Consider the following 57,671-nt stretch of genomic DNA (forward strand, 5'->3'; position numbering starts at 1 on the left):
ATCGAAGCTGATCCGCAGGCACTCCCTCAAGTTGAACTCCGCGATGAAGAACATTCAGTGGCACGCGAGTGGCTCTATGCCACACTGCCAAATGCTGCCGACAAATTTGCGGTGCTTCACATCTCGACAGCCGGTTCGAGTAAGGACTGGTCGCTGGAGCATTTTGTTGAGCTTGCGAACACGATGCGCTCCGAATTTGGATTGGAGATCGTGCTTACTGGCACAGAGGGCGACCGGGAGTTGCTGGAGCGCGCAAAGAATGAAATTGGCGCTGGCGTCCATTTATTCGTCGGCAAATCTCTTCCGGAGCTTGCAGCATTGCTGACCAAGGCATCGATTGTGATTTCGAACAGCACCGGCCCAGGTCATTTGGCTGCCGCTGTTGGCACGCCCAGCGTCGGGCTTTTTCCGTTGCCTCCTGCGTTAGCACGCGAGCGATGGGGATTTCGCGGGACGCGTGCATTCAATCTTGCGCCGGAGCCGATCTCTGGATGCCCGAACTGCAAAGTATGTACCTGCATGGAACGAATTCTTGTGCGTGACGTAATGGAGATCATACGCAGCATCCTTAGCTGAAGCGCTATTCATGTATACAGTCCAATTGAGGTTATTGGCTTGAGCTTAAAGCACTTGTTCTCACACCGGGTGGCACTGATTGTCCTCGCTCTCGCGGCGAGTGTCGCAACGGTTGCCGCTATCGAGGCGCCCGACCAATCCGCCGTTGCGGATCAGCAATTCCGCTCCTGGCCCAATAATGCATTTACCGTTGGGGAGCGGCTTAGCTTCGATATTTCGTATGGGTTTATTACCGCCGGTCATGCCGTGATGTCTATTCCGGCGTACCGGTATGTCAATGGTCGCAAGACCTATGAGACTCGGATTGAAGCAAGTTCCACCTCGGGATTCGATTGGGTCTTCAAGGTTCGGGACCGTTACGAGACGTTCATGGATGTCGATGGGATCTTTCCCTGGCGTTTCGAGCAGCATGTTCGCGAAGGAAATTACTCCAAGGACTATGACGCGTTTTTCGATCCGGTATCCGAAACGGCGGAGACCAGCGATGGAAATCATTACAAGATTCCGAAGTACGTGCATGATATTGTCAGTGCATTCTATTATGTGCGGACGCTCGATCTGACACACTCACGAAGGGGTGATGTGATCCATCTTCAAAATTTCTATGATGGACAGACGCATCCTCTGGATGTTCGTATTCTCGGCCACCAAAAAGTTGAAACCGATGCGGGCACATTCGAATGCGCGGTTGTCGAGCCGATGGTCGTCCAGGGCGGGCTGTTCAAAAGCGAAGGATCGATCAAGATTTGGCTGACCGACGATGACAATCATCTGCCGGTCAAAATGACCTCCAAAGTCATCATCGGTGAGATTACTGCCACGCTCACAAAGTATGAAGGTGCTCGCGGTCCCGTGACGGCGAAGACGGAATAACTGGTGGCCGCTCATTTTTCCTGAGTATTTTTGTGCATGGTGATACGTCCGATACCCGCAGCCGCACTAATCTTCCTGACATTGTTCGTGACTGGCTGCAGCTTGTTTGGACCGACGACCAAACCGCTTAGCCCCACTTCGCCGTACCTGCCGCTGCCAAACGCGCTCGACGAAAATTACTTCCGGTCTCCCTCTGGCGATATTGCGGCCCGCTACCCGAAGGGCTGGCTCAGGGTGGACATTCGGAGTATTCCGATGGAGAATGTCCTCGAAGTCTATACCGATCCGGAGCGCGAACGAGCGCTCGTACTCGCGGAGATTCCCGCAACGGCCGAGTTTCGGCGTGAAGTCCAACGCGATGGAATGAGCGCGCTCACGGAGCAATCGTTTCATCTGAAGTCATCGCGCTTGCCTGGCAAACTCAGCATTTCGCGGCCAACCACGCTTTACACCGTGAAGAACAAGCTGTTCGCAAGCTATGATTATGTGGAGAATTCACCTGATAGCATGCACCAACGGCAACACAGCGTAACGCTTTTCACGACAGGCGCTCGGTTTTATGAACTCAGTATGATCGAGTTGAATGTTCCTCGGGATCCTTCCGTACATGTTCAGAACTTCCGTCTATTAGCCTCTGTTATCGCGTCGCTCGAAGGGGCGGCCGAAGTGCGGGACACCCTGTAAAATATGAAATATGAAGTATGAAATATGAAAGTGGCACGCACTGGTAGTAAATTGTGCGTCGAGCGCTAACCTGATTTCATACCTCACATTTCATACTTCATACTTCATCTTTCATATTTTCCCACTCGCTGGGGCGTCGCCAAGTGGTAAGGCACCGCCCTTTGGAGGCGGCATTCGGAGGTTCGAATCCTCCCGCCCCAGCGAAGGGAAAATATGAGATATGAAGTATGAAATGTGGTGCAGGGCTTTAGTACGAGACATTCTTGGCATCAACAGACTTGTATTGCATTGAACGACTTGTCATCACCACCACCCTCCTTCAAGTGAAGAAGCAGCCCGGAAATAACGCTTCATCTTTCATACTTCACATTTGAAATTCTCCCCCGTGTCTCACCCAAAGATCGTTTCCGGCCGTAGCAATCCGAAATTCGCGGAAGCGGTTGCTGCGGCGCTCAACGTGCCGATGGCTTCCGTTCGCATCAAGAATTTCTCGGATGGAGAGATGTGGGTCAAGTACGACGAGAACATCCGCGGCGAGGACCTCTTTATCATCCAGTCCACTAACCCACCGGCGGAGAATCTCCTCGAGTTACTCATGCTGATTGACGCCGCTCGGCGCGCCAGCGCCAAACGCATCACGGCTGTCATCCCCTACTTCGGCTATGCGCGGCAAGATCGCAAGGACCAGCCCCGCGTTGCCATCACGAGCAAACTCATTGCAAACCTGATTGCCAAGGCCGGCGCCGACCGCGTGATTTCGATGGATTTGCATGCGCCGCAGTTACAAGGCTTCTTCGATATTCCGGTCGATCACTTATACGCCTCGAACACCTTCGTCAAGCACTTCAAGGAGCAGAAGATCAAGAAGATGATCATTGCTTCGCCGGATGTCGGTGGCACCAAGATGGCCCGCGCGTATGCCAAGCGATTCAATACCGATCTTATCGTAATCGATAAGCGCCGTCCCGCGCCGAACGTGGCCGAGGTGATGAACATCATCGGCGATCCCAAAGGCAAGAACGTGATTATGGTAGACGATCTCATCGACACCGCCGGCACGTTCACCAACGCCGCCGTGGCACTGAAGAAGGCCGGAGCCAACCGAATCTTTGGCGCGTGCACGCATGCCGTCCTTAGCGGCGAGGCCATCAAGCGGATCGAAGATTCGCCGCTCGAGTCGCTCATCGTTGCGGACACAATCCCGCTGCTCCATCACTCGCCCAAGATTCGAGTCCAGTCCGTGGCCAAGGTCTTCGCCGAAGCCATCAAACGGACGCATGAGGATAAGTCGATTTCCTCGCTGTTCGATACGTAATTGGGGCCGGGAACTGGCGCACGTCATTGACAGTGAAAAAGCCGCGTAGGGAAATTGCTATGATAACCGTAGGGACGTGCTGTGCACGTCCTGCCGCAGGGCAGCAGAGACATTCCGGTTATCCTGGAAGAGTGGAGGATGTGTCAGGGGAACAAGGGAGGTTGTTGTAATTTCACACCATGTTTAACAAGACTAGACGGATCAAGGATCATAGAACTTCCACTATTGAGAAGTGGGGGCCTTATGAGTGGTTCGCAATTGTCGCGATCTTTTCAGGGCTCGCAGTGCTATTGCTTTTTCTCGGCATTGTCGCATTTACAGGCCGCGGGCCTATTTGGAATTATGATGGGCCTGAGACCGGGGCCATAGGCGAGTTCATTGGCGGTATTGTTGGCTCGCTCTGGTCGTTTGCCGGTGTACTACTCATCTACAGCACCCTGAAAATTCAGAGACGAGGAATGAAACAGGTGCGATTACAAATGAAACGAGATCGGAGACGCAATGAGAAGGAGGACTTTGAGAGAACGTTCTTCAATCTATGTACCCACCTTCGTGCGTTGAAGGCGAATTTACGTGTGCGCGGCTTGCGCTTCGATGCGAGTGTAATGAGCGGGATGAGCCAAACCTCCTATGAGGGAGCAGAGGTATTGAAGTACCTCGAAGAGATGTTAAGACAATTCGTGGTTGAGAATCCAAATCATCCGCTGGATGACCAGTTGACTGAATTCTTTGATAAGACTGATTTTGCAGCACATTACTATCGGTCGGTTTATCACATTTTGAAATTCATCAAACTCAGCGCGCCAGCCGACAATATTCATCCTCCGAAGTTTTATGCCGACATTCTTCAGGCTGAGTTATCATCTTCCGAACTATTCCTGATATGCTATAACTCATGGCTTCCGAGATTTTCAAAGCTTAAGGTTCTAAGAATAGAATTTGATTTCATCCAGAATCTGCGATACGATTGCCTTATTAGCGACGATCATAGAGCTTTAAGAAGAAAGGAAGAAGCCCATGAGAGCTAACTTCGACCTAGACAAAGACGAGGCAATCGCTCATAAGGAAGAGGATCTTTTAGGCCGATGGCCCTTCGCATCAAACATTTGCGAGATTATCGACTCCATTCCAGAAGGGCAAAGTATTAGAATCGGCCTGATCGGCGAGTGGGGTAGCGGCAAAACCGTAATACTGAATTTCATCAAGACGATTGAGTCGCAACAAAATGAAGTTGTGTACGTCAAGCTCTGGGGAACAGCCTCTGTTCCAGTCGTTTTACAAGAGATTGTTCGGCAGCTAAGCAATAGCCTGCGTCCACAAGATTCAGAGTTCACATGGAACTTCCTTGGCGGATTATCCCCAAACGCCGCGAGTATTCTGAACAGCGAAGGAGCATACTTCGGAATGGATCTCCCCTCTTCCCTGCGCTCCATAAAGAGCTTGTCCAACATTCCTGGGAAACGCGTCGTAGTCTTGTTTGATGACTTGGAAAGAGCTGAGCCGAACTTAACACCGGACCTCTTCTACCTCTTGAGAAATGGACTAAACATTCCAAACATGTCCTTCGTGGTAGCGTACGATCCTGAAGCAATCAAGGAGCGATTTCAATTCGGTTCTTCCTCAACCTACGCAAGGAAGGATTACCTGAATAAGATCTTCGACTTCAGTTTTCGTGTGCCTGGCCTGGAGAGTGACGGCATTTGGTCTCTTATCGACAACGAATTCAAGGCACTTGATATTCCTCTGGACTTCCTGGAGGCGGCGGCGGCTTTTAAGTTTCTTCCCTGGAATCCAAGGAGAATTCGATCATTTGTCAGGCATTTATCCGCGTCGAGCCACATCTTAGGCCGCTTTGACCGTGAGGAGGTTGACGCTGAGTTGGTTTCCATGACTACCCTTCTTGAAGTATTTTCGCCTGGCCTTTGTGACATTATTTTAGGGTCGGCATACTGGGCGCAAGATCACTTTTCACTCGGAGGCTCAAACAGAGAGGCTGGAGTGAAGACGATCATGGAATCGCTAACGAGCCAAAATATCGTTCCTCTTGCCGACTCTGAAAGCGTAAGTCGCATTATTTCACGGCTTGATGAGAGATTTATAAAACGTTCGGACTTCCAGATGTACTCTCACCTATTGGATCACCCTCCAATCGTTACGGAAAAGGAGTGTAAGGTGATCATGCTTCGCTCGAAAGAGGAGGGCACCACCTTAGAAAGTGTGATTCGAACCTACAGTGCAGAAAGTGGGCACAGCATTCAATCTGTCTTCCTTGCGCTGTTTTTGGAATCCGTTGACATATACGCTCGTCAATTACAGCCTTACTTGGAAATACATTTTGAAAACACTGGCATAGCGGCGGATGGACTTCGAACGCTTAGTTTCTTGGACGAGCTCGTCTCCCTAAGTTCAGTTGAAGACTTCAAGTATGGATTAGGTTCGAGCTGCTTCGAAGGGATACTAAAGGTGCATCAGGCGTGGGGCAATTGGACACGCGAGTACTTACCCATACGCGAACGCGAACGCTCTCTGTTGAAATCCTTCATTGAAACGGGACCTCATTCTGATGATAGCCTATTGCGAATGGTTGCTCCCTGGAGCCAGATGTTTAGTGATGACAAAGTCTTTTACAGAGAAACTTGTGATCTCCTTTTTGCGTGCTTGAGGGAGAATGTTATTAAAGAAACGGAGGCTTCATTTCCCTGGCTTTCCCTTGCGTCAAAGTTTCGCGATTTTCCATATTTTTATTACCCCCTTTTTTTGGACAACGATTCGGTCTTTTGGAGGCCAGAAAATCTCGAAAGATTGAAGCAGATACTTTCACTCATTCCGGCACAATCTGGCATTACGGAAAATGCTTATCTCATTTTGATCACGCTCTCTACCGTCTTGCTCGGGAAGAATCCATTCTATGCTTCTTTTAACAACAATGTTTTGAAGGATGCTGGTACCCTGCAGTTGCTTTTCGATTTTGCTACCGCATCTAGGTTGTCATCTCGCAAACGGGGTGAACTTTCTCTTGCAAAAGCTAACATTGAAAGTGAGCTGAAGGTGACTTTAACCACTCCAGATTGGCTCTCTCAATAATACAGTTCCGCTCCGCTCCACCCCAGTCTGCGGGTACTTCCTTCGACACGTTCAGGCCGCCTCCGGCACTTTGTCGCTGCCGCGCGCAGCGTAGGCGCGTGAGGCAGCGTAGGCGCGTGAGGCAGCGTAGGCGCGTGAGGCAGCGTAGGCGCTGAGGCAGCGTAGGCGCGTGAGGCCGCGTAGGCGCGTGAGGCAGCGTAGGCGCGTGCAATCCGTCATTCCCGCGAAGCGTAGGCGCGAGCCGGGAATCCAGGTTCGATTCAGCACGATCGAGTGGGGCCTGCATCCCCGCTTTCGCGGGGATGACATAGAAGGCTTTTCGCAGGACTGACAGAGTGGCCGTGGGCTTTCTAAAAAGAAACAGGTGCCCGTACGATTAATTCTTCGCTTGCCTCTTGACTTCCGTGTTTCGGCGCCCTATATTCGAGTGGGTGATGATAGGCACCTCTTGCTCATTGACAATCAAACCTCTTGCCATTTGACAACATGGCGATTTTGATGCAATGGAGAGGACATTCATTAAATGACAACTCAAAAGAGAGAGTTAAAGTATTACTTTAACCACGGGCACCTGTTTCCGGCGGCAAAGAACGAAACACGAGCCAATCTTGCGGGTGATGATTTGCCACGCTGGGAGCCATTCCCGACTCAAATTGTTAAGAGGCCGCAATTCAAAAGTCCGTACGAGCGATCGGCGGGCACAATTTCCAACAGCGCTGTTGGGCACTGCTCGATGTGAGCGATCATGTTGACGTAAGTGTGCAGCGGCTGATAGAATATCATGGCACAACTCCAAATCAACGCTGAAAAGCGTAGCAAACTCGGCGGCTCGACCGCATTACAGCTTCGCAACAAAGGCCGAATTCCCGGCATTGTTTATGGTCATGGCGAAGCCAGTATTCCCTTTCATGTCAAGGAACTCGATCTGCGACCGCTTATCTATACGCATGAGACGCATACAGTCAACCTGAATATCGATGGCGAGCCGACGCTCTGCATCTTGCGCGAAGTCCAGTTTCATCCTGTGACCGACCGGGTATCGCATATCGATCTGATCGCAATCCATGCGGGAGAAAAGATCAAGGTTGACGTGCCGGTCCGTTTGGTCGGGACTGCGATTGGAACAAAGGATGGCGGTATCCTCAATTTTGTTCTCCACAAACTGAACATCGAAGTTCTGCCGGATGCCATCCCGGAGCATATCGATGTTGATGTGAGCGACCTGAAGATCGGCCACGCCAAACACGTATCGGATCTTCCTGAACATCCGGCCTACACGATTTCGGGCGAAGCCAACGCCGTCATCGTCGCGGTTGTACCGCCGAAGGCAGCGGAGGAAGCAGCAGCCACGACCGAGGCTGTTGTGACCGAACCGGAGCAGATCAAGGCGAAGGGCAAGAAGGAAGAGGAAGAGGGCGCTTCCGCGAAGGCGTAATCCCCTTAGAGGATAGTTGAGAGTGGATAGTGGAGAGTGAATAACGGGGACAGTCTATCTCCCTCTCTCAACTAACCACTATCAACTATCCACTATCCACTTTCAACTACCAAGATGTGGCTCTTTGCGGGACTTGGTAATATTGGCCGTGAGTATGCCGGAACGCGGCATAATGTGGGCTTCGAGGTGGTCGATCGCGTCGAGCGGGATCTGACTCGTTCAACGGGTTGGCGTGCCGGTAAAGGCGATTATTATGTTGCAAAAGGCGCGCATGCCGGCGAAGATGTTCTTCTGATCAAGCCGACGACCTACATGAATCTCTCGGGCCGCGCGGTCCGGGATGCACTTCAATTCTATAAGTGCGATATCTCGAATCTGGTCGTGATCGTCGATGATATCGCGCTGCCATTGGGGACACTTCGGCTACGGCTGCTCGGCTCTGATGGCGGACATAACGGCCTCTCCTCCATAATTTACGAGCTTGGCACGAATGACTTCGCTCGACTTCGATGCGGCATTGGTGGAGAATTTCGGAAAGGCGATCAGGTCCGCCATGTGCTATCGCAATTCAAGCCAGACGAATTGCAGCGAGCATCCGAAATGATCGATCGCGCCGCAGGCGCTTGTGAACGAATCGTTGCTTCGGGACTATCGATGGCGATGAACGTCATCAATGTAAACGACGCGACGCAAGCGTAGAAAATGGAACAGGCTGAAGAAGCCCTCTGTTAGACCGTCCCCATTAAGAATGGGATCAGCCCGAGTGGTGAAATTGGTAGACACGCGGTGTTCAGGGCGCCGTATTCGTGAGGATGTGGGAGTTCGAGTCTCCCCTCGGGCACAAAAGACAGAACCTGGATTCCGCCGATAATGTGGATTCTTGGGATCGGTTCACAGGCAGTTTCTCACGATCACCGTTTGGAGTTCTCTCAATGCGAAATCCTGAAGATCACGGGAGAAATTCCTCAGCGAGTTCGGAACACACGAGTCCTCGCCCGAAACTGCAGATTGCATGGATTTCGCTGTTCGTTACCCTCTTTCTCCTTAGCACGAAATTAGTTGTCGGTCTGATGACTGGTTCGCTGGCGATTCTCTCGCTCGCGGCCGAATCCGGCATCGATCTAATCTCCGTCACCATAACACTGCTGGCGATTCGGGTCAGCTCGACACCACCGGATGAGGACCATCCCTATGGTCACGGAAAATTCGAGAGCCTTGCGGCGCTGGTCGAAGGTCTGCTGCTACTCGGTGCGACACTCTGGATTGCCTGGAATGCCGCAACCCATTTGCGAGGGACTCCGAGGAAGATCGAGGTCAATATCTGGAGTTTTGCGGTTCTGATTGTCTCGATCGCACTTGATTTCTGGCGATCGCGCCGGATGCATGCTGCCGCCCGCGAGCACCATTCGCATGCATTCGAAGCCAGCGCACTCCATTTTTTCAGCGATTCTCTGGGTGCCATCGTCGCAATTGTTGGACTCTTACTCGTGCGCTATGCTGGCCTGCCGGCTGCTGATGATATTGCGGCACTTCTCCTAGCGGGATTCGTCGTCTGGCTCAGTGTGAAGCTATTGATACGGGCGCTCAATGGCTTGACTGACCGCTTTACCAGCCGAGAAGACTCGGAGCAGCTCCTCGCGCTTGTCCGCAACGTACCCGGAGTTGAAGCGGTCTCACGTCTTCGAATGCGACAAGCAGGTTCGACGCTGTTTGTCGAAGTCAGCATACAAATTAGCCGGATCCTGCCATATGCGGCCATCGAGCGCGTACTCCAGGAAGTTGAAGAAGCGATTACTGCCGACTTTACAAATGCCGAGGTTACGGTCCACTGGCGTCCAGTTCGGACGACGGCGGAGGCGCCTTTCGAATCGCTGAAACTCGTTGTGGCACAGTACGGCCTGCAACCACACAATATCGAATTAGCTGAAACCTCCGAGGGCAAGATCGCTCTCGATTACCATCTTGAGTTTCCGCCCGGTACTGCGTTAGCCGAAGCCGAGTCTCTTTCCCGGGAAATTGAAGAACATATCCGCAAAGAGCTGCCTCAGATCGAGTCGATATTCGTCCACTTGGAAGAGCAGCGAAGTGATCTTCGGCTTCCGAAGGTCGATGATATTGGTGCGCGGCAGACCCAATTACTTCACGACATCGAGGCCTACTCTCTCGCGGCAAACCCGGCGGTGCGTCATGTGCACGAGGTTCATTTGTATCGGGATTCGGATGGCGAGATGCACAAGTTGGTCCTCACAGCTCAGGTGGCGGCTAATCTCTCACTTGCCGAAGCGCATGACATCGCAACCGAAGTCGAGCAAGCACTGAAAGTGAGATTCCCGGAGTTGACGCGCGTGGTTATCCATGCCGAGCCGGAATCACTTTAGAAGTCCGAGCTTTTCGTCGATCCGGTTAAGATTGAACCGGAACGTGGACTCATTCGCATCCTCAGAATAGATAAAGCAGGATGTGACGAGATCATTCAGGACAGTTGAGAGATCATAGCGGGCTCCTGAAAGTATCGTGCAGACCTCTTCAGGATAGTAGTATACATACTCATAGCCTTCTTCTTCCGCCCGTTCATAACAATTATGATTCAGGAAGCTCCAGGCAACTCCGAAGGTCGAGTATTGTAGTGCGCGATCGAGCAGACGCAGGAGCGACGAGAGACGGTGCTTCTGTGGGAAGATGAACTTCAGGCACGGTGCCACGCCAAACATTGTGATAACATCATATGTCTGTTCGAATTCGTACGTAAAGAAGTCACCTTCGATTGCGTGCACTTCTGGGTATTGCTCTCGGATGACGGCAATCTGGCCCGAGGAAATATCGATCGCGGTGATGCTCGCTGGCTTGATATTGCGCTTTGCAAGAAAATCGAATAGCAAACCATTGCCCGCGCCAACATCGAGAAGTGTCTTGCCATTGAGATCGACATGCTCGACGAGAAATTCAAATTGCGCGAGCATTTCCTCCGGTTCGCCCCAATCGTTGGCGGCAAAGCCAGCGTGTGAATCCTGCGCATTCTTTGAATAGTAATCTGCGAGCGATTGTGGCGAGAGCTTTTGACCGGGAATGAGATATTTACCGAGCGATTGCATTACAGATATCCTTGTTTAGTTTCTTCCGTTAACACTTCATTCATGCTGCCACTACGGAAGCCTTGAAGATCGAGCGTGACATACGTAAAATCCAATGCCTTCAGAGCAGTCACGATCTGTTCGCGATGCGCGGGCTCAATGGCCCTCATAAGTTCTTTCGTGCCCAGTTCAATACGTGCGGTGCGCGCGTCGTGAAAGCGGACTCGTACGGCAAGAAAACCCATATCGCGAAGGATGTTTTCGGCCTTGTCGATCCGCTTCAACTTATCTCGGTCAATCGCCATGCCATAGGGGAATCGCGATGACAGGCAAGCAAAGGAAGGCTTGTCAGCGGTTGTCAGTCCTAATTCACGCGATCGTTCGCGAATTGCGAACTTAGTCAGCCCAGCTTCGGCTAGCGGCGAGCAAACACTTTGTTCGTGAAGTGCACGTAGTCCAGGACGGAATTCATGCGTGTCATCGGCGTTCGTGCCATCGATGACAGCGCCAAATCCGATGCGGGCACGAATACCCTCGAGTTTCTCGTAGAGTTCGGTTTTGCAATAGTAACAGCGGTCTGGAGGATTTTCCGCAAATTTAAGGACGTCCGTCTCTTCTGTTCGGACGGTTTCATATTCGGCATCTATCTCCTCTGCCAACCGGACTGCTTCCACCAATTCTCGTTCGGGATAAGTCTCGCTGATACCAATTACCGCTCGGACGCGCTCGCGTCCCAATACGTCACGCGCGACCTTCAACAAGAATGTTGAATCGACTCCACCGGAGAATCCGATAACAACCGAACCGAGGGAGAGCAGAATTTCCTCAAGGCGGCTGAGAGCCGATCGCTGATCGACCTGGACATGCTCTTGGTCTCCATCCTCCATTATTACAAGTTCAAGTGTTTCCATTACCCTCGTTCCTCATCTCCAATCACTTAAGCACTTTCGCTTGCTGGCCGCAAGCGAGAGGCGGTCAACAATGCGTTCGCGCAGCACGTTCGGAATTCCATCATCGGGAAATCCCGAAATGGCATCACACGTTGCGCGCATGTCACACATGTCGTTCACGTAATCAACAACGACAAATTGCGATCGCTCATACGGCGTGGGTTGCCTCAGCGCGATCTCACTCGAAAAGAAGTTGAGGCCAGAAACCTGCCCGATGGTTCTCATGATCCGGCGAAGCGGACGCAAAGTGTAGTAATGCTCCTCATGGGGTGTCACCAGTGCATAGCGGTGAGTCTGGTCGTCCCACCACGTGAGTAGGATTTTATCAAATACGTAAAAGCAACGGAACCAGCAGCGGCGATCTCCGATGATTCTCGGAATGATCCTTTCCTGGAGCAAGTATTTGTCCGCCTGGAGCTCTTTGCGTGCCTCAATGACATCAAGTAGCGACTCCGCGCCGGTTACAACGCCGATGCCGCCTCCAGTCGTGTTCGCTGGCTTAATGATAAAGGGACGACCAAGATGCGCAAGATCGTGCGGAGTAAGTCCAACCTCTTGCCGCTCTTTGTAAGGCGATATGATAATGGTAAACGGAACGTGCAACCCTGCCTCGATGAATTCGAGGTGCATCGTGGCTTTATCGATCGCTTCAACGGTATGATCGTAGGAATTAACGACAGCCCCTCCCCTACGCTCGATGGATCGGCCCAGCCGTTCGAACCGTTCATCGACATCGAACGCACGGTCCAAATAGAGGCCAAACTCTAATTTTCGCTGGCGATGGCGCGCGAGGACTTCCTCGATGTTCCCTTCGTGTACTTGAAACGTCGAGAGCCGCCGTTTCGCCTGAGCGTGACGCTCCAGCGCAAGCACGAAGTCGCGGTCATATTCCCAGGTCCAGCCAATGAGCAGATCATAGCATTCATTCACATCAGCATAACGTGATGTCCGATGACTCCGTTACTGTATGTGCAAGACTCGAATCCACTTCGTGCGATTGCCCATTTCCACGCGTAAGCCAAAGACGCCGGATGGTAATGATGTGAGTGGGATGTCTAACGCCTCGCCAGCTTTGATAGAACCTTGCTTCGAAAAGCAAGGGGTGCCTAAGGCATCGAACAGCGTAATGCGCGCATCGTCTATTGCGCTGTTTGATAGCAGAGAAGCACAATCCATTGCCGGATTTGGACGGACCCAGAGCATCAACTGCGAGTTCCGCATCACATCGACGATAAAGGGAGTATAACATGTGTATTCTGGACAAAGCGAATACGCAAATGACCACGTATCGAGCTTACATGGTAAAGCCGTCGTACCCAGAATCACAACAGAATCGCAAACTATCGAGGTACAAGAATCCGAAGTAGGATAGAACTCGAATTGGGAATAGGCGAGCATATTCGTGGCATCTCCCTGGCTGCCTTTCGGTAATTCGATTTCAACCTCACCGGATGATGTCAATTTGGATCGCCGCGAACCATCTGGGCCAAACGTGCCAATGAAGATGACTTTCGACGTGTCGAATCTCATTCGGATCGAGACATCATAAGGCAAGACTTTGAGATTGCATTCGATCGGGAGAGTAATGTCTCCAATTGTATCAATCGGGTTATGTATTCGCTCCGGTCCAAGGAATACTGGCTCCGTTGCGTGTGCAATCATGGGAATCGTGAGTTCGGTCCCATCTGAGAGATGAATCAGGAGCGTTGCTTGAAAATCCCCCGGTGCAGGACATACGAATGTCACCGATATGGTATCATGGCCTTGGAGGGGCGAAGGATAAGTGTTTGCGATAGAAAAATCCACCGAGTCGGATCCAACGATAGTCACTGAATCAACCAACCACGGAAGGCATGAGCTGTCTTCGAGAATGACTGAGCGTGTAAGCAACGGTGCGCAGAGCAGGATCGTATCAGTGTCGAATAATCGCCCTGGAGCAAAGCGAACAGTTCTTCGCGGAGCAACGCAAGCTCCCTGTAACGGCACAACGATGTGCGTTGAATCATCCAGTAAGACCACGAGAGAAGCTGCATACGCGCGCACGGAGTCGGGCTGAAACCAAATGACAGCGGAATCCGCAAGTCCAAGCGAATCCGGCAGTCTTTCGCTAAGTCGGTAATAGCTCGAATCCGCACCAATGAACCGTTGCGAGATCACTCTGTGACGCCAACATGTGCTATCAAATATTCGGAAGATCGCAGATCGAGCCGGGTCGCAGGGTGTTACGCTATCGCGTTCGAACAGCGGACCGTTCTGATATGCGAGACTCGCACCCAGGGCCAAGCCGTGTCCGGCGAGCGCGATATGTCGCTCGGAATCACCATCGAAGGTAAGCGTAAGGATTCCGTGAAAATCCCGCAGCCCGTTGGGACGAAACGCAATCCGAATAGAATCCGCCCCACTAAGCACAGTTGGAATAGACGAGAAAATGTGGTAGGACGTGCTGTCGCTGCCTGAAATATGCGCAGAAAGAAGATGCAATCCACTGCAAGGACCACTGCTAACAATTACCACGTCCGATATGGAATCGCAGTTGTTCAGCGAATCATTTGCAAACAATATCGTGGGCGAAACAACCACATGCGCGGACGCAGGGCGGCTTGTGTCGGTCTGATAGCGCCAAATGTATCCGAGCGAGTCCGACGCAATCACCCAGCGTTCGCCAATCGCGCAAATCGTCCGTGAATCGACATGCTGATGCGGCCCACCGATCGAGATCCAGCTTCCACCATTCCTATCGCAAACACACACGCCCTTGCTCAACGACTGGACATAGACGGCAGAGAGTGATGTACAGACTGACCCGCACAAGAACGGAAGATCCCCTTCAAAGACCGATTGCCATACATCGCCATTATAATGCGCGTGTACAACACTGGATCGCGTCAGGTTATGCGCGAAAAATTCCTCGTTCACCACATAGGTACCGCCACACGAATCACTTGCGAATGACCAACAGTCGCCACCAAATGGTGCACCAATCCTGGTGAAAGTCGTGCCATGGTCTGGACTTTGGCTCAAGGATGCGGTTGGAGTGTAGCCGTTAAGTAGCGTCAGCGAGCCATCTGGCATAAAGGTGATATGCGTCGGGAAGCTCGGAGTCGGGCGCGTTTGCCATGTACTCCCTGCGTCCACGGAAACGTGGATCATATTGCCACCGGAGACGCAAACTATGGTATGGCCATCACCGGCTAGGGTTGCAGACTGTATTACGCTACTGGGCGAAGTCGACCAGGACGTTCCGCCATCCGTGGTATACGCAATCTGGTCATGCGTTGAGACAACACCGGTATCCCGATTAATAAAATCGATTGATGTAATATAGCCGCTGCCGGGCAACGCAACGTCACGCCAGGTGACGCCCGAATCATCAGACCGCATGAGTTCGGCGTGAGCGGCCCAAACCACGCCGTCGCAAAACTGGATCGCACATCCACCGTTGGTAGCCTGGTTCTGAGTCAGGAGAGGAGATGGCGAGCGAGTCCATTGCGCACTTCCGACCAAAGGCCGTGCGGTGGAGACCACAAGGAGTAGCAGGACGTAGCAGAACGCTCGCATCGTTGCATAGAAGAACCTTGAACGCGAAAAAGGATTACACCCAAAAGTAAAAAATCGGATGCTGGACCAATGATGGGCATTTTGAATGCCAGAATTCTGGAAGCGAATTGGCAGTGGCTCTGGTTATCCCGCCAATGTTTGATACCCATTGTCACCTTCAGGATGCCGCGTTCGATGCCGATCGCATGGATGTGCTTGCCCAGGCCCGAAAGGCCGGCGTGACACACATCGTCGCACCGGCAACCGATCTGGCGAGTTTCGATGGCACGCTCTCACTGCTGGAGCACGGGGAAAATGTATTCGGCACACTCGGAATCCACCCTCATAGTGCGACTGAATGGAGCAAGGATGTGCGGGACCGAATCCTCACAGAATGCCAGTCAAACGCGAAGATTGTCGGAATTGGTGAGATCGGGCTGGATTATCATTATGATTTTTCACCTCGAGACGTGCAGCGACAGGCATTTCGAGAACAGATCGAATTGGCGCAGGAACTTCGCAAGCCGATCGTCGTACATACTCGGGAGTCCGACGCGGATGTATTCACCATTGTGAGGGAATGTTACAAAGATGTGGCGCCGGACCTGCCTCGCGGTCAATTCCATTGTTTTTCTTCGACCATCGATCGTATGCACGAAGCGCTGGAACTCGGCTTTTACATGAGCTTTACCGGGAACATTACATTTACGAAGAGCACTCTCAGGGAGGTGGTCCGTGAGACTCCGCTCGATTGGCTCCTGCTCGAGACAGATTCGCCGTACCTCACGCCGCATCCACATCGAGGCACGCGGAACACACCGGCTCAGCTTGAACTTGTGGCCCGAAAAGTCGCGGAGATCAAGGACCTTGAACTTTCGGTAGTTGCTAAACAGACATTCGAAAACGCTTTGCGATTCTTCAATCTGACTCTCTCACGATCGTTGCTGATTCTGATGCTTTCCCTCATGGCTCTCGCCACGGCAGCCGGGACGGCTTCCGCACAGCGCGAGCAACCGGCCGGGGGCGCACCGCCGGACTCCGTGCTGACTGCCGAGCGCCGTCGCACCGAGGAAATGCGAAAGAAACAGGAGGCCGAATTGGCGAAGGAAGCTGAAGCCCATCGACTCGATTCGATCAAAACTGCTGCGAAGGAGCAGGAAGAGATTATTGCCAAGATTCAGGCACAAGCACGGCAGGACTCCATAAAGGCTGCAGAACTACTCAGCGAAGAACAACGCCGTGCGGAGTTTCTGCTCACTCCAATGCCATGGAAGGCTGTTGGACTTGGGTTCTCGGCGGGAATTGGAGATATGCCGATGATCCTTGGCAAGCCGTCACTCACTCCGCTTTCCGTATTGTGCTGGACAGTCGATGCGAGTACTGCCGTGACGCGAAGGTTGGATTTCGATCTCTCGTATTCCCACATGAATGTTGGAGATAGCTTCATCAATGACTCCGTTTGGAATAATGGCCCTGGCACAAACACATTCAATAAGCCGGTCCGATTCATTGCCGGACAGACCTATCTGGTCGCCAGCGAGAATATCGGTATCAGCGCGTACTCTCTTGATTTGAGATATGTCATTACGAGGCCAGCTTCCGTCATCAAGTTCTATTTTGGCATCGGATATACTCACCTTTCGATGACGAACGAGCAGCACTCATTACTGATGAAGGACTCTGTGACGACGATCGTTGGAACACCGGAAAAAGTCGTTGACCAAACGTGGAGTCGCGGTGCCATCAAACTGCTCTTCGGCGTTCGGGACGACTTCGAAATCGGCAGTGGATTTACGCTCGAACCCTTCGCACAGATTGCGGGGATTGGTGCCTTCCAAGGTGATCTGCCAAGCCAAACATTTGTCTTTCGACCCGACCCGCAGCAGATTATCATGACACAGGTCAATGCCGGCTTCACTCTATACTTCGGCTGGTTCGGCGTCCCGCGCCAACAGTAGCAGCGAGGTGTAGGTGAAAGCTCCAGCTTGCACAATGTTGTGGTGCAAGCTGGAGCTTGCACCTACACACCACTTGTTAGCGCAATAGCATCACCGCTAGCTTCTCGACTCGCCCGTTCATGCGGACGAGGCATTCGTATATCCCATCTGACAAGCCAGTGGGATTCCACGTGAAGGTGCGCTCCCCTGCCGCGAGCTCCCCCGAGAATATCCGCGCGACCTCCACGCCTAGCAAGTTCACGACAGAGACATCCGCATAGCCGCTCGCCTCCGGTGTGAAGGAGATTGTTGTGGATAGGGAGAAGGGGTTGGGGTAAGCGGCTGCAATTCCATCCGTCCTGGCCGTCTGCGCGCCAGAGCTAATGCCAAAATCCGCGAGCGGGCGGCGCCAGAAGCCCCATCCCCCTAATGCGTAAAGATAGCCGTCGGCCACGAAGAGTTTGTTTATCTGAGTATCGGCTAATCCCGCATTGATGGGCAACCACGAATTGCTGGTCGCCTTCAAAACAAAGACTCCGCTATCGTATGTACCAGCGAAGATGTTCGGTCCTGACGCAGCCCAAACGATCTGATGGTTCGAAGGCAAATCGCTGCTAACCGGAGTCCAGACACTACCTTCATTGGTCGAAAAATATACACGTGGGTAGCTTATGCCAAAGAGACTATTTCCACTTACAGCGATTGGATCGGGGCTTTTGCTGTTATCAAGCCAGGTGACCCCACTGTCGGTTGACCGAAGGCCATTTGCGAAAAGGTTTGTCTCGCTTGCAAAAAGATCGATTCGCCAAATCGAATCCCCTTCTTCCAAAAAGTTCTTGATTTCGGACCAACTTCCTCCGTTGTTAGTCGATCGAAAGATTCCGCTACCAACCAGCCATACTTTAGGCGGGTATCTTGGGTCGGGATTTGAAATCCCCTCTGCCGATATCGCTCCAGCATAAAGATAAGAACCGATTGTTGCGAGAGACTGAACCATGTTGCTCGACAGACCATCGTTAGCCGCCTCCCATGTCACACCATCATCGGAGGAAACATAAACACCGAAAGCGGTACCAGCGAAAAGATAGTCGCCATTCTTTGCTAATGCAACTATGGAGCTTAGTAGCGTTCCGCTGTCAGCCCGTGACCATGTTTCGCCACTATCCAATGATCTCCAAATACCACCATCGCCCATTAGAAGGCTTTTGTCCGCCGCAATGAATGGTGTTTGTGCCCCAAACCCACTTGGCCCACTGACTAAACTCCAAGTTGTTCCGCTGTCCAATGAGCGATAGATTGCGCCATCAGAGGATTCAACGGAATAGACGGTTGTGCCATTGACATAAAAACATGTTGGAACTATGGCATTGCTGTTGATCCAATGTGCCCCTTTATCGTGGCTTACACCAACACTATATCCCCCTCCAATGATAATATTCTCTCCGAGAATCGCAATTGCCACTGCCCAAGACTTTCCGATTTCAACCCAGGTTCGTGCGGAGTCGGTTGATCTAAAAAAACCTACGCTACCCGCAATAACGGCTCCTGAAAAGATTGTGTCGCCACTTACCTCAAGGCACATGATAGTAGTCTGATCGGGATACTTCGGGTCTGCCAAACCACTATTCATTCGGTTCCAGCTTGCGCCGCTGTCAGTCGAGAGGAATATTCCCTCTCGCGTTGTGCCCGCGAAGAGATTTGATCCGACGATGCCTAATGCCGTTATGGTGTCGCTGGTTAGACCAGTATTCATTTGTTTCCAACTCAGACCGCCATCCGTTGATCGATAAACACCACTATCCGCTGTACCAGCGAATAAAATTGAACCAATAGCTGTAAGAGCATTGACTCCATCATTCAAACCGCCACTCGTCCTTGACCAACTATTGCCATCATTGATCGAGATAAAGACGCCGTTAGAAGTTCCGGCGAATAAATTTGAGCCATGAAGAAATAGAGTATTGACATGCGTCTGTGAAGATCCAATTCTAACACCGGTCCAGCATTTGCCAATGTCAGTCGATAGAAATAGCCCCCGATAAGTACCGGCGATGAAGTTCTTACCGCTCATGGTGAGAGCCACCGGCCTTGGCGAACCCATCAGATACCACTGCGCGCGCACAACATCGGCAGGCATCACCGCGAGCGCGGCGAAGACGGAGAGTGCGATGAGTCGCTTCGAAAGCATGATGCCATTCAAAGTGGCAGCCGTAGCGGATAGTGCCCGCCGCCGAAGGGCAATTCGGAGTGCCGTGAACCTTCCTGTGTGCGCGGAAGCGCTGCTTCCGCGATCCACCGGGAAGCAGCGCTTCCCGGCACACGAGAAATTATCGTTGTATATTATGTGAGATGTGATGGGCACCATGCAGGAGGAAAACATGAGATATGAATCATGAAATATGAAGGATGGATTTATTCATTAAACCATGACTGAATGGAACGGTGTTTTTGTGAATCACTGAAATTGATTCCAAAAACAGCATTATTCATGAAGCGCAAACGCTCGCGCTCGCGCATGTTGGTCTGGGAGACAAGTTTTTGCGCGGACGAAAGTCCGGTTAGTCCGAAAATGAAACATTACCCGTTCGGCAACCGTTAGGCGCGCACACATCACTTCAAGCAAAATCACGTCTCTTGGGTCAAGGACGTAAGTTATTAATTTGTAATAGTTTAGGGTATGTCAGAGAAGCTACACGCTACATCGAGGGATGATATTCGAAATATAGCCATTATCGCGCACGTCGATCATGGCAAGACCACGCTCGTCGATATGATGCTGCGGCAGTCGGGCACGTTCCGTTCAAACGAGCATTTGACCGACCGGGTCATGGATTCGAACGACCTCGAACGCGAGAAAGGCATCACGATCATGGCCAAGAACACCTCGGTCCACTGGGGTGGGAAGAAGATCAACATTGTCGATACGCCCGGTCACGCGGATTTCGGTGGCGAGGTCGAGCGCATCCTCAAGATGGTCGATGGTGTGTTGCTGCTGGTGGATGCGGCCGAAGGCTGCCTGCCGCAGACAAAGTTCGTGCTCAAGAAGAGCCTTGAACTGCACCTGAAGCCGATTGTCGTCATCAACAAGATCGACCGCAAGGACGCACGGCCCGAAGAAGTGTTGGACGAAGTATTCGAGCTGTTTATGTCGCTCGGGGCAAACTACGAGCAGTTGGAGTTTCCGATTGTCTATGCTGTTGGCAAAAATGGTCTTGCGGGACTGACGCTCAAGGACGAGATGACAGATCTCGCTCCCCTCTTCCGAATGATTATCGACTTTGTCCCTGCGCCTCCTGGCGAGATCAGCGCACCGTTCCAAATGCTGGTTGCGAATGTCGATTGGTCGGATTATCTTGGCCGTCTCGCCGTAGGACGCATTTTTCGTGGGACGGTCCGCGAGGGCGACTGGATCACACGCATCCGACACGATGGGACGATCGAGAAAGCAAAGATTTCTAAGCTATACACTTTTGAGGGTCTCAAGCGAGTTGAGAACGACGCGGCTGCGGCCGGTGAGATCGTGCAGATCGCCGGACTCGAAGATGTGAAGATCGGCGAGACTCTTACCGACCCCGAGCATCCCGAGGCGTTGCCGATTATCAATGTTGATGAGCCGACGATCTCGATGAACTTCGTCGTCAACGATTCGCCACTCGCTGGCCGCGAGGGCAAGTTCGTGACGAGCCGTCATATCCGCGAGCGCCTCATGCGCGAGTTGCGAAAGAACATCTCGATTCGTGTCGAAGAGCTTGGACCGGACACCTTTAAGGTCGCTGCTCGGGGTGAATTGCAGTTGGCGATCATGATCGAGACCATGCGCCGCGAAGGCTATGAGTTTGCAGTTTCGAAGCCGGAAGTCATCATGCAAGTCGTCGATGGCGACACTATGGAGCCAATCGAGGATGTGGTAATCGATGTACCGGACGAGTACGTCGGTGGTGTCATTGAAGCGCTTGGTATCCGCAAGGGTCAAATGGTTAACATGTCAAGTTTGAATGGCCATGCGAACATAGAGTATCATGTGCCGAGTCGCGGAATGATTGGATTCCGTGGAGAATTTCTTACAATGACACGTGGCACTGGCCTGCTCAATCAGGTCTTCTATGACTATGAATCATACAAAGGCCCGATATCTGGCCGCACTCGGGGTGCTTTGATTTCACTCGATGATGGTGATGCGACGCCATACGCAATGGAAGGGTTGCAGGAGCGATCCGTCTTCTTTATTCCGCCGGGGACAAAGTGCTATAAAGGCATGATCGTTGGTGAGAACTCCCGCGAGGAGGACATGGTCGTCAACGTGACAAAGAAGAAGCACTTGACGAACATGCGCGCCTCCGGATCCGACGGCGCAGTGCAACTCGATACACCACGAATGATGTCGCTCGAACAGCAGATTGAGTGGCTCTCGGACGATGAGTATCTCGAGATTACGCCGGAGTCCGCTCGCTTCCGCAAGAAGATTCTTGATCCAACAGAGCGTCACCGCACGAAGAAGCGCGCGGAGCAAATGGTGGCTGCTTAAGGCAAGTATAGGCTCCACAAAGATGGCAGGCATTTTATCTCCTGAGCCTGCCGTTTGACCGGTAAAATCGAGATGGTTCTCCGACCCGGCACATTGATGTGATGCAACACATCAATGTGAGATGGGAATTTTGTCAGAGCGTTTATGACACTTTCGCAATCATGTGTTGCGGCAGACCGGATCATGCTGGGATTCGCATGTATCCTGGCCATACTCGCCATGTTCTTTGGTGGCGATGCAGGTCTGCCGGAACGAATAGCACCTATCGTTGTCGCGCTCGCCGCCCTGCTTCTGCCGATATTGGGCAGACGTTCGAAGCGGCTCCCCGGTCAGCTGCTCTATCTTCTATATGTCCTACCATCACTTTATCTCATCTATCCGATTGCGATCGCGCTTGGCCACCATCTCCACGCTCACGACTTCGACAGCACGCTCATCTCGGTCGATCGATTCTTATTCGGTGGCATCGATCCAACCCGCTGGATATATCAACATCTGTCGCTTGCCCCACTGACAGTCGAAGTACTTCAGGTTTGTTATTACGCACATTACCTCTACCCGCTCGCTCTCGGAACGGAGTTTATTCTTGGCAAGAGGGAGGCCGAACTCGAGCACTTCCGTTTGATCATGGTCTATGGTTCGATTGTTTCGTTCGTCGGTAATATGCTCGTCCCCGCAATCGGCCCGCGATTCACATTGCACGAGTTTGCGAATCTCTCGAAAGAGCTCCCCGGCGTGTGGCTGACGGATTCACTGCGCGGCATGCTGAACACTGCGGAAGGAATCAAGGCAACGATGACGAGCAGCGTTGCCGCCCTGACGGTATTTCGCGACGCATTCCCAAGCGGACATGTGATGCTTACACTGCTCAACCTTTGGACAGCATTTCACTATCGGGCACGCGTCCGCTGGTTCCTTCTGCCACTCGGGTCCGGACTCATCGTCTCGACGATTTTGCTACGCTATCATTACGTGACGGACGTCATTGCAGCGGGGCTGTTGGCGGCGCTCACAATCTGGACGGCGCCTATGCTGGCAAGACTCGTGGGACGGACGAATCACCTGAGAGTGAGGCGCGCAAATCAGATTGCAGCAACGTAAAACGCTAATCAGCTTTGGTAACCATTGGCCCACCTAACCAATCGTGAGGTAAGTGGAACGCAGCAACCGATGTATCGATGACCAGTTCAAGACCGGTATTCGAAGCCTGTGTTAAGCCATACGCTGTATCAAGCAACCCGATCCCATAACCTTGGGGAAATTTCCCCATCCAGCTATGCAACGCGCAGTTACGAACGCAATAGAGAACAGCCGTGCTATCGATCGTCCCATAGAATTGACCGCCCTGTCCCATGACCACGATGTACCCGGACGGACCGACTGTTGCGATCTTACAATCTTGCTGAACCGTCTGTATTCTCGGTGGTGTGCCTTGCAATGTAATCGAAAACGTGCCTTGAATTGGATCGATCGATCCCTTACCGTAGATGAATTCAGTGTCGACGGTCTTCCCCGGTTCCATCCAACAGCATAGGAGCTGGGCATCCGCGGGAAGCGTGAGAGGATTGCGATATTTCAAATGCCCGCTAATCGTGTATGCTCCCACCGAAGGCATATCGGGACATGATGTGGACGAATGGCATCCATCAATTAAGAATGCAGCACCAATGGCACAGGATAGGACAATCAGAAGTTTCTTCATACATCAACGAGACTGTTTTACAAATATACCACATTCTTATGCTGCCGGGAGCATAAAATAAAAAGAGGGCTGCCCGATGGCAGCCCTCTCAGTCAATATTGGCGCAGACTTTGAGCCTGTTCAGTTATTCGTACCTGCGATCTCGACTCCGAAGTAATTGAGGATCGGCCGGATGGGATTCGCGAACGCGCCATCGGTACCGCCTGCGAAACAGAGACCGACTGGATGATTACCATCTTGGGTCACGAGCAGCGAGCCGCTATCACCTGCTTGCAAGAAGTTTGGGTCTTGAATGTAGATTTGGTTTACAGACGTAGCGGTCATTCCATTGTCGTAATCGACTTTGAGGGTTACGTCGGTCGCCGCGATCGTGCCGTAAGTAATTCCGGTGGTACGGCCAACTTTTTTCACGGCCATGCCTGTCACGGCATCCTGCCAGGAATGACTTGGGGCAAATTGATCGGCTTCGTCATAAGCGCTTGTGGTTGTCATTCGCGCCACAGCAGCATCGAACACGTTCGATTGGGTGAAGCTGACTTTCTTGTATGCGCTCAGCACACCAATTTGTCCGGTCGGCATGCCGTAGTTATCAGCCCGGCCAGGCTGGACGATCGGCTCGCCGATCACAGCGTCGTTCGAACGAGCGAGCACATGGTTGTTGCTTAAAATATAGCGAATGCCATGTTTGACAACAACGCAAGCGATTGTGCCAGACGAATTCTCACGAGAGTTGCCGACGCTGACGCCACTCGGCACAACCGGACGGTATTCACCAGTATAAACATCGAGGGCATGGACTCTACCAAGGACACGAACCTCAGTCGCAACGCCGCCAATGTTTGCCGGCACCTGCGCCGCATCAGAAGGCGACGCGGCAAAAACCATCACGTGTCTCGAACCATCTTGAGCGATTGCGGTGCCAGTGCCAACTATGCCCGCGTTTGCCATGAGTGTTTGCGTTGCGCTCTGAACCGCCAGCGATACGACATCGGACTTTACGCTAGCCTGTGGTTGATATGTATAAGAGGCAAGGTAGGTGGAAGTGGTATCGTACAAATCCGAAAGACCATCACCCGGTGCACCATAAGAAATCACCGGCTCGGTATAGTATGGTGATGCTGCGGGATTGTCTGCCGTTTCCGCGAAGGCTGGATCTGTTGCGCTATAATTCGGATCGGTTGCAGAGCTTGGGTTCTGCAGCAAATTCTTACAGCCTGATATGGCAAGCCCAACGGTCAGGGCGATAAGTGCGACAAGTCTGTTCATGAGTCCTCCATTGATTGTCAACGGTGGACTACGACCGATGTTGCTTTAATTATGATTCATTTGCAGAATCCAATTCGACCGAGATTATTTTCTCACACAAGCCGGCGAGTATACTCAACTCGTTAGTATTGAGTTGGGAAGAAATGCTTGCCTCAAACTCATGCAGCCTGGGCATAATTGTATCGAGCACTTCCTCGCCTTTGAAGGTGATGCGAACGCGAACTACCCGTCGGTCCTGCTTGGAGCGCTCCCGCTCGACAAGCCCCTCGGCCTCGAGCGCATCGATGCGGCGAGTCACATCCGGTGAACGATCGATCATGCGGCAACTGATCTCGCCCGAAGGATGTCCATCGGCGCCAGCGCCGCGAAGAATGCGGAGAATATTGAACTGCTCGCCCGTCAGCCCGACTTCAGCGAGCACGCGGTCCATGTTCGAACGCAGTTGGCTCGCTGTGACCATGAGCGCCAGTACGGCCTCCTGCACCGGGGACTCGAACTTGGTCATCTTGAGGCGAATCTTGAGAACGTCTCCCATATCGTATTAGAACGTCAATTAGAAATTAGTCGTTGCAACTGACTGAAGTATCTGAAGCACGCCCTGTCATTCCCCCCGCTGTGGAGGGACGCTACCCGGACCACTCGCTCGGCCGCTCTTGGCGTTCAAACGCGCGCAGGTGGAGGGTGTGAGCGGGGAGCAGGCGAAACCGTTATGATGCACGAGCACGACAAAGACACACGCTTCGTTAAGCGCGTCATCGCATCCGCTCCGTAGGAGCGAAATATTTGTAGCCGCCGGTTTCAACCGGCGGTGAACGGTAACCAAAGAATTGTTTTAGCTCCTTTAGGAGCGTAATATTATCCTCCAATGGCGAACACCTACGCCCAACTCTACATCCATCTTGTCTTTGCCGTGAAGAACCGGCAATGCTTGATCCCGCGAGAGCACAAGGACGAATTGCAGAAATACATCACCGGTATCGTCAAGAACAAAAAGCACAAACTCATTGCGATCGAAAACGAACCGGACCATATTCACGTCCTCGTCGGTCTGAAACCGGACCAATCGATTTCCGATCTCGTTAAGGACATCAAGACCGGCTCTTCGCTGTGGTTGAACGAGCAACCATGGATGCCCAAGCACTTCAATTGGCAGGACGGATTCGGCGCGTTCTCGTATTCTCGGTCGCAACTCGATCACGTCATTGCGTACATTCGGAATCAGGGGGCGCATCATAAGAAGCAGAACTTCCGCGAGGAATACATTGCGATCTTGAAAGCGTTTGGGATTGAGTTCGACGAACGATACCTGTTCGACTTTTTGGAGGGTGCATAATATGTCGCTCCGCTGGAGCTTAATTTTGGTGGTGAACTCGCACCCGCCGGTTAATACCGGCGGCTACAAATATTTCGCTCCTACGGAGCGGGGTGCGGAAGGGCTGATGGCGGGCACCGAACGCCCACGCTTCCCGGATTTATCGCTCGGCCGCTCGACGTTCAAACGAGCGAAAGTGGAGGATGGGGGCGGGTAACAAGGGAGGATTTTTTTAATATGTGTGCCGCATGGGTAGAGGCGATTGGTACATGGGTAGCGGCTGGTGGTACCATTGCCGCAGTTCTCGTAGCACTTCGGTTGGCGCGCAAAACCGATGAGAAGAATCAGGATAAGGAGCTTCGAAAGAAGTGGAATCGCATTTATCGTCAGCTAAGCGAAATCAGTTTTCAACTTGCTTTGATTGAACGGTACAGCGAGCCATTAATGATTGCTTCTGTAAAGGGCCAGACCCGCATTTCGCCCAAAGAGGAGGAAATATTGAGACGCGATAATGTGAATGCTCGCCAAGCCGCAATAAATGCCCGTACCGAAATTCTTTCGGAATTGGTTGGCGAGACTGGCATCTCGGCCGGAGACAAAAAAAGATTACTCGAAGCGACCTTATTCGAAAGAGATCAATATAATTTTGGGAAGCAACTCAAGGTCATCTCCGAATTGGTGAGAAAAGTTGTTTTGCCGAATGCCGATCCACAGTTGCTTGAACTACTCGACGATGAATAACGCATAGATCAAGGAACACAAGCGGAGGAGCAGGAAAAGTGTTTTAATCAATACCAACAATGCTTGCTCTTTCTCCAGCTTCCATCGGGGATAAGCGTTTAGCTAACGCTAAGAAGTCGAGTCGATATTGTTCGCTACCTGATTCCAAACATTCAAGGAAAGATTCAAAAAACTCTTTTAGCTCATGTGCGATCGGCCAATCTTTGTAATGGATAGCATCTGTAACAATGAGCCATAAAATATGCACAGCGTTCGTCAAGACAAAATCGTTTGAAGGGAATTCAATTGAGGTTTCAAGCTTCGTGAGAGTGTAAAAATCTTGCTGTCCGTCGGTCGCAATGGGATGAATATGCATTGAGCCGTAATCGTAACTAAATAGATAAAGGTAATCGCGTTCGATTTCTTCAGCCATTTTACTTGGATTCGGAATCTGCCACTTCATTTTCTTCTTCTTTAGCTCCTTTCTTCGCATCTTATCAGATTCTGGGATTGGAGGCGCGTTCGACGTCCGGTGCTTAAAGCGACCATCTGCTCGCAGCCTCATCTGAAAATCGTATTGCTCTACAAAACTCCACTCTTCAAAATCATCAAAGCCATCTTCAGCGATAAGCTTTCTGAGGTATAATAGCCGGTCAACAAGGCATCTTTGAAGAATGTGACATTCTTGAAAGGCTGAAATTTTCCATAAATTAAAGATGCTCCGCACAATCATTACAGACTTGGCAATGAAGTTGCGGATCATCGTGACATCCACTGATGGGTTCAATGCAATGTCAAAAAGAATTGCAACACAAACCACATCAATTGTCGCTCGTGCTTCATCTAACCGGGTAAATTCCTTATCGTCCATGCGTTTGCTAACATGCGATCTGGCAGTTTTAGCCGCCGAGCGGCAGCGTACTCGCAGCCCAAGGTGAAGCGAGTTTGCGAGCGGAACCCTGGGTCGGCGTTCGTTTCAGGGCGAAGGAGTCCTGAGTGGACGCAGTAAATCTCGGCGGTCAACATCGCCCTTAACTGGGCTAATAATTCTTTTGCGATACCACGACCCAGGGTTCCGCTTCGCTTCACCCTGGGCTGCGGGTACTTCGTGCCTTCGGCACTTTGTCGCTGCCGCGCCCAAGTGTGTTCGCGAGCAACCAAACCCACACGCGGCCCTTCGGCACGCTCCCGCCACGGCGGGCAGTCTCTGCGCGGCAGAATTGTAGCGCACGCTTTAGCTTGCGCGAGATTATCAAGTTCCGAAGCACGCGCAAGCTGAAGCGTGCACTACATTCGCGCGGCAGGCGCGCCTTTTCTAAAAAGAAACAGGTGCCCGTACGATTAATTCTTCGCTTGCCTCTTGACTTCTCGATTTCGCGTCCGTATATTCAACTGAGGGTTGACAGGCACCCTTTCTGGGGAAAAGATGAAATATGAAGTATGAAATATGAAATGAGGTGCCGACTGCTTGCTCATTGACAACTTAGGCGATTTCGCGCAAATGGAGAGGGCATTCATTAAATGACAATTCAAAAGAGAGAATTAAAGTAATACTTTAACTTTCCTCTCGGCAAGCTCGGAGCAGTCGGGTTGTAGGTAAATCGCGCCTCCGGCACTCAGTCGGCCGAGGATACCTGCCGATTGATCTCCCGCTCCGTCAGTGGATTGTTCGCAAGGACCTCGTCCTTGATCCGCAAGAGATACTCCTTCGCCGCCTCATACTCGTTCGGGATATCTCCTTCGATGATCGCCTCTTCGATTGCGGATTTCAGGATACCGACAGTCCGCGATGGCGGGATCCCGCAGATTGCCATGATCTCCTCACCGCGCACCGGCGATTGGAAGGCGCGCATCTGGTCCTTCTCTTCGACCTCGCTCATCTTCTCGGCGACAATGTCGTAGTTGCGCTGGTAGCGGTTGGCGAGTTTTGGATTCTTGGATGTGATATCCGCCCGGCAGAGCATGAGCAGATCATCGGTCTCCTCCCCTGCCTCGAAGAGCAACCGGCGGACGGCCGAATCAGTCACGCCTTCATCGACGAGACCCATGGGCCGCATGTGAAGCCGGACAAGTTTCGAAACGCGCTCGGCTGCATCGAGCGGCAGCTTCATCCGGCGAAAGATTTTCTGGACCCAGCGGGCGCCAAGAATATCGTGTCCATAAAACGTCCAGCCGATCCCCGGACGAAAGTCCTTCGTACGCGGCTTTGCAATATCATGCATCAGAGCAGCGAATCGGAGCCAGACATCGTCGGTCATCGCGGCCATGTTGTCCACGACCTGCATGGTGTGTTTGAAGACATCTTTGTGGGCGTATTCCTGGACACCTTCGGTCCGAAGCTCGGCACCACCCAGTTCATCGACTTCGGGAAAGACATGATACATGAGGCCCGATTCATACAAGAGCTTCAGTCCGATCGATGGCACCGGGCTTTCCATGATCTTCATAAATTCATCGGTGATCCGCTCCTGACTCACGATCTGGATCCGCTCTGCCATGCGTTGCATCGCTTCGAGTGCTTCGCGTTCGACGTAGAAATCGAGCTGCGATGCGAAGCGAGCCGCGCGCATCATGCGAAGCGGATCATCCGAGAATGTCTGTTCGGGATCCAATGGCGTACGCAGGATGTGCTCCTGCAGATCGTGGAGTCCTTCGAACCGATCGATCAGATCCCCGAAGTTTGTCTGATTCAGCGAGACGGCAAGCGCGTTCACGGTGAAGTCTCGACGCAATAGGTCATCCTCAAGCGTTCCCTCTTCCGTCGCAGGCTTCCGACTGGAGGAACGATATGACTCCTTCCGCGCTCCGACGAATTCGATGGTGTGGTCGCCGATCTGGAGTGCCGCGGTCCGAAACTTCTCGTAGACGGCGAGGCGAGCACCCTCGAATTGACTGGCCACAAGCGAGGCAAAGCCCACTCCATCACCGATCACGGTAATGTCAATATCCTTTCGGACTCCACGTTGTAGCAGCTCATCGCGCACATACCCTCCCACGACGTAGGTTTCGATATTAGCCTCATCGGCTGCTGCGCCGATGGCGAAGAGAATTGGCTCACTTATCGGAAATCGCTGAAGCACCGGGAATTATGAATGACGAATTAGGAATTAGGATTGAGGAAAAACGAAGAGTCTGTGGATCCATCGTGATTCCAGCTCTCAAACAGTATTCCTATTTCCTAATTCCTCATTACTTACCATCAAATAACCCGTGGAGCGTAATCTTGTCAAACGCGGACTGACTCGGCTGATGCTTCTGCCGATCCTACTATCCGTCCTCTACGGTGGAGTGTTGCTCTGGCAAATCGACCGCATGCTTTCGGCTAATGATTGGGTCCGCCACTCAATCGAAGTACTCACAGCTTCGAGTGACGCGCAGCGACATATTCAGCTTGAGGAAAGCGCACTGCGAGGCTATTTGCTGACTCGCGACACGATCTTTGCTCGCCAGTTCGAACGGGAGGATATAACCATTGACTCTCTTTTCCAGCAGTTTCACGCGATGTCGCTCGACAATCCGGTGCAGTCCCGGCGCCTGGATACGCTTATGCAATTGTATTGGTCATGGCAAATATCCGCAAAGCGAGCATTCTCCGTGATACAACAGGCTACCTTTGACACGAATGTACTCGCCCGCGCCCAGCAAATGGAGATTATGCGTACGGTCTTCAGTCGATTCAATCGAGACGAGGAGCGCTTGTTTGCCCATCGACGCGACGACTTCGCTTCTGGCACCAGATGGCTGACAGTGATGATCGTGGTTGTCAGCGTTGTCCTGGGCCTGGTCGTCGGGCTATATGCACGCCGGCAGACGCAGCGGTTCACCGATCGTTTCGGTGAGGCGACGGATGAGGCAATGCGAAGCAGAGATCTCCTCGAAACTACATTATTATCCATTGGTGACGCCATAATCGTCACTGGATCCGATCAACGAATCACGCTGATGAACCGCCGCGCCGAAGAATTGACCGGATGGTCCATTGCTGATGCCCGTGCCCGCCCGATCAGCGATGTGTTTCGCGTCGTTGAGGAGGCATCGAGAACTCCGATCGAAAGTCCAATAGCGCACGCTTTGCGCGATCGCCGTATTACCGAATTTTCCAGTCACGCAGTCTTGCTCTCCCGAACAGGCGTCGATTATCCGGTCGAAGATAGCGCCGCGCCAATCCACAATTCCCATCATGACGTCGTCGGAGCCATCCTTGCCTTTCGAGACATTACCGAACGCCGGGAAGGCGAGCATGCCGCGGAAATTCGCGAACGCGAATTTCGCGCTCTGATCGAAAATACTCCTGATCTCATCATCCGGTTCGAGCGCGATTTATCGATTGCATACGTCAACCCAGCAGTTGAGGCAGTCCTCGGGTTTGCGCCACACGTCCTTTTGGGACGCCACTTCAAGGATGCGGGCATGCCTGAAGATGTCTACGCGCCGTGGGAGAACTCGGTCAAAGCCGTGTTCGATGCGGGCCGAGGCGTGACGACTGAGTTGCAGTACCAGTCGATCCGTGGAATTCGGACCTATCACGCACGGCTGGTGCCGCAGATCGGCGAACGTGGCACCGAACATGTTGTCGCAATCCTGCGCGATGTCACCGACATGAAGCAGACCAGCGAAAAGCTCCGCGAAAGCGAACACCGATTCCGCTCGATCATTGAACAAAGCCCCGATGCCTTTTTCCTGCTGCGCGTCGTCCGCGATTCCAAAACCAAAGCCGCCGTGGACTTCGTCCTCGAAGAAATGAACCAGCATGGTGCCGACTTCCTTGGGGTTCAATTGGATTCCATCGGTCGCCGCCTCCGTGAAGTCCTGCCTGAAGAGCAGCATGTCGAGATCATCCAGCGCTACGCCAGGGTCATCGAATCCATGAGGCCCATCGAAGAAGATCATCAGATCACATTGCCGTCATCGCAACGCCGCTGGTTTCATGCGCAGGCCGTTCCGATCAACGATCTCCTCGCAGTCACAGCCAGCGATGTCACCGAACGCATCCGCACCGATGCTGCTCTGCGCCAGTCCGAAGAGCGCTATCGCCGCTTGGTCGAAACCGCCAGCGAAGGAATTTTCAGCACCGATATGCAAGGCCGGCTCACCTACGCCAACCCGCATATTCGGGATCTGGCCGGATATAGTGAGCAAGAAGTGACGCAGTTCTACTTTGCAGATCTTGTCGCTCCATCCCACCGCTCCCGGGTCAAGCGCCACTTCTATCGCCAGTTCCTTTCACGGACGCCGGACTCCCAGATTGAAGCCCCATTCCTCACCGGAGACGGCCAGGAGAGATGGCTCACGATCACCACGACGATTCGCATGAACGGCGATCTGGTGGAAGGATTCGATTGCGTGGCAACCGACATCAGCGAGCGACGCCGATTGGAATCCGAACTCGCCCACATCGAGCATGCCGTCGCGACCGCCGTGGAAGCTGCCAAAAGAGCATAATTCCCACAGTAATATGCCTGGTCGCGTTTTTTCTTTTCATAACATCCTAACCGCCGTTTCGGAGGTATTTGCCTACTGAAACAGGTGCCCAAAGTTAAAGTAATACTTTAATCCTCTCTTTTGAGTTGTCATTTAATGAACGCCATCTCCGCTCCCGTGAGCCGCGCGAATCTTTTGTCAATGAGCAATGGGTGCCTATTAAGCACCCGGACAACATCCTCGTAAACAAGAGTCCAGCTTGCCGGTTCCCGAAGGATTATGACTCCTTGTGGCTCTCCTGGATCAATAGGATATTCGGCGCAATCTTTAGAGCTTTGGCAATACCTTGAATGGTTTTGACTGAGACATTCTCCCGTCCGCGCTCCAACTCCCCGAGCCACGCAGGACTTACTCGAGCTTCTTCAGCAAGCTTTTCAATCGACCACTTCCGCAACTTTCGGTAAAAGCGGATATTGCGCCCGGTAACAACGAGAAGATCCAAAAAGGAAATAAAATAGTCGATTTGCCGACTTGCCGCCAGTCGCCATACCGACTACTCGCCTTTTTCCTCCGTATCTTTGTACCGTTGACGTCAAGTTTTGTTGAAAAGCCTGTAACAAGTGACTCGTAGCCGAGTTGTTCTTGTCGCAGGGCTCGTCTCATGGAGGACAGATGTGTCAAACGCTCTAACCCAATAATTAGGAGGAAATCCTATGAAGAGACTCTGCGTGCTATTGCTCGTTTCGTTGTTCTTTAGTCACACGGCCCATGCGCAGTCCAGCGGTGGCCCAATCATTAGCTATCAAGGCACAATCACGAATTCGGATGGCTCGCCGGGAGACGGGTCGTTCCGCATTGCCGTTTCGCTCTGGAAGGAAGAATCCAGCGACCATCAGATTAGGTCAGACGAGTTCGTGACTCAAGTGACACATGGGGTGTTCAATATTGGGTTAGGCTCGGGCAAACCGCTGCCGAAACCATCGGATATGAATAAGCCGCTTTGGATTTCAGTGTCGATCAATGGCGAAGTATCTGCTGCCTTCACACGGCTGGCCGCTGTGCCATTCGCACTGAATGTTGCCGACAGCTCGATCACTGCTTTGAAACTTGCGACGGATTACGTTGGCTCGATCAGTGTCAACGGTCAGAAGGTTACCGGCAAGGGCGCGGCCTTCAACATCGCGGCAGGAAATGGTATCGAGGCGGTTTTCGATCCTGCATCATCGAGCTTGCTTCTCTCACTTGGTAATGCTGTTGGCGGCAAGGGTGCGAAGGTGCAAAGCGAAAATTCTGGTACTACAGATCGATGGAGCGAAATCGGCAATAGTTTTGGAGGTTCCGCCCCAACCCCACCATCCGGATGGCTCGGGACTTCAACGGCGGATGATTTAATCGTCAAGACGAATGGCACAGAAGCACTTCGGATTCTTGGAGGAACCACCAACAGTCAGTTCGTCGGCATCAACACCGTCTCCAACACCCTGAGCGCAGACCCGGTCACACGTTTGGAGATTCACGAGCAAGGCTACACCGCCAACACGGTGAAGGACATTCTCACGCTCAGCGGTGGCGGGTCGTCGGGACTATCCGCGAAAGGCGGAACGGCAATGATATACAGGCTTCAGACAAATCTGACCGGGGCATACGAGAACGCGTCTCGGCTTGCTACAACCTGGGTCAATGCGGCTGATGCATCTTATGCGGGCGCATTCGAAATCGACGTTGCGGCGAGGAGTAGCAATACGAGCAGCTATCCTCGGCTACAGCGGGTTTTTCGTATCGATAACAGAATCTATGACGACAACGGCGGGTCGGGCTCCACGTACATTACGTCGACGGCACCGAACATTGTCGCCGGTTCCGTCGATAACTCCGCCAACGTCGATATTTATGGCGCGCCGATACTGCACGGAACTACGATTTCGGGCGGAGGAGGATTTGTTAGTTCATCATTAAGCGACCAAGGGGGCAACCACGTCACAAGCAGTTGGGCGACGGTGAGTGGCGGGGCGCGGAACGTCGCGGGAGCAGAGGCAGTCGGTTATACTTCTGGAGAGGATATTAACAAACAATTCCAGACGGTTGGTGGCGGACTTCAGAATTCCGCGATTGGCGATGACGCGGTGATTGCAGGAGGGGAACTCAATACGGTCATCGACTCCGCGGGCGAATCTGCCATTGGCGGAGGACACGACAATACCGTACGCGGGAGTCACTCCGTGATTCCGGGTGGGGCCAATCTGACCATCGGAGCCGCTTCATTTGGGTTTAACGGCGACATTTCAAACGCTGGCACAATCACCGATATTTCCTCAACGGGAGCAGGCTGGACAAATGTCGGCTATTTCGGCAATGTCAATCTCATCGTCGGAAATGTCGATGGCACTGCAAGAGCGATTCGCTTCTATGAGCCGAATACAAACCACCTATATGGAGGTGCGCATTATAGCTCATTCCGAGCCGCGGCTCAACCGGGGGACATTCTCTACACGTTACCGGATACCCTTCCGCTTCCGGGTGAATTTCTGAGAGCCGCGATTGTTACCGGAGACAATGTCACGCTGAAGTGGGCACCTACCAACGACAGCGGCGGCGGCCTTGCCGGATGGCTTTTGACGGGCAATGCCGGTGCCCCACCGCCGACGAACTATCTCGGAACGAAAGATAGTCAGGCCTTCGAAATCCACATTCACAACAACACGCTCGACACGACAGGCGGTAACCAACGCGTCATGCGGTACGAAGAGGGCGCGACTTCGCCGAATATCCTTGGCGGATCGAGTGCGAACCGGATCGGGACGGCCCTTAGCGGTGCTGCCATATTATCCGGAGGCGATACAACGAATCCGAATGGTGTTGCCTCAAATTCATCCGTGATTGCTGGCGGATTTGGCAACTTCATTGATACTGCTTCCACTAATTCGGTGATTAGCGGCGGGGCGAATAATCGGGCAGGAGGCGCGTATAGTGTTGTTGGCGGAGGGGGCGGGTTCCTGGGAGAAGGGCCAGACCTTCCGCCCTATTGGCCATTGCCAACTTCGATGACAAGCTTCGGCTCTCATCTCTATATCAATCAGGCTATGGCTGCTTGGACCGTTGTTGGTGGTGGATACAGCAACGTTGCCTATGACACCGCAAGCACCATTGCGGGCGGAGCCGACAATACCACTACCGGCGTTGGATCGGTTGTCAGCGGCGGAGCAAGGAATGGGACGTCCGGCATATTCGGGACAGTCGCAGGAGGCAATGGAAACTGGGCCGGCGATATGTACGCGACGGTCAGCGGTGGCGTTCTCAATCAGATTTCGGCCCCATTTAGTACAATTGCTGGTGGTGAATTCAATGAAACTACCCAGCGATATGCATTCATCGGAGGTGGCTTCAATAATTGGATTCTTGCAGGCGATTCCGGATACTCGGTCATCGCGGGTGGAAAAAACAATCTCTCCTCAGCCAATTTTACCTTCCTCGGCGGAGGTGAGAACGATACCATCTTGCCGCACTCAGACCACGGGGTCATTGCCGGAGGATTGAATAACACACTCGGTGACAGCGTATCCTTCAGCAGCATAACTGCCGGCCGGTATAACATCATCCTCAATAACGCCCCTCAACACAGCAAGTCTTGCTTTATCGGCGCGGGCGATAGCAATGTGATAGATGCCTTTGGTGAAAAGCATGGATTGGATTCCGCGATTGGCTCTGCAATAGTGGCCGGACACAAAGATACAGTGCATGAGTCCAATTCATTTATTGGTGCAGGGCACGATAACAGTTCATCAGACGACGGGGATTTCATTGGCGCCGGCTCGAACAATGTGCTCGGCTCGGGCAGCGAGAATGGGATTGTCGCGGGTAGGGGCAACCGCATTGATCTTTCTGGGACTGCCTACCACGGGATTGGCGCATCCTTCATCGGCGGAGGTGATACGAATGTGATCGATGGCAATGCCGCTCTGGCCTCGATTCCAGGTGGCGATCATCTCATTGCATACATGAATGCGCAAACGATCATGGGCCGATATAACGACACGAATCTGGTCGAGAACCCACTACTCATTCTGGGCAATGGTGCGCGCATCGCGAGACCGCCGAAGCCTGACAGTATCTATCGCAGCAATGCGTTCTCCGTGAGCACTAAAGGTGCGGCAACAGTTTATGAGATGCGTGGACCCTCTTCGCCAAGCGTCCACCCTCTCGAAGGCACCACATACGTCGATAACGTCCTGATCGCCTACGCGGATGTCGCGGCTAGCGGTGCGATCAACACCAGTTTCGGCGTGTATTCCGTCACTCAGTCGTCCGGGTTCCCAGGGGCGTACTTGGTGCATTTAGACATCGAGACAAAGGACAATGCGGCCGACAGCTTGCAGACTGCGTCGATCGTGGTTTCGCTTCGCGACAATGATACGACAGGTTTGAGTAGCTTCCTCGGCTTTCCAGTCGTCGCTAATGACCCAGCAGATCCAACGACCGAATGTGGATGGTCGATCGATGCAACGCGAATTGGGATTGTTCGAAATGTGGCGGACAACAACCCGAACTATTTCATCGTACATGTGCGGCCTCCAAGCGTGCCAACGAAGTATTGTGGACCGACAACGGGCCACGCATTTTCTTTTCAGGTATTTGGCCGGAGATATAAATGAACCACTGTGCGTCCTCCTGCTGAGGTGTCTGTCCAAGCGGGAGGACGCTTATTTTCATCGTATGAGAAAAACACTAATAGTCATCGCCGCATTGTATAGTCTGTTCCCGGTCAAGGCGGTCGCTCAGTGGCGTGCTGTCTTGAAATCCCCTCATTTCTGGTCTCTTGCTGTCTATTTTCTCGATCATCAGGGCAAACCGGATATTGGCTTCGTGAACTGGAACAGGACAACGGATGGAGGTTATACCTGGCATGAGAACTACCTTCAGAAGGGATATGATTACGTATTCAAGGACAGCCTGACCGGATGGGCGGCCAACTTGGGAGTACTCGGGACAACCGATGCTGGGCTAACGTGGCGTGGGATTTACGACAACGAGGTTGCTTCCGCACTCTATTTCAATCCCGCAACAGATGGCCTGTTCATGGGTACTTTCGGATTCCCCTACGATTATTGGTCCTGGGACGAGGGGAAAACCTGGGTAGAAGATTTCAGAAACCAGTTTAGCACAGGGTTTGCGTTTGCCTCCGATAGTTTGGGCTTGCTCGCATCACAGAACTTCGGATTTTGGCTCCGCACGACAGATGGCGGCCGCATTTGGGGTAATCTTAATTTCAGCACCGAATGCTGGCAGCCGCTTGGGCTCAAAGGCACAAAGATATTCTACGGCGTTGCCGACTGGGCGCCAACCGTAATTAAGACGACCGATGCCGGAGATACCTGGCAGACAATTGCGACTTTTTCTCCATCGCAGGCTCCTCCTGACTATTTGAACGCGTACTCCACGGGCTGCATCCGTGGCGATTCGTCGAAACTCATTGTTCAACTCCTCTCCGGGTGTTACATTTCAACCGATCAAGGACTCACGTGGAAATCGTTGTGTGGACCGGTTACGAAGGGCCGCCTCTGCGATACCCGTTTCTATCTTGAAGGGAACAGGCTTTTTGTGCCAACGCAGGACGGTCCTGCCTATCAAAGTACATTGTGGTACCTGAATCTCGACTCGCTGCAAGACTTCCCCACGGGCATTTCATTTCCCGATGGCTCGAAGCGTGAGCAAATGGCGGCGGGTAACCTCGTCACAGTCAATTACTCCTCGGCGGAGAATCCATCGGTGGGCATCGGCTCGGCGCATTTTGCTTTTCACTTCGATGCATCACTCGAACTGCAATCGCTCAAGTTACCACCATCGTGGAAGATCGTTGACTCCAGCACTTTGAACGGCGTGCTCGATCTCACGATTGAAGATACCGACAGCACGCAACTTCCAAATCCGATTGTGTCACTGACGTTCCGAACCGTTCTAGCCGCGTCTTCGGCAAAAGTCTATCTCGACTCTGCGCATCTCTATGGCAAGCGCCTGAATTGCGACTGCGCCGCGCTCTCGCTTGCTGGTCCGGACTCAGTTGAGATCGACTTCACCGGCTGTGGCGATCCGACGCTGCTTCGCACCATGTCGGGCCAGTCGCCGTTCGAGATTGTGAGCGTGGTGCCCAATCCAGCGCAGTCGGAGATCGAGGTGCAGGTATCGGCCGCGACGAGTTGCGAGTATTCTATTCTCGACATGCTGGGCCGGGAAGTTGGTCGTGGCAGCTCGCCGGAGGAGCATTTTACAGTATCGGTCGCCAGCTTGCCGACAGGCATTTATCACTTGCGCGCTTCGTCCGGTGGGTTGTTTGGCACCCGGCAATTTCTCATTTCGCGGTAATTATTGGTTTTCTTGGACCAAGCCAAATCGCACTGATACGCCTCGAATTTCGTTACGGGCATTCCGAAGATGATCGTCATCTTCGGAGAACTCACCCCCATGGCCTGGTTTACCCGATCGAAACAGAACATCGAGACCCGCAGCGCTGGCGCTGATGGGCAAGACGGCAGCACACGCGACATGCCGGACGGCATCTGGGCGAAATGCTCGGACTGCAAGGAAATACTCTACCAGAAAATGATCGAGGAGCACCTGTTTACCTGCCCGAAGTGCAACAAGCACTTTCGGATCGGCAGCAGCGAGTACTTCCAGATTTTGCTGGACGATGGCCTCGAAGAGGAAATCGCGGCGAACCTGCTACCCGGCGATCCTCTGGAATTCAAAGATTCGAAAGCCTACACGGCCCGGGTCAGCGAGGCGAATCGCAAGACCCATTTGAAGGAAGCGATGCGCGTCGGACTTGGCAAGATCGAGTCGCGGACGGTCGTGCTGGGTGTGATGGACTTCTCCTATATCGGTGGCTCGATGGGCTCGGTTGTTGGCGAGAAATTCTCGCGGGCAATCGACCGTGCCATTGCTGACCGACGACCCTACATCATGATTTCGAGTTCTGGCGGTGCGCGGATGCAAGAAGCGGCTATCTCCCTTATGCAGCTTGCCAAGACCAGCGCCAAGCTCGCTCAATTGGCCGAGGCGGGTCTCCCCTACATTTCGATTTTGACCGACCCGACGACGGGCGGTGTGACAGCGAGCTTCGCGATGCTCGGTGATGTGAACATCGCGGAGCCGAAGGCACTGATCGCCTTTGCCGGTCCGCGCGTCGTCGAGCAAACAATTCGGAAGAAGCTCCCGCCGGGTTTCCAGCGCTCGGAATTCGTTCAGGAGCATGGATTTATCGATGTCATCTCACATCGAAAAGAGCTGAAAGCAACGGTTGCGAGAGTGCTTGGGCATCTCGCGTAACTCCTCATCGCGAATCGTCCTCCCTGTTATGAGCAGCACACACAATGTTCGGATCATCGGGTTTCCCATGGATTTGGGCGCCGGCCGCAGAGGCGTCGATATGGGACCCTCAGCGCTGAGAATTGCCGGAGTCAGCGAGCGGCTTCGCGAGCTTGGCTATCAAGTCCACGATGCCGGGGATATCGAGGTACAGACCGCCGAGGTTCAGGCGATCGAGGATGTCAAGCTCCCCTATCTGCCGGAGATCGCCCGCGCCTGCACGGTCCTGGCAAAAGAAATTGAACGTGCGCTCGATGAAGGGGAATTTCCGCTCGTGCTCGGTGGGGATCACTCGATGGCCATCGGCAGTATCGCTGGACTGGCGGCGCACTGCCGGCGCAATGGCAAGCGCCTCGGGGTAATCTGGATCGATGCCCACTCGGACATCAATGTACCCGAGTCCTCCCCGAGCGGAAATATCCACGGTATGCCGGTCGCGGTTTCGTTGGGTCTTGGCGCGCCGGAGTTGACCGGCATTAGCGGGAATTATCCGAAGCTCGATGCCAAGGAATTGGTGTATATCGGCTTGCGGTCCATCGATCCCGGTGAACGTGATTTGATCCATCGGCTCGGCATCGAGGCGCATACCATGGCCGATCTCGACAAAGATGGCGTGTTCCCTCGTGTCTCCAAAGCCATTGCGATGCTTCGTGACCGCGCGGATCATATCCATGTGAGCTTCGATTTGGACTCCGTCGATCCGACCGTCGCCTCTGGCGTTGGCACGCCGGTCGCAGGCGGCCTTACCTACCGCGAGGCTCATCTCATCATGGAAGCGATTGCGGATACTGGCGTCATGGCGTCGATGGAAGTGGCGGAAGTGAATCCGATTCTGGACGTACGAAATGCAAGCGCGGAATTTGCCGTGGGGCTGATCGCCAGTAGCATGGGAAAACGCATATTATGAGGACGATCGAAACCATAGCAGAGCTTCGAAGTGCGGTAGGCCTCGCAAAACGCCAGCAGAAACAGATTGGATTTGTGCCCACGATGGGCGCGCTGCATGAAGGCCATCTTTCGCTCGTCCGGCTTTCCAAGCAGCAGACCGATCTGACGGTAGTGAGTATCTTTGTCAACCCGACTCAATTCGGTCCGAACGAGGATTTCTCCCGCTATCCTCGAACACTGGAGGCTGATTCGAGTCTCCTCGTCGGCGCGGATGTCGATCTTCTGTTTCTTCCCGATGCTTCGGAGATTTATCCAAATGGATTTTCGACCTCGATCGGAATTGGTGAATTGAGCCAGGTATTCGAGGGTGCCATCCGGCCTGGACATTTCGATGGTGTGGCCACAATTGTCGGAAGCCTCTTCAATATTGTCCAACCTGATCTCGCATTCTTCGGGCAAAAAGATGCACAACAAGTGGCGGTTATTCGCAAGCTCGTTCGGGATCTTCACTACCCGGTCAAATTAGTCATTGGACCAACACTTCGAGAACCAGACGGCCTTGCACTGAGCTCACGCAATCGCTATTTGAGTCCGCCGAACCGTAAAGAGGCAACCGCGCTATGGAAAGCACTCATGGAGGTCCTCGAATCCCTGTTGCCCGGCACGACCGTCCGCGATGCGATCTGTCGAGGAACTAGCGTTTTCGAGCAATTCGCGCCAGATGCCAAGCTGGAATATTTGGCATTGGTCGATTCCGAAACATTTCATCCGATCGACTCGTTTGAAACTTCTGACTGGCAGGGCGCGGACGATCGATCGTCCGATAATCCCCCAACCCTGATTATTGCAGCACGCCTCGGCGAAACACGACTTATTGACAACGTCAGAATCGAGTAAAGCTCCAAAGACTATGAAGCGCATCATGTTCAAATCGAAGGTCCACCGCGCGACGGTCACGCAGGCGGAGCTCTATTATGAAGGTTCGCTCACGCTCGATAGCGAGTTGATGCGTGCGGCCGATATGCTCCCGTATGAAAAAGTGACCATCGTAAATGTCAATAACGGGGAAAGATTTGAGACCTACTTGCTGGAAGGCCCGGCGCGAACAGGCGTTGTTTGTCTGAATGGACCCGCCGCACGTCGCGGAGCCGTCGGAGACGAAATTATTATCATCACGTACGGTGAATACGAAGATTCGGAATCGCTTCGCTTCCATCAACCAACGGTTGTGCAAGTAGATAAGTCCAATAATATCAAGCAGATAACGAACGGCCTTGAAGCGTTTACCATGGTCAATTAATGACCGATGCGTCTGGTTTGCCCTTTGTGATAACTCCGAATCTCGAGCCCGATCCTGAGCCTCTTGCCGTTGTTGTCATGGCCGCCGGCCAGGGCAAACGGATGCAGGATCCCTCAAAACCAAAAGTACTTTACGAAATTGCCGCCGTGCCGCTGATTGGACATGTCCTTCGGCTGTGCGCAGCACTAGAAAGTCAGATTACGGTTTGTATTGTTGGCTATGGCCGCGATCAGGTCTCGGCCTATATTACCGAGCACTTCCCCGAAGTCAAGCTCGCAGTCCAGGAAGAACAACTTGGGACTGGCCATGCGGTCATGCAGGCTGAACGCCACCTGGAAGGATTTCAGGGTGATGTCTTGGTGCTCTCCGGCGACGTACCACTTCTGACACAAAAGACAGTCCAGGACTTGCTCGCGGTTCACCGAACAAGCGTTGCTATGGCAACAGTCTTAGCGGTTACGATGAAAGACCCAGCCGGATATGGTCGAATCCTTCGGACGGAGAGTGGCAGTCTCGACCGCATTGTGGAAGAAAAAGATGCGACCGAACAAGAGCGCGAAGTTCACGAAATTAATAGTGGCATATACGTTTTCGATGCACGGACGCTCCGTGATGTCCTCCCCCGTTTAAACTGCACAAATGCCCAAGGCGAGTATTATCTCACCGATGTGTTCGAGCTGCTCCGAGCCCAATTCGGACTCGGAAGCATCGCCGTCATGGTCACGGACGATCCGATCGAAGTTAGCGGCGTGAACACCAAGAAACAACTCGAAGTGCTTGAAACAGAGTATCTTCGAAGAAGAGTTGACACTGAAGGAAGCGAATGACTATCACCACTGAAACGATCGTCCTGAAGTCTGGCCCGAATGAGATGAATGCCTATGTAGCCAGACCAGAATCCGGTCGGGCACCGGGCCTCATCGTCCTGCAGGAAGCCTTTGGCGTAAACGATCATATTCGGGACGTCTCAAAGCGCCTTGCTCAACAGGGCTATCTCGTCATTGCGCCCGAATTGTTTCATCGCACCGCACCTCCAGGCTTCACTGCTGATTACACAGATTTTTCCCTGGTTGGCCCTCATATGCTTGCGCTGACGCCAATGGCGCTCGCCGAGGACACTCTGGCCGCTTATGATTGGCTCGTGAAGGAGAGCCAATGCGATCGTGAGCGTATCGGTGCGATTGGATTCTGTCTCGGCGGACGGGCTGCCTTCATTGCGAATGCTGAGCTGCCGCTCAAGGCTGCCGTTTCGTTCTATGGTGGCGGTATTGCGCAGCAGCTCCTCGGGCGCACGACCGATCAACATGGACCGATGCTCTTCTTCTGGGGTGGCCTGGATACGCATATTACCCCGGAACTTCGCGCAGCGGTGACCGCTGCGATGACGGAGGCTGGAAAAGCCTTCATTAATGTAGAGATCTCAGACGCCAATCATGGCTTCTTTTGCGATGCTCGAGCGGCCTACAATGCGCCCGCAGCGCGACATGCCTGGGCGCTTACGTTATCGTTTCTTTCCTCTAATCTGAAGTAATCAAGTCGATACCCGCGTGGTAATCTGGTCGACGCTCGCCAGAACCCGCTCAGGTTCGATCTCTCTCATACAGCGAAAGTGCTTCTCGGGACAGTGATCGAGGCCAATTGCTGTGCATGGGCGGCAATATAATCCATCGATCTCCAAAACTACGGACTTCGGATCTCTTGGGGCGAAACCGAATTGCCTGACGGTGGGTCCAAACGGCGCAACCACAGGAGTACCGACAGCAACGGCTAAGTGCATGAGGCCGGAGTCATTCGTGATCGCTACGGCGCAAGTCGCCAGCGAACGTGCCACCTCCAGCAGGCTCAACTCACCTGCATAGGACAAACTACCTTCAGGCAATCCTGAACGTATTCCTTCAATCGACTCTCGTTCAGCCGCAGAGCCATGAAAGACGATCTGGTATCCCCACTCGATCAAGCTCGCAGCCACGGCTTGAAAATATTCTGTGGGCCATCGCTTATTCCAGTGCCTTGCACCTGGCGCAATCGCAATTCGCGTTGGGATTCTTGATACAGATACCTGCAACTGAGGACCTGTACCGTCGTCTTCAACCCCCAAGGCCTTGGCGACTTCGAAATACCTGCCAATGATATCCGGCTCGCCTTGAAGCGTATCATGCTTGAATCGAACCAGCAGCCAACGTTTCAGGGTCCGCTTCTTCACCACATATGTCTTGCGCGCGATCCCCCGCCGCAGAATTTGTGTTCGTAGAACGTTATGTATGTCCAGTACGAAATTAAAGGACTCTCGCTTCAGCAATTGCCTGAGTTTCCATAGCCCGCGCAGCCCGGTGCTCTTATCAAAAACATGCACTTGTGAGATCCCTGAAAACAAGGGAGTCAGTGATTCGTATTCTTTTGCAATAACGAAATCAATCCGGCTATCGGGATACCGCTCACGGAGTGCCCGGACGAGGGGCGTCGTAAGAACAATGTCGCCCAGCGAACTCAGTCGCAGGATTAGAATCGATGGTTGTGACACGCGGCGGAATTCGTTCGTTGAAGATCGCTGTTGCAAATCGTGGGATAGCAAATGAGATCGTCGACGATCTCATTGCCGCCCATCGTCGTCAATATTGAACACATTCCTGTTATGAATAAACCCACAACGCTAGGTGCTCTTCGCGCCTCGGGCTATGAAGTCCTCGCCGTAAAAGAGGAACTGCGCCGGAACCTGATCGATAGACTACGGCGAAGAGAGCGACTGTTCCCGGGCGTGATCGGCTACGATGATACGGTCATTCCCCAACTGGTCAACGCCATATTGGCGCGTCACGATGTGATCCTGCTCGGGCTTCGAGGTCAGGCCAAAACACGGATTGCAAGATTGTTGATCGAATTGCTCGATGAATGGGTGCCGATTGTCAAGGGAAGTGAGATCAATGACAACCCATATCAGCCGCTCTCCTACCATGCCGTCCAGTTGGTGCGAGAAATGGGCGACGAAACGCCGATCGAATGGTTGCACCGCTCAGACCGCTATGGCGAGAAATTGGCGACGCCGGACGTGACAATCGCCGACATGATCGGCGACATCGATCCACTCAAAGCAGCACATCAACGGTTGCACTACTCGCATGAAGGGGCGATTCACTTTGGGATCATTCCTCGTACTAATCGCGGCATTTTTACCATCAACGAATTGCCAGATCTTCAGCCACGCATTCAGGTCGGACTTTTCAATTTGCTCGAAGAGCGGGACATTCAGATCCGAGGATTTAATATTCGGATTCCACTCGACGTGATGATGGTCTTTACTGCCAATCCGGAGGACTATACGAATCGGGGCAATATCATTACGCCACTCAAAGATCGTATTGCATCACAAATAATGACGCACTATCCGCTCTCGATGGAGACGGCGATTGCAATCACCGAGCAAGAAGCGTGGACGGCCCGTATTGGCGAGGAAGGGATCGCCGTTCCGCGATATTTTAAGGAAATTATCGAGCAAATTGCATTTGAAGCCCGGAAATCCGAATTTATCGATCAAAAGTCTGGCGTATCTGCTCGACTTTCCACCAGTGCCATGGAGACTCTGATTTCAAATGCCGAGCGGCGCTCTATTGTCACCGGCGATTCTATTATCTTGCCGCGCATCACCGATCTGGCATTCGTTACAGCGGGCGTGACCGGCAAAGTAGAACTCGTATTTGAAGGCGAACAGGAAGGCATGGGAAAGGTCGCTCGAGCGCTTGTTGGCAAGGCTGTAAAGGAGATATTCAAGAAATATTTCCCCGATCCACTCGCACGGGATCGATCGAAGCCAAAGCAAGAACGCTACCAGCAAAGTCAGGCTATACCAAAACAGGAAAGTGAATACGAGCCAGTCTTACGCTGGTTTGCCGAAGGAAACATCATGAGCCTTACCGACACGATGAAGTTCGATGACTATTTCAAAGAGCTCTCGCGCGTCCCCAAGCTCCGGGAGTTGACGGTTCGGCATATGAAGATTCAGGAGGCGAACCGCTTTGAACTTGCGAGCGCGATGGAATTTGTGCTGGATGGGCTGCATCAGCACTCCAAGCTTGCGAAAGAAGAGGAATTCGGTCGGCCCGATGTCACCTACCGTGATATGATCGGCTCGATCTTTACACGCCCGAAATCCGACCCCGACGAAGATGATGATGAACCACTTCGATTCTAAGCAGTGCCACGACTCTTCTTTGCGATTAAGACACCAAAGCCGTTAATCAAGGACTTGGTCTTACTTCAGGATCAACTCGCCCGCATGCTTGATGCGTTGCGCCCACCGCCAAGCCTCAAACCCGAGCGACTGGTCAATTCGCATTGCACGCTGCGCTTTTTGGGCGACGTGGAGTCATCGCGTATCGATCGTATTATTCAAGCCGTTCATGGGACAATCGAAGCTGCCCACGTTCCGCCGATCGACGTCGTTCTGACGCAATGCGGCGCTTTTACTTCGCGAGCGAAAGCTCGTGTTTTGTGGATCGGATTGGACCCGGAAGCGCCATTTCGGCAACTTCAAACGGCAATCGACGCTGGTCTGCGGATGGCAGGATTCACACCGGAAGTTGCCCAGCCGCTTCATCCGCATCTTACCCTCTTTCGGTTTCGCGAGCCTTATCGATTGCCATCGGGATTCGCGTTGCCAGACCGCTCGGGTCACTCCCCGCATGGCTCCATCAGCGAAGTTGAGCTCGTTGAAAGCAAAACGTTACCCGATGGAGCGCATCATCAAACTCTGGCGTCATTTTCGCTGTAGGGCTGGTGCGACGTATCTTTGCATATAATAATCCATGAGAATCGCGCAGTAATATAGATCATCCTCAATATATCCTCTCGTGCATACGCTCATTCTTGCATCACAATCGCCGCGCAGGGCCGCGTTAGTTCGGCTGCTCGGTGTTCGCAAGATTGAGACCATTCCAGCAAATTTGGAAGAAGTATTCGATCCGGAGCGAAATCCCGCTGAGAATGTTCGACTCCTGGCGCTCCATAAGGCGCGGCACGTTGCAGAGCAAGCCGCTGATGTGAATGCCATGGTTCTCGGAGCAGATACAACCGTCGTCGTTGAGGGTGATGTTTTGAACAAGCCACTGGATGCGGATGACGCGGTAAGGATGCTCCAGCGACTGAGCGGACAAACCCATACCGTCTATACGGGTGTGGCACTTGTTGATTCTCACACAAAGCGCGAGCATTCCTTTGTCGAATCTACGGATGTCTCGTTTCGCCCGCTCTCCGAAAACGAGATTCGCTCATACGTTGCATCCGGTTCGCCGATGGATAAAGCCGGAGCCTATGGAATTCAGGAAGACTTTGGAGCAGTCTTTGTTCGGCACATCGATGGCGATTACTACAATGTGGTTGGTTTGCCGCTTTGCCGGCTCTATGTTGCGCTGAAGCATTTCGCGCCGAACCTTTTCGAATGAGAACCGCTCGAACGACACGAGAGACCTGGCTCCTCCTATCACCCTGGGTGCTGACACTCATCGTGTTCTGGGCGTATCCGCTGCTCTACGCCCTCTATCTCTCGTTTACGAAATATTATACTCTGACCAACAGGACAGTCTGGATTGGACTTGACAATTACGGCAAGCTTCTTCATGACCCTGCGTTCTGGCAGGCGTTGTGGAACACGGTGATCTTCGTTGTGGGCACAATCCCGTTCACGATGATCTTTGCCCTGTTTTTCGCCGCGCTGCTCGTCCGAGTCGAGCGTTTCCAGCATTTTTACCGCTCGGTCATGTTTTTGCCGAGCATTACTTCGCTTGTCGTCATTTCATTGATCTTCACGAACCTCTACTCCTCAGGTGGATACATCAACACCCTTTTGAAGATGGCCGGAGTGCACACGCCAGCAAATGGCTGGCTACTCGAGCCCTCCCTGGCATTGCCGGCCATTATGGCAATGGACATCTGGATTTCAATCGGATATTACGCGGTGCTTTTCCTCGCGGCGATGCAAAATGTCTCGCGCGACTACTATGAAGTTGCCGAACTCGAAGGGACCTCAAAATGGAAGCAGTTTTTCACCGTTACACTCCCGCTCATCAAGCCAACACTCTTGTTTGCGCTGGTTCTGAATACGATCAAGAGCTTCCAGGTCTTCACCGAGATTTACGTCATGACTCGCGGCGGTCCGCTCGGCAAAACCACCACACTGGTCTATCAGGTCTATTCGAACGCATTCGAGTCGGCAGATACCATGGGCTTCGCCTGTGCGGTGGCGTATGTGTTGTTCGCCATCATCGCCATATTTTCGGTGGTCGAAAGCAGGATTCTGAAGGAGGCCACTTAATTGGTCTTCGCGCTCTTCATCGTGGAAACATTCGGGTCGGAGACAAGTGATACTCGTACCTTGTGGTTATGACCGCTAACGTTTCGCGGCCATTCATGATTTTCCAATCTGTTATCCGGTCCTCCATTCCATGGGCATTTGGGTGAGTGGAATATTTTTCCACTAAATTGCCAGTAGAATCATATTCCCGCAATAGCCTGCCTTCTGAATTGTATACCCGCCTCCATGAATCCATGGAGTTGTCGTGCGATTGCCGCAACTGGGTTCTGTGGAGAGTGTCGTATTCTGTCGTGTATCGCAGCCAAACTGAGTCGCCCTCCTGTCCGAAAGTGGAATCCAAGTCGAGGTGGTGCCGCGCATGCACTATTCCACTCCCGTCGGCTCTCCGATGTCAAGATAGACCACATCTTCCTTCGGCCGGTAACCGATCAGCTCTGCAAATCGGCCCCAGTCAATGACGGTGTCGAGCATCTGGGCTGGGTCCTCATAGGGCAGGCGCGTGGCGTAATCTTCGATGAGCACTTCGTACGGGACTTCGCCCTCGTTCTGCTGGAGCGTATCAAGCAGCAATTGGAACGTGCGCAGGCGCCGCAATTGCTTGTTAAGCAGTGTCTTCTGATCGTTAATATCAGCTTCCAAGAATTCCTTCCCTAATGGCGTTACCAAAACATCTTGTCCGGGAGTCTCGACAAGCCCGAGCAGCTCAGCCCCTTTGACGATTTGTAGCGTCTCATCAAAGCGCCGGCTGGCAGATTCCGCCAAATCGCTAGCGGCAAGTCGGCCCTCTTCGGCAAGGACACCGAGAAGTCCAAGAATTTCTTCGATCTTCGCAGCCGGAATGATTTCCGTCTTCGGCTGCCGTCCTGCTGGCTCCTCCGTGAACGGCAGAACCGTATTCGTGATCAGCGAGTGAATGCGGCTCGATAGATCGATATATTCCTGTGACCGAGGATTGCGTGGATAGGGCATCGGATTCTGGAACTCCGCCTTGATCCGCCCCGGATGCGCATCGAGAACGATGATTCGCGAAGCCATTTCCACGGCCTCGTCGATCGAATGAGTCACCATGACGACCGAACTAAGTGAGCCTTCGCTCTCGTGAAACAGATCGAGCACTTCCGTCCGAAGGTTCTCGGCGGTCAGGGCATCAAGTGCGCTGAATGGCTCGTCCATGCAGAGAATGCGAGGTTCCACAACAAGCGCACGGGCAATGCCTACCCGCTGCTTCATACCACCAGACAATTCTTTTGGATACGCTTCTTCGAAGCCTTCAAGCCCAACCTGATCGATCGCCTTGCGCACCTTTTCACGGACTTGCTCGCGGGGCGCCTTGAGCGCATCGAGTCCAAGCCCGATATTCTCTTCAACCGTGAGCCATGGCAAGAGCGCAAACGACTGGAAAATGATCGCAGTGTATGGGTTATTTCCCCGAAGCGGCTTGCCTTCGACAGCGACGGTGCCCATCGTCGGCTTGAGCAGACCAGTCATCGTTCGGAGAATTGTAGACTTACCCGAACCAGAGGCGCCTAGGATACATAGAAATTCATTCTCAGCGACCGTGAGGCTGATATGTTCGAGCACCATGAGCGGCTTGCCGCCCGGCGTCGTGAATGTCATCCCAATGTCCCGTAGCTCGATCAACTCCCGACCGGGTGGCGGCGTCGTGATCGAGTTGCCGGAACTTCTGGCTATAGCTTCTTGACCCGCAACGCGAGCAGATGAACGAGGCGCGATGGGGGTCAGGGCCATGAATATTATAGTCTCCTCTATTCGATGGTTAGCGGACGCAACGCCGAGCCTTCGGCCGTATGAATGACGCAGAAGTACGAACCCCGAGCCAGATGGCTGGCATCAAAGGAAGCAATGTGATCTCCGACGGACTCGAAGGCATCAACCAACATTAATACTTCTGCGCCCTGGGCATCCAAAATACTGATTCGAACCGCTTCTGGTCGAGTTAGTGAATATGGAATTAATGCCGAGGCACTCAGCGGATTCGGATAACAATTCCCGATTGTAAGTCCGGTCGTCTGAGTGTTGGTCACTCCTGCCTGAACACCAAACCAATTGAGCGCAGCCACTGTGATCGCCTGGCGGGTAGTCGTCGCGAGATTCTGCAGACCGAACGCCAGATAGACGAGTTTGGCATTACCATCGTCCCAGCGGATGCCAGCAGTTTGGGTCGTGCCACTGCCATAATAAAATATTGGAACGCCTCCATTGGCCGCAGTAATGACATCCGGCTGATTTTGCGCATCCACGCTAATGGCATTGATGTTGACATTCTGCGACGCAAATGTATTACTGACAACATCATCGGTCACACCATGGACCGTCAGCGTGCTGGCAACATCCTGGACATACGTAGCATGGAGCGTGTTGGAAAGGAACGCCGGATCGCGATCAGTTGCCGTTGAGCCTGGATCGGCAAGACCATAGGCAATTTCGCCACCATGAATTAGGAGCTTTCCACCACTTTGGAGATAAGCGGAAATCGCCGCCTTATTTGAACCAGTTACGATCCACTTGTTCGTCTCGGTCACAATGGTTGAGAAGTCAGCCGCAGTCCAGGCATTGAAGGAAGCCGCTTCTATGTCCGTGAGAGGAACATAGCGGAGCCTCATTGCTGTCAATGTCTTTAGTGGCCCCACGGAGCTTGCCGAATCCCCACTCATATCGACAAATGCAACCTTCGTAGTCGAGGAAATAAACTTGACTCGAAACGACCGGACCAGAGTGTCCCCTCGGCCGGAAATCGCACGGGCAATAACACTTCCGGCCGTATATGGGCTCGAGCCCTCGGTTACGGCCAGTGTAATGTCGCCCGAAGCGCCGGATTGAACTGGAATCGACAGCGTCCCATTGACCCCCGTTGCAGTAACTTGCCAGTCGGCCCCCGCTGACGCAACATAATGCACGTCGAACGTCAAATCCTCCGGCGTCGTGTTTTGGATCAAAAGGCCAACGTTTGAGTTGCTACCTTGCATGATTTGAACCGGGTGCTGTCCCGCCGCCGCGACAATGCCGAAGCTCTCGAGCGTCGAGGTAGCCTGAAGCACCTCTCGCTGCGCATCATCGTTTTGTACAAAGGCTACTTCATACATTTTCTCCGCACGATAGGAAGACTTAAGCGGATAGGAGAACGTGAAGGTCTGAGGTTCACCGGTTTTGAGCGTCAGCGGTGTCCCATTTAGATTTGGCATCATCGCCCGCATCGGGTTCATAAATCGCTTCTCCCCGTTCGGCCCGCTCGTATCGACATATTGTTCGATCGGAGCAACGCGAAGCTTAAGTTTCGAATAGGTGGAGACGTTACCGACAGGGTTGATCGTTACGGAAATATTAACCTGCCCATCAACCACGTTGCGGGTCATCGAAAGGGCGACTGGCGAAAGTTTGGCAATCCGAGCATAAAAAGCTTGCTCGTAGTTTACCGGCGCATTCGTAACAACGTTTCCGTCCATCTCGACGGTCGGTACTCCACTAATGCCATAATACGACACGACCCGGCCCTGATTATCGGTTTCGTCGTTCATGTACATTGGATCGTTTGCGCCCGGCCAATTCGGGTGGTAGGCGATCTGGATAATGGAATCGCCGTGCGATTGAAGAAATGCTTCCAGGAACGGATTGACCTGCGCGCAGGGTCCGCACGACCAGTTCGTACCTTCTTCAAGTAAGACGGTCCGAGGCACAAGCTGCCCCTGGGCACGCGTGACTGTAAGAAGTAGGATCGTTGCACTTAGGACGACCAGCCAATATCCGAAGAGCTTCTTCATAAAACGAAAATGCTAATGGTGAAAAACCGATTTGTGGGTCGATGTTATGACAACAATTTCACCAATAATATTCCCTCCAATTTCTGTACGCGAAGACCGATCGGATGCGTTGGAGCTTAAGATTTCGTAACTTTGCATGATTTACTCTTTAGCATTACGACATTTTTATCACTCGTAGCATCCATCTCATGAAGTTTAGCACCCAAAAGACCGATTGGAAGCGAGTCCGTACGACCGCTGTCGCTTTTTTCCAGGCCGAAGATAAACGGGCAATTCAGGCCACGCTTAAACAGCTCGGACGAACGTCCGCCGCTTCTGCGACCGAGGCATTGCTCGCAGCCGGCGACATGGCTGGGAAAGCGGAAGAGACTTTTGTCATTTACCCGAAGAAGGGTGAGGCCGTTGCCAGGCGCTTGGTGCTGGTCGGAATGGGCAAGAAGGAAAAGCTCTCGCTCGAAATAGTCCGGCGTGCCGCCTCCCGGGCGGCGAAGAAAGCGGAAGCGACCAAATCCCGCTCGCTCGCCATCTACCTGCCGGAAGTTAAGGGGCACTCCGGAGCAGAAGTGGCGTACGCCGCAGTCGAAGGGATTAAACTGGGTCTCTATAAATTTGACAAGTTCTTCAAACGAGAAGAGCCCAAGGTCTCTCTAGATACTGTTGTGATCCTCGAGGATGGCGATAGCCTTGCCGGGTCGAGCGCCGACGAAGTCCGCACTGCCATCGCAGAAGCAGAGATGGTTTGCGACGCTGCAATCTTCGCTCGCGAAATGGAAAATGAGCCCTCCAACAATAAGTATCCGGAGACTCTGGCAAACTGGGCAAAGGATGTGGCCAGCGCGAATGGATTGAAGATCACAGTCTTTGGGCCCAAGGAACTCAAAGCCAACGGAATGATCGGTATTCTTTCGGTCAATCAGGGCAGTGTAAAGGAGGCCCGTTTCATCGCGATGGAATATCGCGGCGCACCAAAGAAGGACACGGCGCCCGTCGTTCTGATCGGCAAAGGAATTACATTCGATACCGGTGGAATTTCCCTGAAGCCCGGCGCAGGAATGGGCGATATGAAGAGCGACATGTCCGGCGCTGCAACGGTCATTGCGACCCTCAAAGCGGTCAGTGATCTCAAACTTCCGGTCAATGTGATCGGTTTGATTTCGAGCGCGGAGAATATGCCTTCCGGGAGCGCCATGCGCCCTGGCGATGTTATTACATATGCCAATGGGCTTTCGGTTGAAGTGGATAATACCGATGCCGAAGGACGCCTCGTTTTGGCTGATGCGCTTATCTGGGCAAGCCGATACAATCCGAAGTCGGTGATTGATCTCGCGACGCTTACTGGTGCTTGCGTCGTCGCCCTCGGACACTTCACGACCGGCATGATGGGTACCGATACTTCCATGATGGCAAGACTCAAAGTTGCCGGTGACACGACGTATGAAAGGGTTTGTGAACTGCCGATCTACGATGAGTACGATGAGCTAATCAAATCGGATGTGGCGGACATCAAGAATGTCGGTGGCCGATGGGCCGGCGCCATCACGGCGGCGATGTTCCTCAAGCGCTTTACCGATTACCCCTGGGTCCACCTGGACATCGCCGGAACAGCTCGCTCGGAAGCTGCTTCTGACTATATCCCAAAGGGCGGAACTGGTGTGGCGGTTCGAATGCTCACCCAGATGCTGAAAGAAGAAGCCAGTTTATAGTGAATAGTTGATGATGGATAGCGGTCGTACAGCAGCCGATTTAGTCGGTTGAGTCGCGACCGCTAGCCACTGTCCGTTATCCGTTACAAAGCTTATGAAGACATTAACTCGGACCCTACTACTCGCCCTTCTGGCGACCTTTACACTTGAACTCGCCGGTTGCGGCGCGGCCGATATCCAGAGCGCCAAGCTCTATCGTCAGCGTCGCGATTACACGCAGGCGGATAAGATGCTTAAGCGCGCGCTCGACGAAGATCCTACGAACGATGAAGCGTGGTATCTTTACACCGTGAACCTCTACGATCTTAAGCAATACGAGAAGGTCTCGCAGATTATCGATACGGCGATGCTGTACTCCGCGACGCATCGCTCCGAACTTCAGCAGTATAAGCGATCGATATGGGTTGAGCTATACATGGGTGGTCTCAATACCTATCAGGCGAATCCCGAATCACTGGAAGCACGGAAGGCCGCGATTGGTTACCTCGAATCAGCCCGCAAACTTGCGCCTGAACAACCGGAGACGTATGAATTGCTCGGTACCATTTATTACTCCGGAGGGGATACCGCCAAGGGCATCGAAAATTACGTGGCGGAAATCGATCAGGTTAGTGCCTCTTACGACCAGGGCACGGCGATGGGCCTGATGCTCCACATGCCTCCGGAAGCGGTTGAGCGTGCAATCGGCGGTGCACCGGCTCAGAAGCGCGTGGTTTCCATCGGCGGCAATGACAGCTCTTTGATATACATCTATCCGAGTAAAACCGCATACATCTATTTTGAGCGCAACCCAAAACCACCGTTTGCATGGCAGTTGACTGGCTGGCGCATTACCCCATCGGAAGTTGAAGGGCTCGTGCCGCTCAGAGTTTCGACGCAGGCGTATGAGGTTGTTGCTAATGATTACTATCAGAAGGGTCTGGCGGCCATTGCCCGCAATGAAAAGACGGTTGCATCGTCGTACTTCGACAAGGCCATTCCCCTTCTCATGACGCTGCAGCAACTTGATCCCTCCGATGATTTCGCTGCCACGGCGATTCCTGACATTTACATGCGGCAGGAAAAGACCGACAAGGCCAAGCAAGAATACGAGCGGATCCTTGGTGAACATCCATCGAAGCAGATGTATGTATCCTATGGCACCTTGTTGATGAAATCGCAGGACTATCAGGGTGCGGTTGGAGCCTACGAAAAAGCGCTCGCTCTCGATCCTGGATTCTCCGCGGCACTCTATGACATCGCCGCGGCCTATAAAAATTGGGCGAAGGCGAGTCAGGATGCGAAGAAGCCGGAATATAAACAACAATTGGACAAGTCCACCGAATATTTCGAGCGACTGCACTCACTCGATAAAAACGATGCGAGCGTGCTGGTTCAACTCGCAGAAAATTATGATGTATTGGGAAAACGCGACAAGGCCATCGCTCTCGTTGCGGATATGGAAGCGCTGAAGAACACGGAAGCCGCCAATGCGCATGATTACTGGGAAATGCTTGCGCGTCTTTATGCTCGCGCCAACCGGTCCGCCGACTCCGAAGCCGCCTATCGAAAAGCCGACGAACTCAAACAACAAGGGAAATAAGTTTACTATGTCAGAAAATACAACCAGCGATCCACAGCAGCCGGTCTCGCAACAACTCCAGATCGAACTCGGTCAGCAGGAGGCCGAGGGTATTTACTCGAATCTTGCGATTATCACCCACTCGCCTGCCGAGTTTATCATCGACTTTACGCGTGTCACTCCTGGCGTGCCACGCGCTCGGGTGCATGCTCGAATCATCATGACGCCGCAGCATTTTAAGTTGCTCCTCAACGCGATGAAGGAGAACATGGACCGCTTCGAGTCGCAGTACGGGCAAGTCCGTACTGAAGGCCAGGGCGAGCATGCGTTCGGTTTCCGGACTAGCGGCCCGCCGCAGGTACCTGAGGCAGGTGGAAACAAAGTGCACTAAGCCAACAGAATCACGTGAGCCGTCCTCTCACTTGGCGCAGTCAGACATTCATCTTTGCGTGTTTGGCTGCGCTGCTGGCGGCGACGTGTGGATGCGGCTCCTCTCGATCTCGTGGCAATCTCAGCGGCGCGATGGATAAGGCGTCTCACCCAAGTGGCGATGATGCGTCCACGAAGCAAGAGCGGGAGAGAGAGCAGGAACGCGAGCGAGAAAAGGAACGCGAGCGGAGGCGCGAGGAGCATACACCACCCGTCGTTGTCCTCGTCCCCGATGGTGGGAGTACTTCGGTCGATACGAGTGTGTTAGCAGCACCCAAGGATAGCAAAGACACGTACGGGAATGTAGCTCCTTCTAGTACTCAATCGATTCAGACTCCGACATTTTCTGATGCTCCGGATGGTACATGGATCGGTGCTTCGTTCGAATCGGGATTGGTAGATCAGACTACTTATTATGGAATTCACAGCGTCGCCTTACGCCTCGGGGGCTTCCTGAAAAGAGATGTTCGTCTCGATCTCGAATTGGACGGTGCATGGGCATCGATTCAGACTACGAACGGGCTCTCCAAGTCAATCGACGGGACTGCGCTTTTCGGTATTGATTTGCGTGTCAATTGGTTTCTTACGCCGCCGTACACATTCTTTGGTCTCTATCTTTTCGGCGGAATGGGTTATCAATACATGGGCTGGAGTTATCGCAATTCATTCTTGGCAAACGATGGTACACTCATTGAGAGCGACGGCATTCAGGGCCTGAATATTTTTGCGGGCGCTGGATTTGATCTGGTGCAGACTGCCGGCTTCCAATTGGGGCTTGAGGCTCGCCCTGGCATTGCGCTTTGGATCGGACAGACCGATCAGGGCTACACGAATAATACCTTTTCGCCACTCTGGTATATCCGTGTCGGCCCATCTGTGATCGTTCGCTTCTGAGCGAATATCGCATCCGATCGAATATCTTGTCGTAATTTTGTATTCAACGATCATTCACTCGCATGCACACACTCACTGCCATCTACCGCTCGCCGGGTAGTAAAGAAGAATTCGACACGCACTACAAAGAAGTCCATACTCCGCTCGCCAGGCAAATGGAAGGCTTGCGGCGGATGGAAGTCACATGGGTCGATAAGATGCTGACCCCGTCGAACGACACCCTCCCCGCAGCGCCTCATCTTATTTGCACGATGTATTTCGACAGTGCTGAAGCGCTGAATGCGTCAATGAAATCCCCGAACAGCCGCGCTGCCGCAAAAGACTTGATGTCATTTGCGGGACCGCTCGTATCGATGATTACCGGACATACTGAGGACATACCATTATAGCACATGCCAAGAAAATCCTCGCAAGAGCTAAGCCCATATCAAGAGAAGCGTTCGTTCGATTTCTCACATGTTCTCTATGAGAAAAACGATTACGTCGCAACCCTTACAATCAATCGCCCGGAAGTCCTCAATTGCCTGAATCTAACGACGCTACGCGAGATGATGGTGGCAATCGAGGATGCCGCGTGGGACGATGATATTGCGGTGCTCGTAATCACGGGTGCTGGCGATGTGGCCTTCTCGACCGGGGCCGATCTTTCAGAACAGGAAGAGTTCTTCCTCGGTAACCCAGAAGACTACTACAAGTGGATGCGTGTGTTCATTGAGATGCACGAGCGACTCCGCAACATCGGCAAGCCCACTGTGGCACGACTCAATGGTATGGTCGTGGGCGGAGGCAATGAGGTAAATCTCTCGTGCGATCTTGCGATCGCCGCCGACCACGTCATTATCAAGCAGGTGGGTGCCGCGCGCGGAAGTGTGGCTGCCGCCGGCGCGACACAATGGCTGCCGCTGATGGTCGGCGAGCGCCGTGCCCGCGAGATTCTCTTCCTCTGCGAAGATATCCCTGCCGAAAAGGCGCTCGCGTGGGGCCTTGTCAATGAGGTCGTTCCAAAGGAGGATCTGGATCGGGCAGTTGCCAGGCTCTGTGAGAAG

The 57,671-nt window shown here is 52.9% G+C and carries 48 protein-coding genes and 2 tRNA genes (2 of these 50 cut by a window edge); 36 read left to right on the plus strand and 14 right to left on the minus strand.

Annotated elements, in window-relative coordinates:
* The 11 genes from Q8902_05755 to Q8902_05805 all read left to right on the plus strand — a co-directional run.
* On the plus strand, positions 1–576 hold the 3' portion of the coding sequence (locus Q8902_05755; GenBank protein MDP4199057.1) for a glycosyltransferase family 9 protein. 414 nt of this gene lie to the left of the window's left edge; 576 of the gene's 990 nt are visible here — the last part of the coding sequence; the start codon falls outside the window, past its left edge; its stop codon occupies positions 574–576.
* A gap of 69 nt (positions 577–645) precedes the next feature.
* Positions 646–1,449: a DUF3108 domain-containing protein gene (locus tag Q8902_05760; protein MDP4199058.1), complete on the plus strand. Its 804-nt coding sequence runs from the start codon at positions 646–648 to the stop codon at positions 1,447–1,449.
* Between the two features lie 36 nt (positions 1,450–1,485).
* Positions 1,486–2,133 (plus strand): hypothetical protein, encoded by a 648-nt coding sequence (locus tag Q8902_05765; protein MDP4199059.1) that lies wholly within the window; start codon positions 1,486–1,488, stop codon positions 2,131–2,133.
* 129 nt (positions 2,134–2,262) lie between these two features.
* A tRNA-Gln gene (locus tag Q8902_05770) sits at positions 2,263–2,334 on the plus strand.
* Positions 2,335–2,518: 184 nt separating this feature from the next.
* Positions 2,519–3,448: a ribose-phosphate pyrophosphokinase gene (locus Q8902_05775; GenBank protein ID MDP4199060.1), complete on the plus strand. Its 930-nt coding sequence runs from the start codon at positions 2,519–2,521 to the stop codon at positions 3,446–3,448.
* Positions 3,449–3,627: 179 nt separating this feature from the next.
* Positions 3,628–4,476 carry a putative phage abortive infection protein gene (locus Q8902_05780; GenBank protein ID MDP4199061.1) on the plus strand — a complete coding sequence of 283 codons (849 nt, stop codon included), beginning with the start codon at positions 3,628–3,630 and terminating at the stop codon, positions 4,474–4,476.
* Positions 4,466–6,532, plus strand: a complete 2,067-nt coding sequence (locus tag Q8902_05785; GenBank protein MDP4199062.1) for a P-loop NTPase fold protein — start codon at positions 4,466–4,468, stop codon at positions 6,530–6,532. The genes Q8902_05780 and Q8902_05785 overlap by 11 nt, the downstream gene beginning before the upstream one ends.
* 781 nt (positions 6,533–7,313) lie before the next feature.
* Positions 7,314–7,967 carry a 50S ribosomal protein L25 gene (locus Q8902_05790; GenBank protein ID MDP4199063.1) on the plus strand — a complete coding sequence of 218 codons (654 nt, stop codon included), beginning with the start codon at positions 7,314–7,316 and terminating at the stop codon, positions 7,965–7,967.
* A 114-nt stretch (positions 7,968–8,081) separates the two neighbouring features.
* Positions 8,082–8,666 (plus strand): aminoacyl-tRNA hydrolase, encoded by a 585-nt coding sequence (gene pth, locus Q8902_05795; protein ID MDP4199064.1) that lies wholly within the window; start codon positions 8,082–8,084, stop codon positions 8,664–8,666.
* A gap of 58 nt (positions 8,667–8,724) precedes the next feature.
* Positions 8,725–8,808, plus strand: a tRNA-Leu gene (locus Q8902_05800).
* Positions 8,809–8,899: 91 nt separating this feature from the next.
* The gene (locus Q8902_05805) at positions 8,900–10,345 is read left to right on the plus strand and encodes a cation diffusion facilitator family transporter (protein MDP4199065.1); all 1,446 of its coding nucleotides are present in this window, start codon (positions 8,900–8,902) and stop codon (positions 10,343–10,345) included.
* On the opposite strand, the gene Q8902_05810 is transcribed toward Q8902_05805, so the two are convergent.
* From Q8902_05810 to Q8902_05825, 4 genes are read right to left on the minus strand one after another with little or no spacing between them, the layout of a single operon-like run.
* Positions 10,337–11,059, minus strand: a complete 723-nt coding sequence (locus Q8902_05810; GenBank protein MDP4199066.1) for a class I SAM-dependent methyltransferase — start codon at positions 11,057–11,059, stop codon at positions 10,337–10,339. The genes Q8902_05805 and Q8902_05810 overlap by 9 nt on opposite strands.
* Positions 11,059–11,949 (minus strand): ATP-dependent sacrificial sulfur transferase LarE, encoded by an 891-nt coding sequence (gene larE / locus Q8902_05815; protein MDP4199067.1) that lies wholly within the window; start codon positions 11,947–11,949, stop codon positions 11,059–11,061. Before larE ends, Q8902_05810 begins: the two co-directional genes overlap by 1 nt.
* A gap of 12 nt (positions 11,950–11,961) precedes the next feature.
* Positions 11,962–12,918, minus strand: coding sequence for a hypothetical protein (locus Q8902_05820; GenBank protein ID MDP4199068.1), 957 nt, complete (start codon positions 12,916–12,918; stop codon positions 11,962–11,964).
* 30 nt (positions 12,919–12,948) lie between these two features.
* Positions 12,949–15,546, minus strand: coding sequence for a hypothetical protein (locus Q8902_05825; protein ID MDP4199069.1), 2,598 nt, complete (start codon positions 15,544–15,546; stop codon positions 12,949–12,951).
* A 134-nt stretch (positions 15,547–15,680) separates the two neighbouring features.
* Here Q8902_05825 and Q8902_05830 point away from each other — a divergent pair, with 134 nt between their 5' ends.
* Positions 15,681–17,483, plus strand: coding sequence for a TatD family hydrolase (locus Q8902_05830; GenBank protein MDP4199070.1), 1,803 nt, complete (start codon positions 15,681–15,683; stop codon positions 17,481–17,483).
* Between the two features lie 76 nt (positions 17,484–17,559).
* Here Q8902_05830 and Q8902_05835 read toward each other — a convergent pair whose 3' ends face one another.
* Positions 17,560–19,650 carry a hypothetical protein gene (locus Q8902_05835; protein ID MDP4199071.1) on the minus strand — a complete coding sequence of 697 codons (2,091 nt, stop codon included), beginning with the start codon at positions 19,648–19,650 and terminating at the stop codon, positions 17,560–17,562.
* A 489-nt stretch (positions 19,651–20,139) separates the two neighbouring features.
* On the opposite strand from Q8902_05835, the gene typA reads away from it, so the two are divergent.
* Positions 20,140–21,987, plus strand: coding sequence for a translational GTPase TypA (gene typA, locus Q8902_05840; protein MDP4199072.1), 1,848 nt, complete (start codon positions 20,140–20,142; stop codon positions 21,985–21,987).
* A 144-nt stretch (positions 21,988–22,131) separates the two neighbouring features.
* Positions 22,132–23,088, plus strand: a complete 957-nt coding sequence (locus Q8902_05845; GenBank protein MDP4199073.1) for a phosphatase PAP2 family protein — start codon at positions 22,132–22,134, stop codon at positions 23,086–23,088.
* A 4-nt stretch (positions 23,089–23,092) separates the two neighbouring features.
* On the opposite strand, the gene Q8902_05850 is transcribed toward Q8902_05845, so the two are convergent.
* The 3 genes from Q8902_05850 to Q8902_05860 all read right to left on the minus strand — a co-directional run bounded on the left by Q8902_05850 (position 23,093) and on the right by Q8902_05860 (position 25,490).
* The gene (locus Q8902_05850; protein MDP4199074.1) at positions 23,093–23,689 is read right to left on the minus strand and encodes a hypothetical protein; all 597 of its coding nucleotides are present in this window, start codon (positions 23,687–23,689) and stop codon (positions 23,093–23,095) included.
* A gap of 120 nt (positions 23,690–23,809) precedes the next feature.
* Complete coding sequence (locus Q8902_05855; GenBank protein ID MDP4199075.1) at positions 23,810–24,955, minus strand: hypothetical protein; 1,146 nt, start codon at positions 24,953–24,955, stop codon at positions 23,810–23,812.
* 49 nt (positions 24,956–25,004) lie between these two features.
* Positions 25,005–25,490, minus strand: coding sequence for a MarR family transcriptional regulator (locus tag Q8902_05860; protein ID MDP4199076.1), 486 nt, complete (start codon positions 25,488–25,490; stop codon positions 25,005–25,007).
* 330 nt (positions 25,491–25,820) lie between these two features.
* Between Q8902_05860 and tnpA the strand changes: the two genes are divergently transcribed.
* The 3 genes from tnpA (at position 25,821) to Q8902_05875 (ending at position 27,008) form a co-directional block, all read left to right on the plus strand.
* Entirely contained in the window at positions 25,821–26,288 is a 468-nt protein-coding gene (tnpA, locus tag Q8902_05865; protein MDP4199077.1) for an IS200/IS605 family transposase, read from the plus strand.
* Between the two features lie 31 nt (positions 26,289–26,319).
* On the plus strand, positions 26,320–26,484 hold the full coding sequence (locus tag Q8902_05870; protein MDP4199078.1) for a hypothetical protein: 165 nt from the start codon (positions 26,320–26,322) through the stop codon (positions 26,482–26,484).
* Positions 26,485–26,585: 101 nt separating this feature from the next.
* The gene (locus tag Q8902_05875) at positions 26,586–27,008 is read left to right on the plus strand and encodes a hypothetical protein (protein MDP4199079.1); all 423 of its coding nucleotides are present in this window, start codon (positions 26,586–26,588) and stop codon (positions 27,006–27,008) included.
* Between the two features lie 43 nt (positions 27,009–27,051).
* Here the strand turns inward: Q8902_05875 and Q8902_05880 are convergent, their stop codons facing one another.
* Both Q8902_05880 and Q8902_05885 read right to left on the minus strand, forming a co-directional pair.
* The gene (locus Q8902_05880) at positions 27,052–27,858 is read right to left on the minus strand and encodes a DUF5677 domain-containing protein (protein ID MDP4199080.1); all 807 of its coding nucleotides are present in this window, start codon (positions 27,856–27,858) and stop codon (positions 27,052–27,054) included.
* A 745-nt stretch (positions 27,859–28,603) separates the two neighbouring features.
* Positions 28,604–30,067: a CCA tRNA nucleotidyltransferase gene (locus Q8902_05885; protein ID MDP4199081.1), complete on the minus strand. Its 1,464-nt coding sequence runs from the start codon at positions 30,065–30,067 to the stop codon at positions 28,604–28,606.
* A 130-nt stretch (positions 30,068–30,197) separates the two neighbouring features.
* Between Q8902_05885 and Q8902_05890 the strand changes: the two genes are divergently transcribed.
* Positions 30,198–32,429: a PAS domain S-box protein gene (locus Q8902_05890; protein MDP4199082.1), complete on the plus strand. Its 2,232-nt coding sequence runs from the start codon at positions 30,198–30,200 to the stop codon at positions 32,427–32,429.
* Positions 32,430–32,685: 256 nt separating this feature from the next.
* On the opposite strand, the gene Q8902_05895 is transcribed toward Q8902_05890, so the two are convergent.
* Entirely contained in the window at positions 32,686–32,910 is a 225-nt protein-coding gene (locus Q8902_05895; GenBank protein MDP4199083.1) for a helix-turn-helix transcriptional regulator, read from the minus strand.
* A gap of 211 nt (positions 32,911–33,121) precedes the next feature.
* Between Q8902_05895 and Q8902_05900 the strand changes: the two genes are divergently transcribed.
* The 8 genes from Q8902_05900 to Q8902_05935 all read left to right on the plus strand — a co-directional run bounded on the left by Q8902_05900 (position 33,122) and on the right by Q8902_05935 (position 43,486).
* Positions 33,122–37,057 carry a hypothetical protein gene (locus tag Q8902_05900; GenBank protein ID MDP4199084.1) on the plus strand — a complete coding sequence of 1,312 codons (3,936 nt, stop codon included), beginning with the start codon at positions 33,122–33,124 and terminating at the stop codon, positions 37,055–37,057.
* Positions 37,058–37,118: 61 nt separating this feature from the next.
* Positions 37,119–38,765 (plus strand): T9SS type A sorting domain-containing protein, encoded by a 1,647-nt coding sequence (locus Q8902_05905; protein ID MDP4199085.1) that lies wholly within the window; start codon positions 37,119–37,121, stop codon positions 38,763–38,765.
* A 99-nt stretch (positions 38,766–38,864) separates the two neighbouring features.
* The gene (gene accD / locus Q8902_05910) at positions 38,865–39,728 is read left to right on the plus strand and encodes an acetyl-CoA carboxylase, carboxyltransferase subunit beta (GenBank protein ID MDP4199086.1); all 864 of its coding nucleotides are present in this window, start codon (positions 38,865–38,867) and stop codon (positions 39,726–39,728) included.
* A 28-nt stretch (positions 39,729–39,756) separates the two neighbouring features.
* Positions 39,757–40,674: an arginase gene (gene rocF / locus Q8902_05915; GenBank protein MDP4199087.1), complete on the plus strand. Its 918-nt coding sequence runs from the start codon at positions 39,757–39,759 to the stop codon at positions 40,672–40,674.
* The gene (panC, locus tag Q8902_05920) at positions 40,671–41,552 is read left to right on the plus strand and encodes a pantoate--beta-alanine ligase (protein ID MDP4199088.1); all 882 of its coding nucleotides are present in this window, start codon (positions 40,671–40,673) and stop codon (positions 41,550–41,552) included. The genes rocF and panC overlap by 4 nt, the downstream gene beginning before the upstream one ends.
* A gap of 13 nt (positions 41,553–41,565) precedes the next feature.
* On the plus strand, positions 41,566–41,955 hold the full coding sequence (locus Q8902_05925) for an aspartate 1-decarboxylase (GenBank protein ID MDP4199089.1): 390 nt from the start codon (positions 41,566–41,568) through the stop codon (positions 41,953–41,955).
* A gap of 26 nt (positions 41,956–41,981) precedes the next feature.
* Positions 41,982–42,782, plus strand: a complete 801-nt coding sequence (locus tag Q8902_05930; protein MDP4199090.1) for an NTP transferase domain-containing protein — start codon at positions 41,982–41,984, stop codon at positions 42,780–42,782.
* On the plus strand, positions 42,779–43,486 hold the full coding sequence (locus Q8902_05935; protein ID MDP4199091.1) for a dienelactone hydrolase family protein: 708 nt from the start codon (positions 42,779–42,781) through the stop codon (positions 43,484–43,486). The genes Q8902_05930 and Q8902_05935 overlap by 4 nt, the downstream gene beginning before the upstream one ends.
* Here Q8902_05935 and Q8902_05940 read toward each other — a convergent pair whose 3' ends face one another.
* Positions 43,487–44,512 carry a glycosyltransferase family 9 protein gene (locus tag Q8902_05940; GenBank protein MDP4199092.1) on the minus strand — a complete coding sequence of 342 codons (1,026 nt, stop codon included), beginning with the start codon at positions 44,510–44,512 and terminating at the stop codon, positions 43,487–43,489.
* A gap of 75 nt (positions 44,513–44,587) precedes the next feature.
* Here Q8902_05940 and Q8902_05945 point away from each other — a divergent pair, with 75 nt between their 5' ends.
* The 4 genes from Q8902_05945 to Q8902_05960 all read left to right on the plus strand — a co-directional run bounded on the left by Q8902_05945 (position 44,588) and on the right by Q8902_05960 (position 48,259).
* Complete coding sequence (locus tag Q8902_05945) at positions 44,588–46,141, plus strand: sigma 54-interacting transcriptional regulator (GenBank protein MDP4199093.1); 1,554 nt, start codon at positions 44,588–44,590, stop codon at positions 46,139–46,141.
* Between the two features lie 3 nt (positions 46,142–46,144).
* Positions 46,145–46,720, plus strand: coding sequence for an RNA 2',3'-cyclic phosphodiesterase (gene thpR / locus Q8902_05950; protein ID MDP4199094.1), 576 nt, complete (start codon positions 46,145–46,147; stop codon positions 46,718–46,720).
* 79 nt (positions 46,721–46,799) lie between these two features.
* The gene (locus Q8902_05955) at positions 46,800–47,390 is read left to right on the plus strand and encodes a Maf family protein (protein ID MDP4199095.1); all 591 of its coding nucleotides are present in this window, start codon (positions 46,800–46,802) and stop codon (positions 47,388–47,390) included.
* Entirely contained in the window at positions 47,387–48,259 is an 873-nt protein-coding gene (locus tag Q8902_05960; GenBank protein ID MDP4199096.1) for a sugar ABC transporter permease, read from the plus strand. The genes Q8902_05955 and Q8902_05960 overlap by 4 nt, the downstream gene beginning before the upstream one ends.
* Positions 48,260–48,622: 363 nt before the next feature.
* Here the strand turns inward: Q8902_05960 and Q8902_05965 are convergent, their stop codons facing one another.
* On the minus strand, positions 48,623–50,008 hold the full coding sequence (locus Q8902_05965; GenBank protein ID MDP4199097.1) for a nitrate/sulfonate/bicarbonate ABC transporter ATP-binding protein: 1,386 nt from the start codon (positions 50,006–50,008) through the stop codon (positions 48,623–48,625).
* Between the two features lie 17 nt (positions 50,009–50,025).
* Positions 50,026–52,038, minus strand: coding sequence for an Omp28-related outer membrane protein (locus Q8902_05970; protein ID MDP4199098.1), 2,013 nt, complete (start codon positions 52,036–52,038; stop codon positions 50,026–50,028).
* A 188-nt stretch (positions 52,039–52,226) separates the two neighbouring features.
* Between Q8902_05970 and Q8902_05975 the strand changes: the two genes are divergently transcribed.
* From Q8902_05975 to Q8902_06000, 6 genes are all read left to right on the plus strand, one after another.
* Positions 52,227–53,741: a leucyl aminopeptidase gene (locus Q8902_05975; protein MDP4199099.1), complete on the plus strand. Its 1,515-nt coding sequence runs from the start codon at positions 52,227–52,229 to the stop codon at positions 53,739–53,741.
* Positions 53,742–53,835: 94 nt separating this feature from the next.
* Positions 53,836–55,323: a tetratricopeptide repeat protein gene (locus Q8902_05980; protein MDP4199100.1), complete on the plus strand. Its 1,488-nt coding sequence runs from the start codon at positions 53,836–53,838 to the stop codon at positions 55,321–55,323.
* A gap of 7 nt (positions 55,324–55,330) precedes the next feature.
* The gene (locus tag Q8902_05985; protein ID MDP4199101.1) at positions 55,331–55,693 is read left to right on the plus strand and encodes a DUF3467 domain-containing protein; all 363 of its coding nucleotides are present in this window, start codon (positions 55,331–55,333) and stop codon (positions 55,691–55,693) included.
* A 14-nt stretch (positions 55,694–55,707) separates the two neighbouring features.
* The gene (locus Q8902_05990) at positions 55,708–56,625 is read left to right on the plus strand and encodes a hypothetical protein (protein MDP4199102.1); all 918 of its coding nucleotides are present in this window, start codon (positions 55,708–55,710) and stop codon (positions 56,623–56,625) included.
* 62 nt (positions 56,626–56,687) lie between these two features.
* Positions 56,688–57,014 (plus strand): EthD family reductase, encoded by a 327-nt coding sequence (locus tag Q8902_05995; protein MDP4199103.1) that lies wholly within the window; start codon positions 56,688–56,690, stop codon positions 57,012–57,014.
* Between the two features lie 3 nt (positions 57,015–57,017).
* Positions 57,018–57,671, plus strand: the 5' portion of a protein-coding gene (locus tag Q8902_06000; GenBank protein ID MDP4199104.1) for an enoyl-CoA hydratase/isomerase family protein. It continues 204 nt past the right edge of the window; only the first 654 of its 858 coding nucleotides appear in the window; the start codon lies at positions 57,018–57,020; its stop codon lies off the right edge, out of view.

It is taken from the genome of Bacteroidota bacterium, assembly GCA_030706745.1.
Lineage (GTDB): Bacteria > Bacteroidota > Ignavibacteria > Palsa-1295 > Palsa-1295 > PALSA-1295.

Bases quoted from the DNA above. Each gene is read 5' to 3' on its own strand.
- Q8902_05835 (MDP4199071.1), bottom strand. From the start codon at position 19,650: ATGCTTTCGAAGCGACTCATCGCACTCTCCGTCTTCGCCGCGCTCGCG.
- Q8902_05850 (MDP4199074.1), bottom strand. From the start codon at position 23,689: ATGAAGAAACTTCTGATTGTCCTATCCTGTGCCATTGGTGCTGCATTC.
- Q8902_05960 (MDP4199096.1), top strand. From the start codon at position 47,387: ATGAGAACCGCTCGAACGACACGAGAGACCTGGCTCCTCCTATCACCC.
- Q8902_05995 (MDP4199103.1), top strand. From the start codon at position 56,688: ATGCACACACTCACTGCCATCTACCGCTCGCCGGGTAGTAAAGAAGAA.
- Q8902_05845 (MDP4199073.1), top strand. From the start codon at position 22,132: ATGACACTTTCGCAATCATGTGTTGCGGCAGACCGGATCATGCTGGGA.
- larE (MDP4199067.1), bottom strand. From the start codon at position 11,949: ATGGAAACACTTGAACTTGTAATAATGGAGGATGGAGACCAAGAGCAT.
- Q8902_05810 (MDP4199066.1), bottom strand. From the start codon at position 11,059: ATGCAATCGCTCGGTAAATATCTCATTCCCGGTCAAAAGCTCTCGCCA.
- Q8902_05900 (MDP4199084.1), top strand. From the start codon at position 33,122: ATGAAGAGACTCTGCGTGCTATTGCTCGTTTCGTTGTTCTTTAGTCAC.
- Q8902_05970 (MDP4199098.1), bottom strand. From the start codon at position 52,038: ATGAAGAAGCTCTTCGGATATTGGCTGGTCGTCCTAAGTGCAACGATC.
- accD (MDP4199086.1), top strand. From the start codon at position 38,865: ATGGCCTGGTTTACCCGATCGAAACAGAACATCGAGACCCGCAGCGCT.
- Q8902_05980 (MDP4199100.1), top strand. From the start codon at position 53,836: ATGAAGACATTAACTCGGACCCTACTACTCGCCCTTCTGGCGACCTTT.
- panC (MDP4199088.1), top strand. From the start codon at position 40,671: ATGAGGACGATCGAAACCATAGCAGAGCTTCGAAGTGCGGTAGGCCTC.
- Q8902_05780 (MDP4199061.1), top strand. From the start codon at position 3,628: ATGTTTAACAAGACTAGACGGATCAAGGATCATAGAACTTCCACTATT.
- typA (MDP4199072.1), top strand. From the start codon at position 20,140: ATGTCAGAGAAGCTACACGCTACATCGAGGGATGATATTCGAAATATA.
- Q8902_05965 (MDP4199097.1), bottom strand. From the start codon at position 50,008: ATGGCCCTGACCCCCATCGCGCCTCGTTCATCTGCTCGCGTTGCGGGT.
- Q8902_05935 (MDP4199091.1), top strand. From the start codon at position 42,779: ATGACTATCACCACTGAAACGATCGTCCTGAAGTCTGGCCCGAATGAG.
- Q8902_05825 (MDP4199069.1), bottom strand. From the start codon at position 15,546: ATGCGAGCGTTCTGCTACGTCCTGCTACTCCTTGTGGTCTCCACCGCA.
- tnpA (MDP4199077.1), top strand. From the start codon at position 25,821: ATGGCGAACACCTACGCCCAACTCTACATCCATCTTGTCTTTGCCGTG.
- Q8902_05805 (MDP4199065.1), top strand. From the start codon at position 8,900: ATGCGAAATCCTGAAGATCACGGGAGAAATTCCTCAGCGAGTTCGGAA.
- Q8902_05985 (MDP4199101.1), top strand. From the start codon at position 55,331: ATGTCAGAAAATACAACCAGCGATCCACAGCAGCCGGTCTCGCAACAA.
- Q8902_05925 (MDP4199089.1), top strand. From the start codon at position 41,566: ATGAAGCGCATCATGTTCAAATCGAAGGTCCACCGCGCGACGGTCACG.
- pth (MDP4199064.1), top strand. From the start codon at position 8,082: ATGTGGCTCTTTGCGGGACTTGGTAATATTGGCCGTGAGTATGCCGGA.
- Q8902_05765 (MDP4199059.1), top strand. From the start codon at position 1,486: ATGGTGATACGTCCGATACCCGCAGCCGCACTAATCTTCCTGACATTG.
- Q8902_05855 (MDP4199075.1), bottom strand. From the start codon at position 24,955: ATGAACAGACTTGTCGCACTTATCGCCCTGACCGTTGGGCTTGCCATA.
- rocF (MDP4199087.1), top strand. From the start codon at position 39,757: ATGAGCAGCACACACAATGTTCGGATCATCGGGTTTCCCATGGATTTG.
- Q8902_05905 (MDP4199085.1), top strand. From the start codon at position 37,119: ATGAGAAAAACACTAATAGTCATCGCCGCATTGTATAGTCTGTTCCCG.
- Q8902_05830 (MDP4199070.1), top strand. From the start codon at position 15,681: ATGTTTGATACCCATTGTCACCTTCAGGATGCCGCGTTCGATGCCGAT.
- Q8902_05860 (MDP4199076.1), bottom strand. From the start codon at position 25,490: ATGGGAGACGTTCTCAAGATTCGCCTCAAGATGACCAAGTTCGAGTCC.
- Q8902_05785 (MDP4199062.1), top strand. From the start codon at position 4,466: ATGAGAGCTAACTTCGACCTAGACAAAGACGAGGCAATCGCTCATAAG.
- Q8902_05975 (MDP4199099.1), top strand. From the start codon at position 52,227: ATGAAGTTTAGCACCCAAAAGACCGATTGGAAGCGAGTCCGTACGACC.
- Q8902_05945 (MDP4199093.1), top strand. From the start codon at position 44,588: ATGAATAAACCCACAACGCTAGGTGCTCTTCGCGCCTCGGGCTATGAA.
- Q8902_05880 (MDP4199080.1), bottom strand. From the start codon at position 27,858: ATGGACGATAAGGAATTTACCCGGTTAGATGAAGCACGAGCGACAATT.
- Q8902_05790 (MDP4199063.1), top strand. From the start codon at position 7,314: ATGGCACAACTCCAAATCAACGCTGAAAAGCGTAGCAAACTCGGCGGC.